At 63.7% G+C, this 55,881-nt stretch carries 55 protein-coding genes (1 of these 55 cut by a window edge); 21 read left to right on the forward strand and 34 right to left on the reverse strand.

Annotation, left to right across the window (positions count from 1 at the left end):
* Positions 1-58 precede the first annotated feature (58 nt).
* Entirely contained in the window at positions 59-1,678 is a 1,620-nt protein-coding gene (gene glpD / locus BM151_RS05570) for a glycerol-3-phosphate dehydrogenase (protein WP_090058716.1), read from the forward strand.
* 16 nt (positions 1,679-1,694) lie between these two features.
* Here glpD and BM151_RS05575 read toward each other — a convergent pair whose 3' ends face one another.
* The 6 genes from BM151_RS05575 to xylF form a co-directional block, all read right to left on the reverse strand.
* Positions 1,695-2,240, reverse strand: a complete 546-nt coding sequence (locus tag BM151_RS05575) for an NADPH-dependent FMN reductase (RefSeq protein WP_245781104.1) — start codon at positions 2,238-2,240, stop codon at positions 1,695-1,697.
* Positions 2,241-2,351: 111 nt separating this feature from the next.
* Complete coding sequence (gene xylA, locus BM151_RS05580) at positions 2,352-3,656, reverse strand: xylose isomerase (RefSeq protein ID WP_090058718.1); 1,305 nt, start codon at positions 3,654-3,656, stop codon at positions 2,352-2,354.
* Positions 3,653-5,092, reverse strand: a complete 1,440-nt coding sequence (xylB, locus tag BM151_RS05585; RefSeq protein WP_090058721.1) for a xylulokinase — start codon at positions 5,090-5,092, stop codon at positions 3,653-3,655. Before xylB ends, xylA begins: the two co-directional genes overlap by 4 nt.
* A 98-nt stretch (positions 5,093-5,190) precedes the next feature.
* Positions 5,191-5,958 carry an ATP-binding cassette domain-containing protein gene (locus tag BM151_RS05590; RefSeq protein ID WP_090058724.1) on the reverse strand — a complete coding sequence of 256 codons (768 nt, stop codon included), beginning with the start codon at positions 5,956-5,958 and terminating at the stop codon, positions 5,191-5,193.
* A 12-nt stretch (positions 5,959-5,970) separates the two neighbouring features.
* Entirely contained in the window at positions 5,971-7,284 is a 1,314-nt protein-coding gene (locus tag BM151_RS05595; protein ID WP_090058726.1) for a sugar ABC transporter permease, read from the reverse strand.
* A gap of 147 nt (positions 7,285-7,431) precedes the next feature.
* The gene (xylF, locus tag BM151_RS05600; RefSeq protein WP_090058728.1) at positions 7,432-8,460 is read right to left on the reverse strand and encodes a D-xylose ABC transporter substrate-binding protein; all 1,029 of its coding nucleotides are present in this window, start codon (positions 8,458-8,460) and stop codon (positions 7,432-7,434) included.
* 239 nt (positions 8,461-8,699) lie between these two features.
* On the opposite strand from xylF, the gene BM151_RS05605 reads away from it, so the two are divergent.
* Both BM151_RS05605 and BM151_RS05610 read left to right on the forward strand, forming a co-directional pair.
* The gene (locus tag BM151_RS05605) at positions 8,700-9,980 is read left to right on the forward strand and encodes an ROK family transcriptional regulator (protein ID WP_090058731.1); all 1,281 of its coding nucleotides are present in this window, start codon (positions 8,700-8,702) and stop codon (positions 9,978-9,980) included.
* 65 nt (positions 9,981-10,045) lie between these two features.
* Positions 10,046-11,560 carry a CRTAC1 family protein gene (locus tag BM151_RS05610; protein ID WP_090058733.1) on the forward strand — a complete coding sequence of 505 codons (1,515 nt, stop codon included), beginning with the start codon at positions 10,046-10,048 and terminating at the stop codon, positions 11,558-11,560.
* Between the two features lie 322 nt (positions 11,561-11,882).
* Here BM151_RS05610 and BM151_RS05615 read toward each other — a convergent pair whose 3' ends face one another.
* The 5 genes from BM151_RS05615 to BM151_RS05635 all read right to left on the reverse strand — a co-directional run bounded on the left by BM151_RS05615 (position 11,883) and on the right by BM151_RS05635 (position 18,348).
* Positions 11,883-13,223 (reverse strand): cytochrome-c peroxidase, encoded by a 1,341-nt coding sequence (locus BM151_RS05615; protein ID WP_090058735.1) that lies wholly within the window; start codon positions 13,221-13,223, stop codon positions 11,883-11,885.
* Positions 13,213-14,046 (reverse strand): TolB family protein, encoded by an 834-nt coding sequence (locus BM151_RS05620; RefSeq protein ID WP_090058738.1) that lies wholly within the window; start codon positions 14,044-14,046, stop codon positions 13,213-13,215. The genes BM151_RS05615 and BM151_RS05620 overlap by 11 nt, the downstream gene beginning before the upstream one ends.
* A 90-nt stretch (positions 14,047-14,136) precedes the next feature.
* Complete coding sequence (gene mgrA, locus BM151_RS05625; protein ID WP_090058740.1) at positions 14,137-15,180, reverse strand: L-glyceraldehyde 3-phosphate reductase; 1,044 nt, start codon at positions 15,178-15,180, stop codon at positions 14,137-14,139.
* Positions 15,181-15,250: 70 nt separating this feature from the next.
* Positions 15,251-15,937, reverse strand: a complete 687-nt coding sequence (locus tag BM151_RS05630) for a D-lyxose/D-mannose family sugar isomerase (RefSeq protein ID WP_090058743.1) — start codon at positions 15,935-15,937, stop codon at positions 15,251-15,253.
* Positions 15,934-18,348: a beta-mannosidase gene (locus BM151_RS05635; RefSeq protein WP_090058744.1), complete on the reverse strand. Its 2,415-nt coding sequence runs from the start codon at positions 18,346-18,348 to the stop codon at positions 15,934-15,936. Before BM151_RS05635 ends, BM151_RS05630 begins: the two co-directional genes overlap by 4 nt.
* 211 nt (positions 18,349-18,559) lie before the next feature.
* Here BM151_RS05635 and BM151_RS05640 point away from each other — a divergent pair, with 211 nt between their 5' ends.
* The 4 genes from BM151_RS05640 (at position 18,560) to BM151_RS05655 (ending at position 22,295) form a co-directional block, all read left to right on the forward strand.
* Positions 18,560-19,582 carry a LacI family transcriptional regulator gene (locus tag BM151_RS05640; protein ID WP_090058747.1) on the forward strand — a complete coding sequence of 341 codons (1,023 nt, stop codon included), beginning with the start codon at positions 18,560-18,562 and terminating at the stop codon, positions 19,580-19,582.
* A 123-nt stretch (positions 19,583-19,705) separates the two neighbouring features.
* A complete protein-coding gene (locus tag BM151_RS05645; protein WP_090058749.1) occupies positions 19,706-20,236 on the forward strand; it encodes a TRAP transporter small permease in 531 nt (176 codons plus the stop codon).
* Positions 20,233-21,555 carry a TRAP transporter large permease gene (locus tag BM151_RS05650; protein ID WP_090058753.1) on the forward strand — a complete coding sequence of 441 codons (1,323 nt, stop codon included), beginning with the start codon at positions 20,233-20,235 and terminating at the stop codon, positions 21,553-21,555. Before BM151_RS05645 ends, BM151_RS05650 begins: the two co-directional genes overlap by 4 nt.
* Positions 21,552-22,295 carry a phosphotransferase enzyme family protein gene (locus tag BM151_RS05655; RefSeq protein ID WP_090058755.1) on the forward strand — a complete coding sequence of 248 codons (744 nt, stop codon included), beginning with the start codon at positions 21,552-21,554 and terminating at the stop codon, positions 22,293-22,295. Before BM151_RS05650 ends, BM151_RS05655 begins: the two co-directional genes overlap by 4 nt.
* Here BM151_RS05655 and BM151_RS05660 read toward each other — a convergent pair.
* Entirely contained in the window at positions 22,292-22,819 is a 528-nt protein-coding gene (locus tag BM151_RS05660; protein WP_090058758.1) for a MarR family winged helix-turn-helix transcriptional regulator, read from the reverse strand. The genes BM151_RS05655 and BM151_RS05660 overlap by 4 nt on opposite strands.
* A gap of 107 nt (positions 22,820-22,926) precedes the next feature.
* Here BM151_RS05660 and BM151_RS05665 point away from each other — a divergent pair, with 107 nt between their 5' ends.
* Positions 22,927-23,814, forward strand: coding sequence for an EamA family transporter (locus BM151_RS05665; RefSeq protein ID WP_090058760.1), 888 nt, complete (start codon positions 22,927-22,929; stop codon positions 23,812-23,814).
* Between the two features lie 85 nt (positions 23,815-23,899).
* Here BM151_RS05665 and BM151_RS05670 read toward each other — a convergent pair whose 3' ends face one another.
* From BM151_RS05670 to BM151_RS05695, 6 genes are all read right to left on the reverse strand, one after another.
* On the reverse strand, positions 23,900-25,672 hold the full coding sequence (locus tag BM151_RS05670; RefSeq protein ID WP_090058762.1) for a SulP family inorganic anion transporter: 1,773 nt from the start codon (positions 25,670-25,672) through the stop codon (positions 23,900-23,902).
* An 80-nt stretch (positions 25,673-25,752) separates the two neighbouring features.
* Entirely contained in the window at positions 25,753-27,429 is a 1,677-nt protein-coding gene (locus tag BM151_RS05675; protein WP_090058764.1) for a bifunctional protein tyrosine phosphatase family protein/NAD(P)/FAD-dependent oxidoreductase, read from the reverse strand.
* Between the two features lie 111 nt (positions 27,430-27,540).
* Positions 27,541-27,954, reverse strand: coding sequence for a protein tyrosine phosphatase family protein (locus tag BM151_RS05680; protein WP_090058766.1), 414 nt, complete (start codon positions 27,952-27,954; stop codon positions 27,541-27,543).
* A gap of 90 nt (positions 27,955-28,044) precedes the next feature.
* Positions 28,045-28,935, reverse strand: a complete 891-nt coding sequence (locus BM151_RS05685; protein WP_090058768.1) for an MBL fold metallo-hydrolase — start codon at positions 28,933-28,935, stop codon at positions 28,045-28,047.
* Between the two features lie 73 nt (positions 28,936-29,008).
* Entirely contained in the window at positions 29,009-29,452 is a 444-nt protein-coding gene (locus BM151_RS05690) for a DUF6691 family protein (RefSeq protein WP_090058771.1), read from the reverse strand.
* Position 29,453: 1 nt separating this feature from the next.
* On the reverse strand, positions 29,454-29,903 hold the full coding sequence (locus tag BM151_RS05695) for a YeeE/YedE family protein (protein ID WP_090058773.1): 450 nt from the start codon (positions 29,901-29,903) through the stop codon (positions 29,454-29,456).
* A gap of 284 nt (positions 29,904-30,187) precedes the next feature.
* Between BM151_RS05695 and BM151_RS05700 the strand changes: the two genes are divergently transcribed.
* A complete protein-coding gene (locus tag BM151_RS05700; protein ID WP_177213030.1) occupies positions 30,188-31,804 on the forward strand; it encodes a Na/Pi cotransporter family protein in 1,617 nt (538 codons plus the stop codon).
* A 61-nt stretch (positions 31,805-31,865) separates the two neighbouring features.
* Here the strand turns inward: BM151_RS05700 and prfB are convergent, their stop codons facing one another.
* Both prfB and BM151_RS05710 read right to left on the reverse strand, forming a co-directional pair.
* Positions 31,866-32,987, reverse strand: a complete 1,122-nt coding sequence (prfB, locus tag BM151_RS05705) for a peptide chain release factor 2 (RefSeq protein ID WP_090058779.1) — start codon at positions 32,985-32,987, stop codon at positions 31,866-31,868.
* Positions 32,988-33,187: 200 nt separating this feature from the next.
* The gene (locus tag BM151_RS05710) at positions 33,188-33,934 is read right to left on the reverse strand and encodes a hypothetical protein (RefSeq protein WP_090058781.1); all 747 of its coding nucleotides are present in this window, start codon (positions 33,932-33,934) and stop codon (positions 33,188-33,190) included.
* A 224-nt stretch (positions 33,935-34,158) separates the two neighbouring features.
* Here BM151_RS05710 and BM151_RS05715 point away from each other — a divergent pair, with 224 nt between their 5' ends.
* On the forward strand, positions 34,159-34,662 hold the full coding sequence (locus BM151_RS05715) for a GNAT family N-acetyltransferase (protein ID WP_090058784.1): 504 nt from the start codon (positions 34,159-34,161) through the stop codon (positions 34,660-34,662).
* Here the strand turns inward: BM151_RS05715 and BM151_RS05720 are convergent.
* The 5 genes from BM151_RS05720 to BM151_RS05740 form a co-directional block, all read right to left on the reverse strand.
* A complete protein-coding gene (locus tag BM151_RS05720; RefSeq protein WP_090058786.1) occupies positions 34,656-34,880 on the reverse strand; it encodes a protein-tyrosine phosphatase family protein in 225 nt (74 codons plus the stop codon). The genes BM151_RS05715 and BM151_RS05720 overlap by 7 nt on opposite strands.
* Entirely contained in the window at positions 34,881-35,135 is a 255-nt protein-coding gene (locus BM151_RS21580; RefSeq protein WP_090058789.1) for a protein-tyrosine phosphatase family protein, read from the reverse strand.
* 55 nt (positions 35,136-35,190) lie between these two features.
* Entirely contained in the window at positions 35,191-35,802 is a 612-nt protein-coding gene (locus tag BM151_RS05730) for a pyridoxamine 5'-phosphate oxidase family protein (RefSeq protein WP_218151322.1), read from the reverse strand.
* An 8-nt stretch (positions 35,803-35,810) separates the two neighbouring features.
* The gene (locus BM151_RS05735; protein WP_090058792.1) at positions 35,811-36,275 is read right to left on the reverse strand and encodes a nuclear transport factor 2 family protein; all 465 of its coding nucleotides are present in this window, start codon (positions 36,273-36,275) and stop codon (positions 35,811-35,813) included.
* Positions 36,276-36,404: 129 nt separating this feature from the next.
* Positions 36,405-36,962, reverse strand: a complete 558-nt coding sequence (locus BM151_RS05740; protein ID WP_090058795.1) for a carboxymuconolactone decarboxylase family protein — start codon at positions 36,960-36,962, stop codon at positions 36,405-36,407.
* Positions 36,963-37,092: 130 nt separating this feature from the next.
* Here BM151_RS05740 and BM151_RS05745 point away from each other — a divergent pair, with 130 nt between their 5' ends.
* The 7 genes from BM151_RS05745 to BM151_RS05775 all read left to right on the forward strand — a co-directional run bounded on the left by BM151_RS05745 (position 37,093) and on the right by BM151_RS05775 (position 42,917).
* Positions 37,093-38,001 (forward strand): LysR family transcriptional regulator, encoded by a 909-nt coding sequence (locus tag BM151_RS05745; RefSeq protein WP_090058798.1) that lies wholly within the window; start codon positions 37,093-37,095, stop codon positions 37,999-38,001.
* Positions 38,002-38,267: 266 nt separating this feature from the next.
* Complete coding sequence (locus BM151_RS05750; RefSeq protein ID WP_245781106.1) at positions 38,268-39,572, forward strand: DUF2927 domain-containing protein; 1,305 nt, start codon at positions 38,268-38,270, stop codon at positions 39,570-39,572.
* A 74-nt stretch (positions 39,573-39,646) separates the two neighbouring features.
* On the forward strand, positions 39,647-39,811 hold the full coding sequence (locus tag BM151_RS05755) for an apolipoprotein acyltransferase (RefSeq protein WP_090058801.1): 165 nt from the start codon (positions 39,647-39,649) through the stop codon (positions 39,809-39,811).
* Between the two features lie 30 nt (positions 39,812-39,841).
* Positions 39,842-41,026 (forward strand): vWA domain-containing protein, encoded by a 1,185-nt coding sequence (locus tag BM151_RS05760; RefSeq protein ID WP_090058803.1) that lies wholly within the window; start codon positions 39,842-39,844, stop codon positions 41,024-41,026.
* 93 nt (positions 41,027-41,119) lie between these two features.
* Entirely contained in the window at positions 41,120-41,524 is a 405-nt protein-coding gene (locus tag BM151_RS05765; RefSeq protein ID WP_090058805.1) for a hypothetical protein, read from the forward strand.
* Positions 41,517-42,194 carry a DedA family protein gene (locus tag BM151_RS05770; protein ID WP_090058808.1) on the forward strand — a complete coding sequence of 226 codons (678 nt, stop codon included), beginning with the start codon at positions 41,517-41,519 and terminating at the stop codon, positions 42,192-42,194. The genes BM151_RS05765 and BM151_RS05770 overlap by 8 nt, the downstream gene beginning before the upstream one ends.
* Before the next feature lie 42 nt (positions 42,195-42,236).
* On the forward strand, positions 42,237-42,917 hold the full coding sequence (locus BM151_RS05775; RefSeq protein WP_090058811.1) for a M48 family metallopeptidase: 681 nt from the start codon (positions 42,237-42,239) through the stop codon (positions 42,915-42,917).
* An 82-nt stretch (positions 42,918-42,999) separates the two neighbouring features.
* On the opposite strand, the gene BM151_RS05780 is transcribed toward BM151_RS05775, so the two are convergent.
* From BM151_RS05780 to BM151_RS21585, 3 genes are all read right to left on the reverse strand, one after another.
* Positions 43,000-43,548: an RSP_2648 family PIN domain-containing protein gene (locus BM151_RS05780; protein ID WP_090058813.1), complete on the reverse strand. Its 549-nt coding sequence runs from the start codon at positions 43,546-43,548 to the stop codon at positions 43,000-43,002.
* A 10-nt stretch (positions 43,549-43,558) separates the two neighbouring features.
* Positions 43,559-44,788, reverse strand: a complete 1,230-nt coding sequence (locus BM151_RS05785) for an RSP_2647 family RNA methyltransferase (protein WP_090058815.1) — start codon at positions 44,786-44,788, stop codon at positions 43,559-43,561.
* 303 nt (positions 44,789-45,091) lie between these two features.
* Positions 45,092-45,244: an RSP_7527 family protein gene (locus tag BM151_RS21585; RefSeq protein ID WP_177213031.1), complete on the reverse strand. Its 153-nt coding sequence runs from the start codon at positions 45,242-45,244 to the stop codon at positions 45,092-45,094.
* A gap of 428 nt (positions 45,245-45,672) precedes the next feature.
* On the opposite strand from BM151_RS21585, the gene edd reads away from it, so the two are divergent.
* Positions 45,673-47,490: a phosphogluconate dehydratase gene (gene edd, locus BM151_RS05790; protein ID WP_090058817.1), complete on the forward strand. Its 1,818-nt coding sequence runs from the start codon at positions 45,673-45,675 to the stop codon at positions 47,488-47,490.
* 26 nt (positions 47,491-47,516) lie between these two features.
* On the opposite strand, the gene BM151_RS05795 is transcribed toward edd, so the two are convergent.
* Together BM151_RS05795 and BM151_RS05800 are read right to left on the reverse strand one after the other, a co-directional pair.
* Positions 47,517-47,996, reverse strand: coding sequence for a GNAT family N-acetyltransferase (locus tag BM151_RS05795; protein ID WP_090058820.1), 480 nt, complete (start codon positions 47,994-47,996; stop codon positions 47,517-47,519).
* A 200-nt stretch (positions 47,997-48,196) separates the two neighbouring features.
* Complete coding sequence (locus BM151_RS05800) at positions 48,197-49,309, reverse strand: NADH:flavin oxidoreductase (protein ID WP_090058822.1); 1,113 nt, start codon at positions 49,307-49,309, stop codon at positions 48,197-48,199.
* A gap of 253 nt (positions 49,310-49,562) precedes the next feature.
* On the opposite strand from BM151_RS05800, the gene eda reads away from it, so the two are divergent.
* Positions 49,563-50,204, forward strand: coding sequence for a bifunctional 4-hydroxy-2-oxoglutarate aldolase/2-dehydro-3-deoxy-phosphogluconate aldolase (gene eda, locus BM151_RS05805; protein ID WP_090058825.1), 642 nt, complete (start codon positions 49,563-49,565; stop codon positions 50,202-50,204).
* A 67-nt stretch (positions 50,205-50,271) separates the two neighbouring features.
* On the opposite strand, the gene BM151_RS05810 is transcribed toward eda, so the two are convergent.
* The 3 genes from BM151_RS05810 to BM151_RS05820 form a co-directional block, all read right to left on the reverse strand.
* The gene (locus BM151_RS05810) at positions 50,272-50,775 is read right to left on the reverse strand and encodes a protein tyrosine phosphatase family protein (protein WP_177213032.1); all 504 of its coding nucleotides are present in this window, start codon (positions 50,773-50,775) and stop codon (positions 50,272-50,274) included.
* Positions 50,776-51,040: 265 nt separating this feature from the next.
* Positions 51,041-51,370, reverse strand: a complete 330-nt coding sequence (locus BM151_RS05815; RefSeq protein ID WP_245781107.1) for a hypothetical protein — start codon at positions 51,368-51,370, stop codon at positions 51,041-51,043.
* 30 nt (positions 51,371-51,400) lie between these two features.
* Positions 51,401-54,214, reverse strand: coding sequence for a bifunctional [glutamate--ammonia ligase]-adenylyl-L-tyrosine phosphorylase/[glutamate--ammonia-ligase] adenylyltransferase (locus BM151_RS05820; RefSeq protein ID WP_090058830.1), 2,814 nt, complete (start codon positions 54,212-54,214; stop codon positions 51,401-51,403).
* Between the two features lie 105 nt (positions 54,215-54,319).
* On the opposite strand from BM151_RS05820, the gene BM151_RS05825 reads away from it, so the two are divergent.
* Complete coding sequence (locus BM151_RS05825; protein ID WP_090058833.1) at positions 54,320-54,790, forward strand: YbaK/EbsC family protein; 471 nt, start codon at positions 54,320-54,322, stop codon at positions 54,788-54,790.
* Positions 54,791-54,807: 17 nt separating this feature from the next.
* Here the strand turns inward: BM151_RS05825 and BM151_RS05830 are convergent, their stop codons facing one another.
* Positions 54,808-55,308, reverse strand: coding sequence for a GFA family protein (locus tag BM151_RS05830; RefSeq protein WP_090058835.1), 501 nt, complete (start codon positions 55,306-55,308; stop codon positions 54,808-54,810).
* A 304-nt stretch (positions 55,309-55,612) separates the two neighbouring features.
* Here BM151_RS05830 and BM151_RS05835 point away from each other — a divergent pair, with 304 nt between their 5' ends.
* Positions 55,613-55,881, forward strand: the 5' portion of a protein-coding gene (locus BM151_RS05835) for a DUF2852 domain-containing protein (protein ID WP_090058838.1). 220 nt of this gene lie beyond the right edge of the window; only the first 269 of its 489 coding nucleotides appear in the window; the start codon lies at positions 55,613-55,615; its stop codon lies off the right edge, out of view.

Here is a 55,881-nt window from a genome sequence, read left to right on the forward strand (position 1 = left end):
TGGGTTGAAACAGCCGCCCTGTTTCGCAGAATGCAAATATGAGTGAGGACCGCCCAGAATGGCTAACCCGGTTTCGTCCAATCCCGCCCCGCGTGATCCGTCCGAGGATCCGACAGAGACGCTCAATGATCTCTTCGTCATCGGCGGCGGCATCAATGGCTGCGGCATCGCCCGCGACGCCGCCGGGCGCGGGCTTTCGGTCGCTTTGGCCGAGATGGGCGATCTGGCTCAGGCGACCTCTTCGGCCTCCTCCAAGATGTTCCACGGTGGGCTCCGATATCTCGAATATGGCGAAGTGCGACTGGTGCGCGAGGCTTTGGCGGAACGCGAGGTGCTTTTGAACGCCATGCCGCATATCGCCTTTCCGATGCGCTTCGTGCTGCCGCTCTCGCGCGAGATGCGGTTTGACGCCGACACGCCGATCTCGAAACTGCTGAAATACACCATGCCCTGGCTCAAGGGGCAGCGCCCCGGCTGGATCATCCGCATCGGGCTCTGGATGTACGACCATCTCGGCAAGCGCAAGATCCTGCCCGGCACCTCCGGTTATGATCTCGCCGACCGGCCGGAAGGCGCGCCCCTCAAGGACATGTTCAAACATGCGCTCGAATATTCCGATGTCTGGGTCGATGACGCGCGGCTGGTGGTCCTGAACGCCATGGATGCCCGCGATCACGGCGCAACGGTGATGGTGCGGACCAAGGTCACCTCAGCACGGCGGATGGCGGATCATTGGGAGATCGAGATCAGCCGCCTGGATGGCACACAGGAGAGGCTCAGGGCGAAAGCACTGGTCAATGCCGGCGGCCCCTGGGTGGCCGATATCATTTCCGGCGTGATCGGTGAGAACAGCCGCGAAAGCGTGCGCCTGGTGCGTGGCTCGCATATCGTCGTTCCGCGCATCGCGGAACATGACAAGGCCTATTTCCTGCAAGGCAGCGACGGGCGGGTCATCTTTTTCCTGCCGTTTCAACGCGATTTCACCATGATCGGCACCACCGAGGTGACGCATGAGACCGACCCGCTCGGGGCCGAGGCGACATTCGAGGAAAAACGCTACCTGTTGGATTTCGCCAATCAATACCTGAAGGTGCCGCTGACCCAGGCCGATGTGGTGCATAGTTTCGCAGGGGTTCGCCCGCTCTATGAGGACGGGGCCAAATCCGCCACGGCGGCGACCCGCGAATATGTGCTGTCTCTGGATGAGAACGGCCCGCCACTCCTCAATGTTTTCGGCGGCAAGATCACCACCTATCGCAAGCTGGCCGAGGCCGCCCTCGAAAAACTCGGCAAATTCTTCACCATGACCCAGCCCTGGACCGCCGAGGCGATGCTCCCCGGTGGCTTCACCTATGGCCGGGACGCCGAACAGATCACCTCACTCACCATGCAATACCCGTTTCTCAGCCATGATGCCGCCGACCGTCTGGTACATCTCTACGGCCGCAACGCCGCCGCTATCTTCGACGATGTGGTCGGCGCCACAGATATGGGGCGCGATTTCGGCCACGGGCTCACCGAGGCCGAGCTGCGCTATCTGGTGCGCGAGGAATTCGCCCGCGAGGTCGAGGATGTGATCTGGCGCCGCACCAAGCTCGGACTTTACCTCTCCGCCGCCGAGATCGCCGCGATCGACGACTGGATGCGACAGCACGTGCCGTTGCTCGTCGATCAGTGAGGCGCATGTACCGCGCCTAGATCTCCGGGTGCCCTTCCACGACCTGTTGAAACGCCGTCAGGTAGCTCCGCAGGTCCGCGATCGTCTCGGGGGCGGCCAGAACCGCGTCACGTTCCGCGGCGCTGAGCGACATGAGCGGCAGGCGCCAGAACACGTCTTCGGCAAAACGGCTGGTGATCGTGGACAGCACCCGGCGCAGATCGGTCAGCATATCGTCGCCGCGATGCGAGGCATGAACGAGCGCGATGGGTTTGCCAATCACCGCCTCGCCGGAAACCAGCCAGTCGATGGCATTCTTGAGCCCGCCGGGAATGGCCCGGACATATTCCGGTGAGGAAATGATCACGCCGTCGGCCGCGTCGATCTCGGCAATGAAGGCGGCCACGGCGGCCGGGCGGTCCGCCCCATCGCGGTCGGGGGTGAAAATCGGCAGGTCCCAGATCGCATCACAGATCGCGATCTCGATGCCTTCGGGCGCGTGAATGCGGAGCGCTTCGAGCAGCGCGCGGTTGCTCGACCCTTTACGTCCGCTGCCCGAAAGCGCCAGAATTTTCAAAGTCATGACAACGCCCCTCCCTGAGATCCCGGCAGAAAAACGCAAAAGGGCGGGAAAGTCCCGCCCTCTCGTTATCTTGTCCGATCACAGCTTTGCGAGCCGTGTCCGCCCGCCTGCTCAGAGATAAGAATTCACCAGGTTTTCCAGACGTTCCTGACGGCCGGACCGCGGTTCCGGGTTGATCCCCTCTGTCAGGACGCGGTCCTGAATCGAGGCCAGATCGCCGTTTTCCAGCATCTCGGCATTCGCCGGCTTGTCCCAATCGGCATAGCGCTCGGCACGGGCAGATTCGAGCTTGCCGTCCTCGAGCATCGCCGCCGCCGCCTTGAGCCCGCGGGCACAGATATCCATTGCACCGACATGGCCGAGGATCAGATCTTCCGGGTCCAAGGACTGCCGCCGGATGCGGGCGTCGAAATTGGTGCCGCCACTGCTGAAACCGCCGGCTTTCAACACCTCGTAATAGGCCAACATCACTTCGGAGACGCTGTTCGGGAATTGATCGGTGTCCCAGCCGGACTGGTAATCGTTGCGGTTCATGTCGATCGAGCCGAGGATGCCCAGAGAGCCGGCCAGCGCCAGCTCATGCTCGAACGAATGCCCCGCGAGAATGGCGTGGCCCTGTTCGATATTGACCTTCACCTCGTTCTCGAGCCCGTAGCGTTTGAGGAAACCGTAGACCGTCGCCACGTCGAAATCATATTGGTGCTTCGAGGGCTCCTGCGGCTTCGGCTCGATCAGGATGGTGCCGTCCCAGCCCATCTTGTGTTTGTAATCGACGACCATGGAGAGCATCTTCGCCGCCTGATCCGCCTCGCGGGTCAGATCGGTGTTGAGCAAAGTCTCATAGCCTTCGCGCCCGCCCCAGAGGACGTAATTGGCACCGTTCAGCTTGATCGTCGCATCCATGCAGGATTTGATCGTCGCGGCGGAGTACGCGAAGACATCCGGGTCCGGGTTGGTGCCCGACCCCGCCATGAAGCGGCGATGGGTGAACAGGTTGGCCGTGCCCCAGAGGAGCCGGGTTTTCGAGCTCTCCATCTTCTCGGCGAAAATGTCGACGATCTCTTCGAGATTGCGTTTGCTCTCGGCGAATGTCGCGCCTTCCGGGCGCACGTCGAGATCGTGGAAACAGAAGAACGGCGCCTGCAGGATGTCGAACATCTCGAAGGCGACATCGGCCTTCATCCGGGCCTTTTCCATGCCCTCGCCGAACCACGGCCGATCAAAGGTGCGGCCGCCGAACGGGTCGCCGCCCTCATAGGCAAAGCTGTGCCAATAGGCGACGGCAAAGCGCAGATGATCTTCCATCCGCTTGCCCATCACCAGCTCTTCGGGGTTGTAATGTTTGAAGGCAAACTCGTTCTCTGAGCCCGGGCCTTCGTATGTGATCTGCGGGATATCTTTGAAAAACTCGGTCATGTCAGCCCCTTGATGGCAGTTTGTGCGGATTTGAAGCGGGCGAACCCGTCGTCAAAACCAGCGGTCAGTTTCATGTTCGGCTCATAGGTGGCGGCGATCTTCGGCGCGCTGGCGAGCTCTGCGCCGCCACCGGTGGCGGCCATTTGCCCAAGACGCGCCGCCCCGAAGGCGCCGCCGAAATCGCCCGCGACAGGCAGGTCGACCGGCACGCCCAGAGCGGTGGCGATGGCTTCGCACCAATAGGCGGATTTCGAGCCGCCGCCGACGGCCAGAAGCCGGTCAATTTTGGTGCCGGTGGCGGCGAGCGCCTCGGCACAGTCTTTGATGGCAAAACTCACGCCTTCGAGCACGGCGCGGGTGCCTGCGGCGGTGTCGGTGGCATGTTCGAGCCCCGTGAAGGCGCCGCGAATACCGGCATCGTTCAGGGGCGTGCGCTCCCCGCCCAGATACGGCAGGAAGGCGGTCTTGCCCGGCACTTCGAGCGCGCCCAGAGCAGAGGTCAGCGTGGCGGCGTCCTGGCCGACAAAGCGCCCGTACCAGTTAAGTGCATCGGTGGCGGCGAGGATCACCCCCATCTGGTGCCATGTGTCCGGCAGGGCGTGGCAGAAGGTGTGCACGGCGGTGGCCGCGTCCGGCTGATAGCCGTCATTGGCGGCAAAGAGCACGCCGGAGGTGCCGAGCGAGACAAACGCCTGCCCGGCTTTCACCACGCCGACGCCAATCGCCGAGGCGGCATTGTCGCCACCGCCGCCCGCGACGACGCAAGAACTCGGGACGCCCCATTTCGCCGCCAGCTCCGGCCGGATCGTGCCGGAGACTTCGGAGCCTTCGACCAGACGCGGCATGAAACTGCGGTCCATGTCGGTGGCGGCCAGAAGAGCGTCGGACCAGTCCCGCGCGCCGGTGTCGAACCAACTGGTCCCGGCGCTGTCGGACATCTCGCCGACGAATTCGCCGGTCAGGTAAAGCCGCAGATAGTCCTTCGGCAAAAGCACCTTTTTGACCCGGGCGAAAATCTCCGGTTCGTTGTTCCTGACCCAAGCGAGCTTCGGTGCGGTGAAGCCAGGAAAGACGATATTGCCGGTGATCTCGCGGAACCTCGGATCGGCATCCAGGGCGGCGGCCTCTTGATGCGAACGCGTGTCATTCCACAGGATACAAGGGCGGAGCACCTCGTCGGCACCGTCCAGAAGCGTCGCGCCATGCATCTGGCCCGAAAGCCCGATGCCGCTGACGCCCGACAGATCCGCCTTGGCACCGAGCGCCGCCATGACCGTGTCACAGGCGGCGAGCCAGCTGGCCGGCTCCTGTTCCGACCAGCCGCTCTGCGGCCGCTCATTGGTCAGGGGCGCGTTGGCCTCGGCCACGACGGTTTGATCCTCGTCGATGAGGATGGCTTTGAGACCGGAGGTCCCGAGATCAAGTCCGATATACATTGGTTTTCCATACGTTATGCCCGCAGATGAGAACGCGGTGCATCGGGAGGAAGCGCCCGCGGCCCGGTCCAGGCCGCAGGACAGTCGTCAGAAGATGGTCAATAGGCCTGGGGCGGCTTCTTGCCCATGATGATCATGCCGAGGATGTCCTCGTCGGTGACCTCGCCGACATTCACCGTGCCGACCTTCTGGCCGTTTTTCATCACCATGGCGCGATCGCAAAGCCGCATGACGTTGTGGATGTCATGCTCGATCAGGAAGATCCCCAGCCCCTGGGCTTTCAGCTCTTCGATCAGCTCCGCAACCATCTGGGTCTCATGCGGACCAAGGGCGGCGGTGGGTTCGTCCATGATCAGGATCTTGGCGTTGAAATAGACCGCGCGCGCAATGGCGACCGATTGGCGCTGACCGCCCGAGAGGGCTGAGACCGGCTCCTTGAACTTCTGGAAGTTGGGATTGAGACGCCCCATGATGGACCGCGTCTCCGCCTCCATCGCCGGTTCATCGACAAAACCCAGCGGCGTCACCAATTCGCGGCCCAGAAACAGGTTCGAGGCGGCGTCGAGATTGTCGGCCAGAGCCAGCGTCTGATAGATCGTCTCGACATTGTATTTGCGCGCGTCGCGGGTGTTGCGGATCTCGGCCTTTGAGCCATTGATGAAGATCTCGCCACTGTCCATCTGATAGGCGCCGGAGAGGCATTTGATCAGGGTGGATTTGCCCGCGCCATTATGGCCCAGAAGCCCCACCACCTCGCCCGGATAGAGATCGATGGTGACGTGATCCACCGCTTTCACCCCGCCGAAGGCGATCGAGATGTCGCGGAGCTCGACAAGAGGCGTGCCGGTGTTCGGGTTGCTGCTCATGATCGTCTCTCCTTAGACCTTGATGCCGAGGCGTTTGCGATACTGGATGTCAATCCAGACGGCGAAGACCAGAACCGAGCCGACGACGATGTTCTGCAACGGCGCGTCGACCCCGACCATGGCCATGCCCGACTGAAGGGATTGCATGATCAACGCACCGAGGATGGCGCCATGAATGGTGCCGATGCCGCCCGAAAGCGCGGTGCCCCCGATCACGGCGGCGGCGATGACGCGCAGCTCGTCGAGCGTGCCGATGTCATTGGCATGCGACGCCAGACGGGCCGAGGCGATCACGGCGGACAGACCACAGAGAAAGCCCATCAGCGCAAAGATCTTCACGGTCAGCAACTTGGTATTGATGCCCGAAAGTTCCGCCGCATCCGGGTTGCCACCGGTGGCAAAGATATATTTGCCGAGCCGGGTCTTTTTGGCGAGCATGGTCATGGCCACGGCAACGATGATCAGCACGATCACCGAGATCGGCAGGCCATAGGCTTCGGTATAGCCGTCCGGCAGCACCTCGCCCCGGGCTTCGAACAGGCGGCGCAGCTTGCCCTTCGGGATGTCATAAGCGTTGAGCGTGGCGATATAGCCGAGAATGGCGGCAATGATTACACCGCCGACCGTGAACTCGGCCCAGAGCGGCTTGGTCGGGAACCCGTGGCTCTTGCGGGATTTGCGCGCATTATAAAGCGCATAGATCACCGCGAGAGAGGCGAGAATGCCGACGCCCCAGGACAGGGTGACCCCGAGCGTGCCCTCGGCCCCGCCCAGCACCAGATAGCTCTTGTCGAGCGGCGCGATGGTCTGACCATCGGTGACGTACCAGCCGACATAGCGCCAGATCAGCAGGCCACCCAGGGTGACGATAAAGGCCGGAATGCCCTGATAACCGATGAGCCAGCCGTTGAAGGCGCCAATGAGCGTGCCCACGGCGAGACAGGTGACGATGGCCATCGGCGCGATCATCGGGTTGCCATAGTCGAGCCCGACGAGTTGCGGCAGCCAGCGCGCCTGCATCATCGCGCCCATGGCCGAGGCGATCGCCAGCACGGCGCCGACCGACAGGTCGATATGGCGGGTGACGATGACAAAGACCATGCCCGTGGCCATGATCGCCACCGAAACGGTCTGAACCGTCAGGTTGAAGATATTGCGGGGCGTCACGAACCGCCCGTCGGTGAAAAGGTTGAAGGCCAGCGCGATGAGGATGAACGCCCCCACCATGCCCATCAGCCGCATGTCGAGCTCAAGCTGTCCGAGCATGCTCTTGCCAGAGCCGGAGCCGGTGGTTTGCGGCGCTGATTTTTCTGCCTGTTCCGCCATTGTCATGTCCTTTCGCCCCTCCCGAGGCCGGTTATTGGACAACCCGCCCCGGCCTCCCCTCAGACTCCAGGGAGAGCACGGTGCGAGTAACGTGCCCCCGCGCGAACGGGGGGCACACTGTCTTGTTGAAGCAGATCGGTTACGCGATCAGTTACAGGGCGACGGACCGTCGCTCACACCCTGGCAAAGCGCATCCTTGGTGATCCAGCCGGCATCCACGACCACGTCGAGATTGTCCTTGGTGATCGGGATCGGGGCGAGGAATTTGGCGTCCATCTCATTGCCGCCCGGGGTGGTGAATTTCACCGTGCCGGCTACATCGGCGGGCGCGGTGCCACCGGCCAGTTCGACGGCGATCTCGGCGGCGTTGCGGCCAAGCTCACGCGAGTCTTTCCACACCGACACGGTCTGGGTGCCGAGCGCGATACGGTTCAGCGCGGCGTGATCGCCATCCTGACCGGAGACCGGGATCCCGGCCATGCCCTGAGCGGCGAGCGCCGCCACGGCGCCACCGGCGGTACCATCATTGGAGGCCACGACCGCGTCCACCTTGTTATCATTGGCGGTGAGGATCGATTCCATGTTGCGCTGCGCATTGGCCGGGAGCCAGCCATCGGTATAGGCCTCGCCGACGATGGTGATGTCACCGGCGTCGATCGCGGATTGCAGCACCTCTTGCTGACCGCCACGCAGGAAGTCGGCGTTCGGGTCGGTCGGCGAGCCTTTGATCATCACGTAATTGCCCTTGGGCATGGCGTCATAGACGGCCTTCGCCTGCAGCCGGCCCACTTCGATATTGTCGAAGGTCAGGTAATAGGCGCGCGGGTCTTCGATCAGACGGTCATAGGCGATCACCGGAATCTCTTCATCGGCGGCCATCTGCACCGCCGGAATGACGGCCTGGGTGTCCTGGGCCAGCACGATCAGCGCATCCACCCCCTGGGCGATCAGGCTTTCGATGTCGGAGAGCTGTTTGGCGGAAGACGATTGCGCATCGGCAGAGACATATTCCGCCCCGGCGGCTTCCAAAGCGGCCTTGATCGCGCCTTCGTCGGTTTTCCAGCGCTCTTCCTGGAAGTTGGACCAGCTCACGCCAACGGTGAGATCGGCAGACATGGCCGAGGTTGCAAAACCGGCAGCGACAATGGTCGCGGCCATCAGCATGGATTTACGCATGAATATCCTCCCAAATTTCCGCGCCAGTTCCGCTCCCCTCCTCAAGATGAACGCCCAGCGGGGCCCGACTCGTTGCCGGACGTCCAAATCATGCCAGATTAATTTTATCTGTCAAAAAAATAATTCGCACATCTTTCATTTTTCGATGGATTTATCATCAAACGCGTGACTAAATCACTACGAACCCCAACAAAACAGTGCTGCAGCGCCGCATTAAATTCGATTGGCGAATTTTTAAAATGTCCGACACTCCCCCTGATGCCGACCTGGCTCCGCCCCCTGACACAGCGCCTTCGGAGACTCTTCAGAACGGCTGCGGCCCGCTGTTCGCCAATCCCGACAGCGGCAGCAAATCGATCCGCCGACAGGTGTTCGAGGCGGTGCGCTCGCAAGGGGAGATCGCCCGGGTCGACCTGTCGCGCCAGCTCAACATCTCGCCGGCCACGGTGACCCAGACCGCCTCGGACCTGATCGCCGCCGGGTTGATCGAGGAAAGCGAATTGCAGCGCCGGGACACGGACAGCACCCGCGGCCGGCCGCCCGTGGGGCTCAAGGTGCGGGCCGGAGCCGCCGTGGTGGTGGGCATCAAGATCTCGGACCGTTCGAACTCCGCCGTGGTGCTCGATCTCGCCGGAAATCTCCTGGGCTCTGCCACCCTGCCCGCACCGCCGACCGCACGGTCTACCGAAGAGATTCTTCTGGAGGCCGAAGCGATCACCGCCGCCGGGCTGAAGGATGCGGGTCTCGAGGGCCATCGCCCCGACACATTAGCCCTGGGTCTGCCGGGTATGGTCGATTTCGATCTCGGCCGGGTGCTCTGGTGCCCCTTCATGGAATCTCAGGACGTGCCGCTGCGCGATCTTCTGACCGAACGCCTGGGCGCGCCGGTGCGCATCGACAATGACGCCAACCTGCTGGCACTGGCGGAGCTGTGGTTCGGCGAAGGCCGGGGGCTGGACAACTTTGCCGTGGTCTCGATCGAACACGGGCTGGGCATGGGGCTGGTGATCCGGCACCAGCTGCACCGCGGCGGCATGGGCCACGGCATGGAGCTCGGCCACACCAAGGTACAGCTCGACGGCGCGCTCTGTCGCTGTGGCCAGCGCGGCTGTCTCGAGGCCTATGTCGCCGATTACGCATTGGTGCGCGAGGCGCATACCGCCCTCAACCCTGGCTATGAGGCCTCAGATGCCGATGAGATGCTCGAAACCCTCTATCGGCAGGCGAAAGAGGGCAATGAGCTGGCCAAGACGATCTTTTCGCGCGCCGGGCGCTATCTCGCCGCCGGCATTGCCAATGTCGTCACCCTGTTCGACCCGGCATTGATCCTTCTCTCGGGCGATCGTTTGCGTTACGATTTTCTCTATGCAGAGGATGTCCTGAGTGAGGCGCATATGATGACCCATCGTCCCGGTCGCCCCCCGACCCCCGTGGAAATTCATGCCTGGGGCGATCTCGTCTGGGCCCGGGGCGCTGGCGCGCTCGCTCTGGATTTCGCCACGGAGACACTGGTCGGATGAGTACCCAGCCCCTGTTGCGTTCCACCCTCCAGCTTTCCCTGTCACTCCTTCCCGCCTTGAGCCTGATGGGGCCGCCCTGCGCCGCCGTCGCACTCGACGCGGATCAGAGCCAGCCGATCCCGCAATTCCTCAACCGCTCCGATGCCCTGCCCGAACATGTCTATGGCGGCGGCTGGGAACATTTCGTCGGCGGCGGGCTCGCCGTGTTCGATTGCAATGACGACGGCCTGCCGGAGCTGTTTGCCGCGGGCGGCGACACCCCGGCCGATCTGTTCCTGAACCGCTCCGAACTGGGCGGCGCACTGACATTCGAGCGCGGCGAGATCCCCGAGATCGCCCCCGACGCGCTCACCCATGTCACCGGCGCCTATCCGCTCGACATCGACAGCGACGGGAACACCGATCTGGCGGTGATGCGGGTGGGCAAGAATCTCCTGCTGAAAGGCGACGGCGACTGCCATTTCACCGTCGCCAATGAGGCGCTCAATTTCGACGGCGGCGACCGCTGGACCACCGCGTTCACCGCCGGCTGGGAGGGAGACAATGCCCGCCCGACGCTGTTCTGGGGCAATTACGTCGACCGCGACAACCCGGAGGGGCCGTTCGAGGCCTGCGACAGAAACGAGCTGGACCGCCCGAAAGAAGACAGCTGGGAGAAGACCGTGCTGGAACCGGGGTTCTGCACCCTGTCTGCGCTGATCTCGAAAGGCGCGCGCGGCGTTCAGAGCCTGCGCCTGTCGAACGACCGGCATTACTACGTCAAGGGCGGCTATGAGCAGCTTTACGACCTGCAACAGGATCGTTTTCTCAACGAGAGCGACGGTTGGGACCGCGTGTCCCTCTGGGGCATGGGGATCGCCGAGCGCGATGTGAATGGCGATGCGGTGCCCGATGTCATGCTCACCTCGATGGGCGATCAGCTTTTGCAATTCGGCCATGCGGGTGGCCGCTATGAGGCCGCGCCCTATGACATCGGCACCTATGCGCACCGGCCACATCTTGGCGATGATGGCCGCCCCTCGACCGGCTGGTCGGCGGATTGGGGCGATCTCGACAATGACGGCCGCGCCGATCTGTTCATCGCCAAGGGCAATGTCGAACAGATGCCGTCGAATGCCGCCCATGATCCGAACAACCTGTTGCAGCAGAAACCCGACGGCACCTTCCGAGAGGTCTCGATTGCTGCCGGCGTTGCCTCCATGGCCAAGTCACGCGGCGCGCATCTCGTCGATCTCAACGGTGACGGCAAGCTCGATCTGGCGGTGGTCAATCGCGAAAGCGCGATGGAGCTCTACGAGAATGTCACCCCGAACACGGGCCAGTATCTCGCCATTTCGCTGCATCAGGAGGGGGTGAACCCGGATGCGGTCGGCGCCAGCGTTTCGGTGCTGACCAATCTCGGACTGCAAGTGCAGGAGCTGACCGTCGGCGGGCTGCATGGTTCGGGCAAGCTCACGCCTTTGCACTTCGGCCTGGGCGACGCCGAGAGCGCGCAGGTGCAGGTGGTCTGGCCCGATGGCACGGAAAGCCCCTGGGTCAAGCTCGACCGGTTCGACCGCTGGGTGCGGTTGACGCGGTAACAGGCTGTTTTAAAGAAGGAAAGCCGGACCCTTTGACTGAAAGTCCGTTCGGCGGGACGGAGGGAACGTTGGCGATTTGTCTGACATGAGGGCGTGCGCCGGACCGTGGGCTGGCGCATCTGCTCTCGGTGGTCCGCACTTTATGTCAGCCAAATCCGATAAAGATCAATCCGTTGCACGGGGATGACAAATGCGCCTGACCGCCGGGACGGTCCGGCGCACGCCCGGGCCACTTCGTGGCTGTTCCGGGCGGTTGCGCGATGTTCCCAACGTCCGCCATGGGCTCAAAGCAGCCCCTTAGCCGCGCAGCAACCGCCCCGCCTCACTTCTCGAAATCCAGCCCCGAAGGCACGCTCTCGGGAATACCGAGCCGTTTCGGATCGTCTTCGAGCGCTGCCAAAAAGGCCATCAGCGCGTCGATCTGGTCCGCGGCCAAGGTCCGGTCCTCGACCTCGATCGCCGAAAGGATCGCTGCGACATCGGCCTCATTGCCCATCACATCCCAATCCTTCTCCGCCACCTCTGGCGGCAGATCGGAGAGGGTGGCGTGGATCGGCTCGTAATGCATGAGCGCATCCCCGGGCGCCAGATGCGCCACCACGAAGGCCCTGAGGTCGCTATAGGCACCGGCGTGGCCATAGGGCGCGGTGAGGGTGACATTCCTGAGACTCGGGGTGCGGAAAGCATAGAGATCCTCGGCCTTGCCGGTCACCCGGAACCGCCCCTCATCGCGATGGCCGCGCTCGAAATCCAATGTCTTGCCCGGACCCAGCTGCGGTTGCCCCATGGCGTGAAAACCCTGATCGCTCTGGAACGGCCCGGAATGACAGCTGGAACAGCCCGCCTCGCCATAGAACAGCGCCATGCCCGCCTTGGCGGCATCGGACAAGGCCGCCTCATCGCCACGCAGATAGCGGTCGAATGCGCTGTCATCGGCGCGGTATTCGAACGCCATGAAGGCCGCGACCGCGTTGGAAATATCGGCAAAATAGATCGGGCGACCAAAGGCGATCTCAGGATAGGCCCGTTCGAACAGGCTCTGATATTCCGGGATCGCGGCGACGCGTTTGGCGATCAGATCCCAGGCGCCGCCCTCGCCGGAAAACCGCCCCTGACGAATGGCTTTCGAAAGCGGGTTCTCACTGACCTGCCCGCCCATCTCGTCGGGTGACATCACCGGAAAGGCCGCCTGCGTCGCCAGAACGCCGGAGACCGTCTCAAAGAACGGGTCCTCGATGGGCACACGCAGACGACCATCGACCATCTCGACCCGCCCGTCATGGAACATGCGGGTGAACTCCCTGGCCCCCAGATTGTAGAGCGCCGGTGCGTTGCGGGGCACCCGGTCCTCGGGCATGTTGTCGGCCACGGCGACGCGGTCCGGCCCCAACCCGTGCCCGCCTTCACCCATGCCGAGAGACAGCCCGTCCGATGTGCCGAGACGCGGATGGTGACAGGTAGAGCAGGAGATATTCTCATTGCCCGAGAGGATCGGATCGAAGAACAGCAGCTGGCCAAGCGCCACCTCGCCCGGCGTCACCGCCATGTAATCGCCATCCGTCACCGGCGCCGGCAGCTCGAGTGTCGCAAGATCAACAGCGGCGGCGGGACGCGCAACGGGCACGCTCGCCAGCATTGCCAGAAAGATCAGATCAGGACGCATATTCGACATAGGCGAAAGCCCTCCCATCCGGCGACCAGGACGGAACATTGATGGTCCCCTGCCCGCCGGTCAATTCGACCAATGTTGCCACCGGCTTGTCCTTGGCGGACCAGAGCCTGAGCGCCACATGCATGCCCGGCGGATGGCCGATCGTGCCTTCGGGATAGGCGAGATAGACCACATGTTCGCCATCCGGTGAAGGATGCGGGAACCAGTTGACCAGACCATCTTCGGTCATCCGTTCGAGATCCGCCCCATCGGGCCGCACCCGCCACAGCTCGGACGCGCCGGTGCGATCCGAGTTGAACCAGATCCAGTCCCCGTCCGCCGAGAAATCCGGCCCGTCGTAATGATGCGCGCCCTCGATGACACAGGTCTCCTGTGCCCCGTCGGGCTTGGAGGTGTAAATCCCGAACAGCCCCTCGCGCACCGCCGTGTAACAGATCATCCGCCCGTCCGGTGAAATCCCATGATACCACGACGGGCGTTTTTGTGTCACCTTGACAGGGTCCTCGTCTGAGCCGAGATCCTGACGCCAGATCTGCGCCCCGCCACCAAAGGTGTGGTCGGAGAAATACAGCACCTCGCCATCCGGCGAAATGCCATGATCATTGTTGAGCTTGATGCAGAGCCCGGTGTCGATTTCCAACAGTTCCGGTGCGTCCAGCTCGACCCAATACAGGCTGCCCTCGCCATTGACGACCAGCGCCGAACCGTCCGGCGTCCAGTTCGGCGCGGCGATCTCGTGCTCCGTCTCGAGCACGGGGAAAGCGCTCCCCTCATCGAGATCGTAGATCATCAGACGCGATACCCATGCCGCCATTCGGCCCCTCCCTCAAAAGGTGTCCCGATCAGGCTATACCGCCGGGAGGGGCGCGCCAATGACTTAAATCACAAGCGCTTACCCCGATGGTTACGCCTGCTCGCCGCGGCCTTCGGACGACCGCGCCCAGAGGTTGATATTGTCGACATCGGCGGCGGCATCGATGGCGGCAAGCTCCTCGGGGGCGAACTCCAGATTGCCGATGGCACCGACGCAATCGACGACCTGAGAGGGCTTCGAGGCGCCTATGAGCGCCGTGGTGATCCCCTCTTCGCGCAGCACCCAGGCAATCGCCATCTGCGCCAGGGTCTGGCCGCGCGCCTCGGCGATCTCGTTGAGCTTGTTCAAGGACACCACGGCGTGATCCGACAGGAGATGCGGGTCGAGCGACTTGCCTTGCGTGGCGCGCGAGCCCTCGGGCACGCCATGCAGGTATTTGCCGGTGAGCAGGCCCTGGGCCAGCGGCGTAAACGCGATGGAGCCGACGCCCAGGTCCTTGAGCGTGTCCTTCAACCCGTCGCGCTCGACCCAGCGATTGAGGATATTGTAGCTCGGCTGATGGATCAGACAGGGCGTGCCGAGATCCTTGAGGATCGCCACCGCCTCGCGGGTGCGCTGGGTGTTATAGGACGAAATCCCGACATAGAGCGCCTTGCCCTGACGCACGATGCTGTCCAATGCCCCCATGGTTTCCTCGAGCGGCGTCTCGGGATCGAACCGGTGCGAATAGAAGATATCGACATAATCGACGCCCATGCGTTTGAGCGACTGATCGCAGGAGGCCATGACATATTTGCGCGACCCCCATTCGCCGTAAGGGCCGGGCCACATGTCATAGCCGGCCTTCGACGAGATGATCAGCTCATCGCGAAGCCCGTGGAAATCCGTCTTCAGGATCTCGCCGAACGCCTCTTCTGCGCTCCCCGGCGGCGGGCCGTAATTGTTGGCGAGATCGAAATGGGTGATGCCGAGATCGAAGGCGGTGCGCAGGATGTCGCGTTTCACCTGATGCGGCGTGTCATGGCCGAAATTGTGCCAGAGCCCCAGCGACACGGCGGGGAGTTTCAGCCCCGAGTTGCCGCATTTGCGATAGACCATTTTTTCATACCGGTCCTCGGCGGGTGTATAGCTCATGATATCCTCCCTTGCTCTCTGTCCTGACAGTCTGCCGGCGTCACAGCCAGGTCCTGACAGTCTGCCGGCGTCACAGCCAGCTGTCGTAATCGCTCACCAGAAGGTGGAGCGGCGCCTCGTCCTCGTCAATGGACGAGAACCGCCCAATGGGGTCGCGGAAAATATTGTCGGTACGGTCGTCGTTCACATTGGACACTTCGCCGATGAGCACCTTGCCGCCCTCGCCCCAGAAGGCATGCCAATGCCAGGGCTCGAGCGTGACGCTCTCGCCGGGTGCGAGCGCCAGATGTTCCCCGGGCTGCAAAACCCGCATCTGCCCGTCGGTCATCACCTCGACCGGGGCGGCGGGATCGAGCGTGCCGTCCTCGGCACGGGTCCAAAGCTCAAGCACCAACGTGGCGCCGCCGCGGTTGATAATATCCTCGGTCTTCTTGATGTGATGATGCATGGGGCTGATTTGGTTCTCTTCCGAAATCAGCAGTTTCTCGGCATAGAGCGGCCCCATGCCCCGCGCGACATTGGCGGCATTGCCATTGCGCACGGTAAACAGAAACAGCCCGAGGTTCTCGTAATCGCCCTGACCATAGTCGGTGATGTCCCAGCCCAGCATGTGATCACGGATCATCGCGCCATCGCTGTTGACCCGGGCCTTCAAAGCCTCCGGATCGAGATAGGCAAAGGGCGGCATGATGAACCCGAAAGAGCGCATGAACGCGTCGGACTCGCGGATGATGTCATTGACGGTGGAGCGTTTCATTTTTGGCCTCCATAGCAGGCGGAATAGAGATCCCGGATCGAGAAATTCACTGGTGTATCAGTCTGATCCGGGGTGAAGGTGATCTTTGCCGGAAGCCCCGGCAAAAGCGAGATGGCATTGCCGGAGAAGCGACCGGGCTGATCGGCTTCGAGCGTGACGAAAAGCGCCAGCGCCCCGGCCTCCAGCGTGACGTCAAACACGCCATCTTTCTCCTTGATATTCATATCAATACCAGGATTCATAAGGTCATTTTCCTTCCAGGGGCGCGGGCAGTGGAAATCACCACCTCCGGCGACGCCCTCCGGCCCGTCGTATTGCCATGTGTAGACGTAGATTTCATCCTCTCGCAGCGTTCCGGCGGGCAGTTCGAACAGCTCCAGCGCTTTCGACGGCCAGGCCGAGATCACCGCATCGGCGAGCGGTCGGGCCGCGCCTGCCATATTCACCGCCGCCACCTGCACCGTCACATCAATATTCTCACCGAAATCATTGATAATTTTGAAGGAGTCTCCGGACTCTCCGGGCACAACCGCGACAAAGATCGGCGCATAAAAGCGCTGTGCCATGTGATGCGAAAGCTTCCAGCCGCCACCGTAATCGAGCGTCGACCAGGAGGCACAGGGCCATGTGTCGTTGAGCTGCCAATAAAGCGTGCCCCAGCAGCGGCCCTTTTGCGCCCGCCAGGCCGATATGGCGGTCTTGAGCGCCAGCCCCTGTTGCAGCTGCGACAGGTAGACCAGATCCTCCATCCGCTCCGGCAGGCGAAACTCGCGCATCATCGTGGCGATGATCCGCGCATTGCCGCCGACATTCTTCTGGTGGCTGTCCATCGCCGGAGACGACAGATTGCGATCGCCGAGATAGTCGTCGATCAGCGGCAGCGAGGGGAAGGATTGAAAGCCGAATTCGGAAACGAAGCGCGGCGCGACGTCGCGATAGGCCGCAAACGGTTTGTTCTCATGCCAGACGCTCCAGACATGCATGTCGCCGGAGCTGTCGTCATGCCAGGCGTCGCCGAAATCCATCGCCCCCAGAGAGGGCGAGGACGGCCACCAATTTGCTTTTGGATCAATGGCTTTGAGCGTGTTTTCGATGTGACGGTTGAGCCGATCATAGGCGACGAGATGATGATCGCGATTGGCTTTTGCCTCGGGGAATTCCTCGAGCATGCCGATGATCTCATTGTCACCACACCAGAGCGCCAGACAGGCATGATGGGAGAGCCGTTCGACCTGTTCCCGCACCTCCTCGGCGACATTCGCGATGAAGGCGTCATCTGTCGGGTAGAGATTGCAGGCGAACATGAAATCCTGCCAGACCATCAGGCCCAGCTCATCGCAGAGATCATAGAACCAGTCCGGGTCATAGCGGCCACCGCCCCAGACCCGGATCATGTTCATATGGGCCTCCACCGCCGATTGCAGGAGATCGCGCACCTTGTCGCGGCTGATCCGGCCGGAGAGCGCCTCCGCCGGGATCCAGTTCGCGCCCTTGGCAAAGACATCGCGGCCGTTGACGCGGAATTTGAACCCCGTGCCCTGATCGTCCTTGAGCGTCAGATGCTCGATCCGCCGGAGCCCGATCCGACGGTGGGCGGTCGCGCCGGCGCAGGTCACATCGAGATCGTAAAGCGGCTGGGCGCCCTGTCCTGCGGGCCACCAGAACTCGGGAATTTCGACGAAGAACTTCGCCTCAGCCCGTCCGCCGAGAACTTCCGTCTGCCGGCTCCGGTCGGCAAATCGCATGTCCACCTGCGTGCCATCCGGGACATTCTCAAACTGCGCGGTAACCGTGAGCGAGACGCTTTCGCTCTCGATGTCATGATGCTCCTGATCGACGCGGAGATGCGCGATCCTCGGCGCGGCGCGCGGCGCGATCCTGAGACCGCCGGTGACACCAAAGGGCGCCAGCGCCGGGTTCCAGTCCCAGCCGAAATCGCATTGCGGCTTGCGCAGCATGTTGATGTTGGGGATCGGGCAATTGCCCTTGTGATAGGGCACGTAGCGCGGCTGCGCGTCTTGGCGCGCCTGCGCCTCGCGAATGACCGAGCGAAACCGGAGCGAGATCTCGTTCTCGCCGATCCGCGCCACCTCCGAGAGATCGATCCGCCAGGTCCGAAACGCGTTATCGGCGGTCAGCAGATGCTGGCCATTCACCAGCACATCGACCACACCGTCGAGCCCAACGGCCACAAGCTCCACCGCGATGTCCTCAAGGACCACGGTCCGGCTGAGCAGCCAGTCGCGCTCGGCAATCCAGCGCAGCGCCTCGGCATTGCGGCCGGCATAGGGTTCGGGAGAGATCCCGGCCTCAAACAGCGCGGAAACCGAGTCGAATGGCAGATCGAGCATGACCGCATGCTCCCCCGCCGCATCGGCGAAACCCCAGCCTTGGTTCAACTCTACAGACATCGGTTTCACCTCTCTTCGTTCCGGGCGTCTTTCCGGCAGCGCCACAGTAAAGCGCTTTTGTTTGCGCAAACAAGTCATCCGGGGCAGAATATATCCGACTTATCCGCAAGGCGGCGTTGCGCCCGCGCCTCTCGACCCGGGCGCCGCGGCGGGCGACACTGTCGGTAATTTCGATCAGCTCTCGATTCGCCCACAAAGGGACACCGCCGTCATGGAAGACGCCCCCCGTCCGACGCTCAAGACGATTGCACAGATCACCGGGCTGACCATTGCGACGGTCAGTCGCGCCCTCAACGATGCGCCGGATATCGCGCAAAGGACCAAGGTCCGGGTGCGCGCCGTGGCCGATCAGATCGGCTATCTCCCGAACCGCGCCGGTCAGCGTCTGCGCACCGGCAAGACCCATGTGATCTCGCTTTTGCTGACCACCGAACCCGATATCATGAACCACACGGCGCAGCTGATCTCCGCCGTGGCCGAGGGGCTGACGGGCACCGGCTATCACCTTGTGGTCACCCCCTATGCGCCCCGGGGCGATCTGATGGCGCCTTTGAAAATGATCGTCGACACGCAATCCGCCGATGCGGTGATCCTCAACCAGACCCGGCGCGAGGACCCGCGCGTCGCCTATCTGATGGAAAAGCGCTTTCCCTTTGCCACCCATGGCCGCACGATCTGGGCCGAGGACCACCCGTGGTGCGATTTCGACAATCACGGATTTGCCGCGCTCGGGATGGAGGCGCTGGCACACCGGGGCCGGAAACAGGTGATGCTCATCGCCCCGCCGGCAGATCAGTTCTACGGCATGGAGGTTCGTCACGGCGCGAAAGAGGCCGCCGCCAAATATGGTCTGACGCTCGTGCCGATCGTGGGCGTCACGTCTGACAGCCCGGCGGCGCAGATCACCGAGGCGGTTCAGAGCCTACTCGCGACGCACCCCGAGATCGACGGCATCCTCTGTGCCTCGCCCATGGGGGCAATCGCGGCGATCAATGCCGCCGAAGCCCTCGGCCGACGCTTGGCGCAGGACATCGATGTTTTCGCCAAGGAAGCACTGCCGCTTCTGCGGCAATTCCGGCCCGAGACCCTGGCGCTGCATGAGGATGTCATCCGGGCCGGCGACGGGCTGGCCCGCGCCGCGATCCGGGCCATCGACACGCCCGACCTGCGCCCACTGCAGGACCTGCATCCCGCCAGATACGACGACCCGATGGGGGCGCCGCCGCAGTGCTGATCCCCGTGTCTCCGGTCAGCCCGTGACATCCGGTTGCGGCGCGCGCCGGGTTGACCTGTGGCGCTGGCACGCTAAACCCGCCGGGACGGCAACCGGCGGCTCAGGGAGCGCGAGGGAACTCATATGTATCAACGTCTTTCACATGCCATCGGCGCGCTGGCCCGGTTCACCGCGCTCGCGGGTGGCGCGGGCCTAGTCGCGGTGATCGGGATGACCTGTGTCTCGGTCAGCGGACGGGCACTCGATGGGCTGGGGCTCGGCCCGGTGCCGGGCGATATCGAGCTGGTGGAATTCGGCATCGGCTTTGCCGTCTTCACCGCCTTGCCCTATGCGCAATATGTCCGGGCGCATGCCCGTGTCGATCTGTTCAAACCGCTGTTTGCCCGCGCCCCGGGTCTCAACGGGGCGCTCGATCTGATCGGCGATCTGTTGATGCTGGCGGTGAGCGTGGTGATCGCCTGGCGGCTCTGGCTCGGCATGCTCGACAAGGGGGCCTATGGCGAGACCTCCTTCATCCTGCAGATCCCCATGGTCTGGGGCTACCGCGCCGCCATGGCGGCCATGACGGTTGCCGTGCTGGTCGCCGCGTTCTGCGTGCTGCGCTCTGCCCGCGGCCTGACCCTCGGCACAACGCAGGAAGGGAGTCTGACATGAGCCGTCTCGAGATCGGTCTCTGGTCCTTTCCCATCCTGCTTCTGCTGATCTTCCTGCGCATCCCGATCGGGGTGGCCATGGCCGTGACCGGCTTTGGCGGCGCCTATCTTCTGAATGGCAATGCGGTGATGATGCTGAGCCAGCTCAAGCATCTCACCTATGGCGAGTTCTCGTCCTACTCGTTCTCGATCATCCCGCTGTTCCTGTTGATGGGGCATTTCGCCACTTTGGGTGGCATGTCTTCCGGGCTGTTCAAGGCGGCGGAAACCTGGCTCGGCCATCGCAAGGGCGGGGTTGCCATGGCCGCCGTCGGTGCCTGCGCGGGCTTTGGCGCGATCTGCGGCAGCTCGCTCGCCACCGCCGCCACAATGGGCAAGGTGGCCTTGCCCGAACTCAAGAGCTACGGCTATTCCGGCCGGTTGGCCACCGGCGCCCTGGCGGCGGGCGGCACCTTGGGCATCCTCATTCCGCCCTCGGTCATTCTGGTGATCTACGCCATGCTGGCCGAGGAGAATATCGCCAAGCTTTTCGTTGCCGCCTTCGTGCCCGGCATCCTCGCCGCACTCGGATACATGCTCTGCATCTCGCTCTACGTGCGGCTCAACCCGGACAGCTGCGGCCAGCGCGACAAGGCGTCCTGGTCGGAACGTTTCGCCGCATTGGCCAGGGTCTGGCCGGTTCTGGTGATCTTCGCCGCCGTGGTCGGCGGGATCTATCTCGGGATTTTCACCCCCACAGAGGCCGCCGCCGTGGGCGCCGCCGGCACGGGGCTCGTCGCCCTGCTCTCTGGCGGGCTCAGCTGGCGCGGCATGGGCGAGGCCATTCTCGAGACCGCCGCCTCCACCGGCATGATCTTCCTCATCCTGATCGGTGCCAAGATCTTCAACAATTTCCTCGCGCTCTCCGGCGTGCCCATGGCGGCGGCGGAATGGGCGGGGGGGCTGAGCCTCAGCCCCTGGCTTTTGCTTCTGGCCGTGCTCGCGATGTATCTCGCCTTCGGCTGCATCATGGACAGCCTGTCGATGATCTTTCTCACCGTGCCCATTCTCTATCCGATCATGTCGGGGCTGGATTTCGGCCTGCCGCCCGGAGACTTCGGTCTCTGGTTCGGGATCATCGTGCTGATCGTGGTCGAGGTCGGGCTGATCACGCCCCCCGTCGGGATGAACCTGTTCATCATCAACGCGCTCGACCCGGAGGTGCCGATCTCAGAGACCTTCAAGGGCACCCTGCCCTTCGTGATCACCGATCTGATCCGTGTGGCGCTACTCGTGGCCTTCCCAGTACTGACACTGGGCTTGGTAAGGCTGATCTATTGACCGCTGGGAAGCTGCCGCCGATCCATCTCTGGGGCATCGACGCGCCCCTGGAGCCGCTGTCCGGCGGCCATCGCAACGCGGTGTTCCGCACCTCGGAGCTGTCCCGCGATCTGGTGTTCAAATCCACCCGCCGCGATGAGGCGCAGATCCGCTGGCTCTCGCCGGTTCTCGGCGCTGCCCAAGCGGCGGGCCTCAGCGTCGCCGCGCCGATCCCGGCGTTGGACGGGCGCTACGTGGCGGAGGGCTGGACCTGTGAGCCGCTGATCGAGGGCCGGCCGTTTCAACCCGACGAGCTGCCACAGATCGCGGAAAGGATCGACGCCTTTCACGCTGCGACGACCAGCCTGCCGCAACGCCCCGGCTTTGCCGCCGCTCATGACCTTCTGGCCATGGACAGCGGTGGCGATGTCACCCTCTCCGCCCTGCCCGTCGAACTCGCACAGCTCTGTCGCAAAGCTTGGCAGGGTCTCGCGGGATCAGACGGCCCGGACAGCCCGAACGGCGTGATCCATGGCGATCTCACAGCCGGCAATCTGATCCATTCGGAGACAGGCCCGGCGCTGCTCGATTGGGATGAGGCGCGGGTCGATCACCGCGCTTTCGACCTGATCCGCACGCATCCGGCGGACGCCACGGCGGCACAAAAGACCGCCGCGCTGGCCTGGGAAGTCGCGTGCAGCTGGGAGATCGAACCGGAGCATGCACGGATCGTCGCGCGGGTGTTGGAACGCCGGATCTAACCGTCCTTGCCCGCCTCGCTCAACCGCCCCAGCCAGCTCTCCAGAAGCCCGTCGAGCTGGGCAAATTCTTCGCCGCTCAACAGCTCGGTGAGGCGTTTTTGGGTGGCCACATGATCTTCGACGGCGCGGTCGATGAGGGCAAACCCCGTCTCGGTCAGCCCGACGATGGCACGGCGGGCGTCCTCCTTGTCGGAACGTCGCGCCACCAGCCCCTGCGTTTCCAGCCGGTTGATGCGATTGGTCACGGTGCCCGATGTGATCATCATCCGGGCCATCAGCTCGCCGGCGGTGAGCGCATGGGGCGGCCCCGCGCGACGCAGGGTCGCCAGAAGATCGAAACTCGCGGCGTTGAGCCCGTGGCGGGCAAAGGTCGCGTCCATCTCGCGGCTCAACAACCGCGCGACGCGCCCCATCCGACCGATCAACCCCATCGGCGCCGTGTCCAAGTCGGGCCGTTCGCTGGCCCATTGGGCGCGAATCTCGTCGAGCGAGAGCCCCTGATCTGTGCTGTTCTGTGCATCCATGCATAAATACCTGTCAGCAAATTATCTTGACGTCAAGATTTAACGATTTATCTTGACGTCAAGATAACAACCGCCCCTCATAAGACCGTTCCCGAAAGGACATGACCATGTCACGCACAGACCCGAAGCGCAGCGACATCGCGCTGACCGCCCTAGCCCCCACGATCTGGGGCGCCACATACCTCGTCACCACGCGGCTTTTGCCCGAGGGCGTGCCGATCACCGTGGCGCTGCTGCGCGCCCTGCCCGCGGGTCTTTTGCTGCTGCTCTTCCTGCGCCGTCTGCCGCCGCTCCATTTCGTGCCGAAGCTTCTGGTCCTGGGCGCGCTGAATTTCACCCTGTTCTTCACCTGTCTGTTCATCGCCGCCTATCGCCTGCCCGGCGGGGTTGCCGCCACCCTGGGCGCGACCCAGCCGCTGATCGTGCTGATCCTGGCGCGCATTGCCCTGCAAAACCCGATCCGACCGCTGGCGGTGGTGGCCGGGCTGGCGGGCATTCTCGGCGTCGCCTGTCTCGTGCTCTCGCCCGAGGCGCAACTCGACGCGACCGGGGTGATCGCCGCGCTGATCGGCGCGCTGTCGATGGCCACGGGCACGGTGATGAGCCGCAAATGGGCACCCGACGCCCCGGCACTGGTCTTCACCTCCTGGCAGCTGATCGCCGGCGGTGTGCTGCTCCTGCCGCTGGCGCTCACCATTGATCCGCCGCTGCCGCCGCTGACGCTGGCCAATGTCTCGGGCTTCCTGTTTCTCGGGCTGATCGGCGGCGCGCTGGCCTATTTCCTGTTCTTTCGCGGCATCGCCACAATCGGGCCGGAACGGGTCGCGCCGCTGGGCTTTCTCAGCCCGGTGACCGCGGTGCTTCTGGGCGTGTTCATCGCCCATGAGACCCTGTCGCCGCTACAGATGCTCGGCATGGCCTTGGTTCTGGGCTCGGTCTGGCTCGGGCAATATGCCCAGACCCGGACCGCGCGACCAAGGTTCAAACCGGCCTGAGGCAGCCCCTCTTCCAACCCGGTCCAAACAAAAACGCCCTCCCGGATCGGGAGGGCGTTCGTTTGTCGGTCTCTGTCGCGGGCGCTCAGGCCGCCTCGATCGGTTTCGGAGCCGAAGTTGCGGGCGGCGGTGTGGTGACATCGCCCAAGGCCTTCATCGCCGCGAACTGGCTGAGGAAGACCTGACCGGTCAGATCATGCAGGAAATGTGACTTCTGCAAACGGTCCATCACCGGGCCTTTGACCTCGGAGAGGTGCAGCTGAATGCCGCTGTCGGACAAGCGCCGGTTGATCTCCTCGAGCGTCTCGAGCGCCGAGGTGTCGATCTCGTTCACCGCCGGGCACATCAGCACGATGTGCTTGATCGCCTGATCGTCCGCGATGCGGTCGAGAATATAATCCTCGAGGAAACGCGCATTGGCGAAATACAGGCTCTCATCGACGCGGATGGTCACCAGCTCCGGCTTGGTCAGCACCTCGTGGCGCTTGATGTTGCGGAAATGCTCGGTGCCCGGCACCAGACCAACCTCGGCGACATGCGGCCGCGAGGTCTTGTAGAGATGCAAGCCGATCGACAGGATCACGCCCGAAGACACGCCGGTTTCGACACCGAAGCCCAGAGTGAGCAGGATCGTCGCCAGCACGGCGGCGAAATCGGCTTTCGAGTAGCCCCAGGTGGTCTTGAGGATGGAGAAATCCACGAGACTGAGCACGGCAACGATGATCGTCGCGGCCAGCGTCGCCACCGGCAAGAAATACAGAAGCGGCGTCAGGAACAACGCAGCGAGCGCGATGCCAATGGCGGTGAAAGCCCCGGCGGCGGGCGTCTCGGCACCGGCGTCGAAATTCACCACGGACCGGGCAAAACCGCCGGTAACCGGATAGCCGCCCGACACGGCGGCGGCGATGTTCGAGGCGCCGAGACCAATGAGTTCCTGATCCGGCACGATGCGCTGGCGTTTCTTGGCGGCGAGCGTTTGCGCCACAGAGACGGATTCCACGAACCCGATGATCGAGATCAGGATCGAGGCGCCGAACAGCTGGCCCCAGACATCGAGCGAGAATTTCGGCAGGGTCAAAGGCGGCAGGCCACGCGGCACTTCGCCGACGATCTTGACGCCGTGATTGTGCAGGCCAAGGACAAAGGTCAGAAGCGTGGTCACCACAACTGCGGCCACCGGCCCGGCCTTGGCGGCGATATCGGCCATGCGCGGGCTGACGCCCTTCTCGAGCAAGAGCGGCTTGAGGCCCTTGCGCACCCAGAACAGGAAGCTGGTCGCGGCGACACCGATCACCAGGGTGAAGAAATTGGTGCTGCCGATATTCTCCCAGAGCCCGATCAGACGTTCCGGCAGGGTGTGCCCGCCGGCAGAGATGCCGAAGATATGCTTGACCTGCGAGGCGGCGATCAGAATGCCCGAGGCGGTGATGAACCCGGCAATCACCGGGTGCGACAGGAAGTTGGCGAACACGCCCAAGCGGAAAATCCCCATCGCCAGGAGCACCAGCCCCGACAGGAAGGCGAGTGTGATGGCCGCGGCGGCATATTCCGCCGTGCCCTGAAGCGCCATGTTGCCCACGACCGAGGCGGTCATCAGCGACACCACGGCCACCGGGCCGACGGCAAGCGCCCGCGAGGTGCCGAAAATGGCATAGGCCACCAGCGGCAGGATCGAGGCGTAAAGCCCCATCTGTGCCGGCAGGCCGGCCAGAAGCGCATAGGCCAGCGATTGCGGGATCAGCATGATCGTCACGATGATCGCGGCGATACCGTCATTGGCGAAGGTGGAGGAATTGTATTTCGAGCCCCAGTCGAGAATGGGGAGGTAGCGCTTGAGGCTCTTTGGATCGAACGACACCGGTTCTGTCCTTTCTGTATGCGGGCGGGAGGAGATGAGGGGGACGTTTGACCGCCCCCCTGCCCATGTGTTTTCGAGGCTTACTTGGCCGCGACTTTCTCAGGTTTGATCAGCCATTCCTTGCCGCGCAGCATGGCTTTCCAATAGACCGGCGGCAGGATCTGTTCCTTGAGCCACCAGGCCTTGCGGGTTGCCTTGGTGCCGTCGAGCGCCCATTTCGGGAAGGACGGCAGAAGCACCCCGCCATAGCCGAACTCGGCCAGAACGATCTTGCCCTTCTCGACGGTCAGCGGGCAGGAGCCATAGCCGTTATAGGCGGCTTCCGGCCCCTTGCCGTCGATATCGGCGGCGACATTCTCGGCCACCACGGGGGCCTGGAACCGCGCGGCCGCGGCGGTTTTCGCATTCGGCGCGTTCATCACATCGCCCAGCGACCAGATATTGTCGAATTCCTTGTGGCGCAGCGTGACCTGATCGACATCGACCCAACCGGCGGCATCAGCCAAGGGCGAGACGCGGATGAAATCGGGCGCGACCTGCGGCGGCACCACATGCAGCATGTCGAAATCGACGGTGATCTCGGAGGGATCCGTGTCCGGCATGGCCACCGTGAACGTGGCCTTTTTCGCCGCGCCGTCGACCGATTTGAGATTGTGGAAGAAGTTCAGATCGATGCCGTAGCGGTTCACATAACCTTCGAGCGCGGGCACGTAATCCTTGACGCCGAAGAGCACACCACCGGCGTTCATGAACTGGATATCCATGTTCTTCAACACGCCCTGCTGTTCCCATTCATAGGCCGAAAGATACATCGCCTTTTGCGGCGCGCCGGCGCATTTGATCGGCATCGGCGGCTGGGTGAACACGGCCTTGCCGCCCTTGAGCCCCTTCACCAGTTCCCAGGTGTAGGGCGCGAGGTCATAGCGATAGTTCGAGGTCACGCCGTTCTTGCCAAGCGTCTCGGTGAGCCCTTCGATCCGGTCCCAATCGAGCTTCAGACCCGGGCAGACGATGAGGCGGTCGTATTTCACAACCCGGCAGCCATCGAGGATCACCGCGTTGTTCTTCGGCTCGAAAGCCGCAACGGCGGATTTGAGCCAATGCACCCCGCGCGGAATGAGCGAGCCCATGGTCTTGGCAGTGGTCGAGGGTTCGAACACGCCGGCCCCGACCATGGTCCAGCCGGGCTGGTAGTAATGGATATCCGCCGGATCGATGATGGCGATCTCGAGATCGGATTTACGCGATTTCAGCGACGAGGCCACGGCGACACCGGCGGCACCGCCGCCCACCACGACCACATCGAACTTGGCATCCTCGACCGAATCCGTCGGGGTGACGCCGCCATTGGCGATGCGCCGCGCCACGCCGGTCATGTCATAGCCCGCCGCCTTGGTGGCGGCCAGGATATCGACCACGGATTTCTCCTTGGCCATGGCCAGAGACCACAGCGTGGTGGTGCGCGTGCCGGTACGGCAATAGCCGAACACCGGCCCGGGCAATTCGGTGAGCGCCTGACGGAAAGCGGTGGCGGTCTCTTCGGTCACGATCCCCGGGGTCACCGGCAGGTAGCGGAATTCCAGACCCTCGGCGGCGGCGGCCTCGGCCATTTCCTCGTGGGTCGGCTGATCCGATGCTTCGCCATCCGGGCGGTTGCAGACCACGGCGCGGAACCCGCGCCGCTTCAGCTTGGCAATATCTTCAAGCTGGATCTGTCCCGAGACGGACAACCCGTCGGTGATCTTCTTAAGTTCCATCTATGCGTCTCCTCGCGATTGGGCGCGCACCGGACCCTTGCCGGTCGTGTCCCGAAAACCGAATGCGCCTTTGGCGCGTTTGGGCGGGACATAAGAGACGCAGATGCCCTCTTATCCCGCCAGGTAGGGTCTCAGACCCGTCATGTCATAGCCGGCCCCAGCGGCCTGGCCGATCACCTCATCGGCCTCCATCAGACCTTTGCGGGACAGCGCCCAGGCGGTGGTCGAACGGGTGCCGGAGCGGCAATAGGCAAAGACCGGGCCCTCGAGCTCGGCCAGTGCCCGTGTCGTTTCCTCGATCAGGTCCGGGGTGAATTGACCCGGCATGATCGGCAGGTAGACGAAATTCAGACCGGCGGCCCTGGCGGCCTCTGCCATGACATCGGAAGACAGGCTGTCGGCCACTTCCATATCCGGGCGGTTGCAGATCAGGGTCTTGAACCCTTTCTCCTTGATCACGGCGATATCCTCGGGGGTGATTTGATCGCTTGCGGTGATCGCGTCGTTGATCTTGTTGAATTCCATCTCTTGGCTCTCCTGATGTGCGTGGAACCGCCCTGCCCTTTGGGTCTGGACGACCCGGAGGACGGTTCCCGCGACATCAGAAGAAATGCCTCAAAGACCGTTCACCGGAACTTTCAGGAAGGTCTTGCCATCTTGATCCGGCGGGGGCAACTCGCCAGCACGCATATTCACCTGCAAAGACGGGATAATCAGCCGCGGCATGGCCAGTTGTGCGTCGCGCTCGGTGCGGAACTTGACGAAATCGTCTTTCGACTTGCCGCCGCCGACGTGGATATTGTTCTCCTTCTCGGCGCCAACGGTGGTTTCCCATTCGATGTCGCGGCCATTGGGGCCGTAATCGTGGCACATGAAGAGACGCATCTCGTCCGGCAGGGCCAGCACTTTCTGGATCGAATCGTAAAGGATGCCGGCATCGCCGCCCGGGAAGTCGGCCCGCGCCGAGCCGCCGTCGGGCATGAACAGCGTGTCGCCGGTAAAGGTCGCGTCGCCCATGGTGTGAACCATGCAGGCCGGGGTATGACCCGGGGTGTGCATCGCGAAACAGGTCATGCCGCCCACCGTGTAGGTGTCGCCATCCTTGAACAGGCGGTCGAATTGCGAGCCGTCGCGCTGGAATTCGGTGCCTTCATTGAACACCTTGCCGAAGGTCTCCTGCACCGTGACGATATGTTCGCCGATGCCGATCTTGCCGCCGAGCTTGTCCTGGATATAGGGCGCGGCCGAGAGGTGGTCGGCATGGACATGGGTCTCGATCAGCCACTCGAGCTTGAGACCTTCCTCCTTGATGTACTTGATGATCTCATCGGCGGATTCATAGGTGATCCGACCGGCGGCGTAATCGATGTCCATGACGCTGTCGACAACAGCGCAGGCATCGGAGGCCGGGTCCTTGACCACATAGGAAATGGTCCAGGTGGCCGGGTCGAAAAACGCCTTTACGTCGGGTTTCACCGACATGTCGACGGGGTAGTTGGACGCCATATTGCTTTCTCCTCTGTAGAAGACCGGAACCGAAGCCCCGGCCCTTTGCGGCTTGCGCCGCGTGTCAGTTTGCTCAGGTGGCACGGCGCGCCACGCGGGACGCCGTAAACCTCATCATGAATTTGGCCGCGAAAATCCCGGCCACAAGTGCGACAAAGAAGACCCAGACCGCCGGATCGAAGGTGCCGAGCGCCGGCAGCGCCCCGCCCGGGCAGAAGCCGGCAATGCCCCAGCCGACACCGAAGACCAGCGAACCGCCGACCAGTTTGGCATCGATCACGCGCGAGGTCGGCACGATGAACTTCGGCTCAAAGGCCGGGGTCTCGTAGCGTTTGAACAGCCAGCGGTAGCCAAAGAAGGACACGGTCACGGCACCGCCCATCACGAACATCAGGGACGGGTCCCAAACGCCGAAGAAATCGAAGAAATTCAGGACTTTCTCAGGGTTCGCCATGCCGGACATGGAAATTCCGAGACCAAAGATCAGGCCGATCACATAGGTGAGGATGAGTTTCATCTTATTCTCCTGCGATCACGTGGCGGATGACATAGACGGTCACCGCGGTGGCGGCCATGAAGCTCAGCGTCGCGACGATCGAGCGCGGCGACAGGCGCGACATGCCACAGACCCCGTGGCCGGAGGTGCAGCCGGAGCCATAGCTCACGCCGATGCCGACGATGAAACCGCCGACCATCAGCGCGCTGGAGGTGACCGGCACATTGACCGCCGGGAAATGCCCGGTGAACAGCGCATAGAGCAGCGGTCCGGTCGCCATGCCGGCGAGCAGAACCGCGCGCCAGGCCCAGTCGGACGAGTTCGCCGGGGTCAGAAACCCGGCCAGAATCCCCGTCGCACCGAAAATCCGGCCCTGAAAGGCCATCAGAAGCACCGCGGCAGTGCCGATCAGCATGCCACCGAACAGCGAGGCGAAAGGTGTAAACTCCGTCGGAACGATTTCCGTGATCATTGTGAAGGCCCTCCCAAGAATAGGGCCCGGATGTGGGTCCAGATCGTCATTGTGCGTTTCCTCTTAAATGCGGTTTGACCGCTTGATTAAAGAACAACCTATGCGGGTCGGCGCCGCGCTGTCGGTGAGTTTGTCACAGAGCGCCGGATGAAATGCGGTTTCCCGCTCATGCGCCTGGTATGAGACCCGGTCTGAAACCGGCGATGAGAATTGTGCCTGGCGGGCGTCTGTACTTGTATATCTGTGGCTTGAATAAATGCTCTGAGATCAGAATAGTAAGAGCCATGTTCGTAAATATCGTAAACGCGCTCGGCGGCGTCGGTCTTTTCCTGTTCGGGATGATCTGGCTGACCGATGGTCTCAAGGAGCTGGCCGGCCCGGCCCTGCGCCGCGCCCTGGCGCGCTTTACCCGCACGCCTCTGAGCGGCGCGATGACCGGCGCGGTGAGCACGGCGCTGATCCAATCCTCGAGCGCCACCACCGTGACCGCCGTCGGCTTTGTCAGCGCCGGGTTGCTGAGCTTTCCGCAGGCGCTCGGCATCATCTTCGGCGCCAATATCGGCACCACCGCGACCGGCTGGATCACCGCCATCCTCGGGTTCAAGCTCGATCTCGGCGAGATTTCCCTACCGCTGATCTTTCTCGGCGCCCTGGCCCGGATGTTCGGCGGCCCGCGTCTCAGATCCGCCGGCATGGCGCTGGCGGGATTCGCGCTTCTGTTCCTGGGCATCGAGGTGATGAAATCGAGCCTCGCAGGGTTCGAGGGGCTGATCACCCCTGCGGATTTTCCACAAGACAGTCTCCTCGGTCGTCTCGCCCTGATCCTGCTCGGCGCGCTGATCACCATTCTGACGCAATCCTCGAGCGCCGGTGTCGCCACCGCGCTCGCGCTTCTGGGCGCCGGCGCGATCAACCTGCCACAGGCCATGGCGATGGTGATCGGTATGGATGTCGGCACCACGGTGACCGCTGCGCTGGCCTCTCTGGGCGGTTCGGTGGCGGCGCGGCGCACCGGGCTGTCGCATGTGATCTACAATCTGCTGACCGGTGTGATGGCGTTTTTCCTGCTCACCCCTTACAGCGCGCTCATCGCCCTGCCCGGCTTGCAGCTCGATCCGCAGATCGCGCTCGTCGCCTTTCATTCCAGCTTCAACATCCTCGGGGTGGTGCTGATCCTGCCGTTCACCCGGCCCTTTGCCCGGCTGGTCACGGTGCTGGTGCGCGACAAGGGATCGGCGCTCACCGCCGCACTTGGCAAGGAATTGCTGAGCGATCCCGCGCTGGCCTTCGAGACTGCCAACAGGACGCTGGAGCGGCTGGTCCGCGCACAATTCGCCGATCTGGCGCTGCGCGTGCGTGACCCGGAACCTTCGCGCACCGACGAGGCGCGTCTGAGGAGCCTGCGCGAGGCGCTTTCCGAGCTGCGCGGCTTCATCGATGCCATTCCACAAGGCAAGGATGACGCAGCCCGGGCGGCACAGCGCGCCTCGATGCTGCATATTCTCGATCACCTGGACCGGTTGCATTTTCGCTGCATGCAGGATGATCCGATCGCCGAACTGGGCAAGGAGCACCGGCTGCGGCGGCTGAGCCGGGTGCTCGCCGATGTCGCGGCGCGCTGCGAGACCGAAGACGGGCTGACTGCGACCGAAAGCCGGTTGAAAAAGCTCAGGCGCCTGATGCGGCGCCAACGCGAAATCTATCGCATCGACACCATGTCACGCGCGGCAAGGAGCGGCATGCCGGCAGAGGCCCTGAGTCTGAGGCTCGAGGCGATGCGCTGGCTGCACCGGGTGAGCTATCACCTCTGGCGGATCAGCTTTCACATGGTGAAACTGCAGGAAGGCCGTGCCCCCGCCTCGCCGCATCGCGAAGCGGCGATGGATGTTCTGACGGATTAGACCGCGGGATCAAAGGCGCGCTTGGTCGCCCTTAATCACGCTTAGTCGCGCTTGGTCACCCTTAGTCGCCCTGTGCATCGGCGCGGGACTTGCCCGCCACATCCATGGCGAGAGTCGCGGCCATGAACTTGTCGAGATCGCCGTCCAACACGCCCTGGGTATCCGAGGTCTCGTGATTGGTGCGCAGGTCTTTGACCATCTGATAGGGCTGCATCACGTAAGAGCGGATCTGGTTGCCCCAGCCGGCCGAGCCCTTGTTCTCATGCGCCTCGTTGATCGCGGCGGAGCGTTTCTCGAGCTCCAATTGATAGAGCCGCGATTTCAGCGCTTTCATGGCGATGTCGCGGTTCTGGTGCTGCGATTTCTCGGAGCTTGTCACCACGATGCCGGTCGGCGCGTGGGTGATCCGCACCGCCGAGTCGGTGGTGTTGACGTGCTGACCGCCCGCCCCCGAGGAGCGATAGGTGTCGATGCGGATGTCGGCCGGGTTGACCTCGATCTCGATATTGTCATCGACCACCGGATAGACCCAGACCGAGGCAAAAGAGGTCTCGCGCGTGCCCTTGCCGAAGGGCGAAATCCGCACCAGACGGTGCACGCCGCTCTCGGATTTCAGCCAGCCATAGGCATTGTGACCGGAGATCTTGTAGGCCACGGATTTGATCCCGGCCTCGGAGCCGGCTTCCTCGGATTGCAGCTCGACCGTGTAGCCCTTTTTCTCGGCCCAACGGACATACATGCGCTGCAACATCGAGGCCCAGTCGCAGGCCTCCGTGCCGCCGGCGCCGGCGTTGATCTCCAAAAACGTGTCATTGGCGTCGGCCTCACCGTCCAGAAGCGCTTCGAGCTCCTTCTCGGCGGCGGTCTCGCCCAGGGCCTTGAGCGCCTCCTCGGCCTCGGTGATGACCTCCTGGTCCTCTTCCATCTCGCCCAGCTCGATCAGCTCGATATTGTCCTTCATATCGGTTTCGAGGTTCTCGGCGGTCTTCATCGCATCCATCAGGAGCTGACGATCACGCATCAGCTTCTGGGCGCGTTCCTGATCGTCCCAGAGCGTCGGGTCCTCGATCATCGCATTGAACTCTTCCATGCGATGCGGCGCAGTCTCCCAATCCATCCGCTGTTTCAAGAGCGCCACGGATTTTTCGATCTTGGCCACGATATTCTGAATTTCAGCGCGCACGGGACATCACCTGTCTTGGGTCTTTTCGGAAGTTCGCAGAGAGATACGCGGCAATCGCGCGAGACACAAGGGGTCAGCGAGGGGGCCGCGCGGGGTCAGCGGGGCGTGAACGGGGCGCAACGTCGGGATTGCGGCAATACCGCCGTGCGCGCTCACCGGCCTGTGCCGCAGCCCGCTCGGCCGGCGCCCCCAGCCCGCCCCTATTTCGCCCGCTCCCAGGCCTTGAGCCCCTTTTCGATCCAGTTGAGGGCGAACTGGGCCGGGCCGCGGATGCCCGCCTCCGGCGCATCGGGGCGATCTCGTGCGACATGCGGGTTGCCGATCAGCGTCTCCATCACATGTCTGGCGCGTTTCAGCTGATCCGCGCTCAGCTCCGGCACGGTATTGTGGCTGACATCCGACAACACGGTCTTGTGCACCGCCGAGGCGAGGCTCCAGACCGTCTGATAGCGCAGACCTTCGAGCGTCGGGTGCGCCGCGATCCGGGCGACGCAATCGATCAGCGCGTCGAAACTGCTGATGTCGCGCCGTTCGCGCAGCATCTCGGCGGCGACAAAGATATCCTCCGCCGAGGCCCCGGGTTTCAGCCCCTCGCGTACCGGGGCAAGATCGTTCAGCCCGCGCGCCGCGTGATGCGCCTGCTGACGCACATCCCGGAGCACATCCGGCCCGGCATGGGCATCGAAGCGGTTATAGAAACTCGACAGGCGCAGGTTCTCCGCCTCGAGCTCATCGACATGCGCCTGCGTGGTCTCGAGCTGTTCCTCGACCTGGCGCAGCTTGATCTCGAACTCGCCGATCTTGGCACTTTCGACATCGCGCGACAGGGCCGAGAGCGTGTCAGGGTGGCGGATCAGCCAGATCACCCCGGCCCCGAGCAACAGCACCCAGAGCGGAACATAGTCCATGAAAAGCTTCAGATATTGAAAAAAAGCGTCATCATCCATTGCGAGCCCCGGCGCGCTGTCATCGACCACGAAAGCCTAGCACAGAATCGCGTCATTTCCCAATTTCGTCGGGCCCAATTCCGTCAGGCGCAATTCCGTCGGGCCCAATCTCTGCGGGCGCAATCTCCTGGCCAGACCGGCCCGGCGCGTTACGGCTCATCACTTTGATGTGTTCCCCGCGCGAGGCCGTTGCACAAGCTCGCCCTGTCGGGAGACATACCGGCATGCGCGAACAAGAGCTGCAATTTACCCGCCTGACCGAGATTGCCCCCGAGGCGATCACCGCACATATGTCGGAACCTTTCGTGGCGCGGCACATGCCCCTGCTCAAAGGCCGGTGGACCGAGCGGACCACGCGCGACTGGGTTGCCGCGAAAGAGGCGCATTGGCAGGCCCGCGGGCTCGGCCACTGGGGCTTTCTCGCGGAAGGCAGCTATGTCGGCTGGGGCGGGTTCGAACGCGAGGGCGAGGATTGGGATTTCGGGCTGGTGCTGACGCCCGCGGCGCGCGGGCTCGGCCAAAAGATCACCGCCAAGGCGCTGGACTTCGCCCGCAATGACCCGCGCATCGACAGCGTCACATTCCTGTTGCCGCCGACGCGCCGGCATTTCGGCGCGCTGACCCGCCTGGGCGCACGCCGCGACGGCGAGGCCACGCATGGCGAGGAAACCTTCCTCAGGTTCCGCCTCGATCTGACCGGACCGTCGGCAGCCCCGGGCGCTCAGTAATCCTTGCCGGCGAAGCGATGCGGCAGATCCATCGCCGCCGCGTCACCGATGAACCGTGCCCAGACCCCACCCGGTCGCCAGACACTGTCCATCAAGGTGAAAGCCTCCGCCGGATTGCCACCCCGCCCTTCCTTCGCATAGCGATAGAAAAATGCCGTGACCCTTGCGTTGAAAATGCAATGCACATGAAGCACCTCGCCGGCGCCTTGCTCGATCACCTAGCAAAACCGGTCGAAATCCTGCTCCGTCGGGGCCTCGAAAGCGACCGGAATATTGGTGTAGCGCATCCCCGCCTCTTCGACGAGCTGCGCTTCCCCTGCAAGCGCCGAGGCCTGATCCGGCAACGCGAGGTTGAGCACATGGCTGACACCTGATGCGGCAAGCGCAGAGATCTGTGCCCGGTCCGGCTGACCGGACAGGGTGATATGCGCGCTCCAAAGCCGCCAATTCAGAATATCCTGAGGTTCCGCCACTTCCCTGTCCTTCGCGCCCGCCACACCACCACATGAGCCGATTGCCCGGGCGGGTTCAAGACGAACCCGATCGCAACCGCGCCAGCTCGGCCTCGAGCGCGGCGATCTTGGCCTCTTGCTCGGCCAGAACCTCTGCCACCCGCTCCGCGTCGACGAGCTGCGGGATATGGCGCGGGCAGTTCACGTCCCAGGCCCGAACCGTCAGCACGATCCCGCGCGCCGCCCGGCCGCCATCGGGCCGCAACCCGTCGAGCTCGGCGGCCTCGCCCTCGATCACCCGCGCCTCGCCCCAGATCTTGATCCGGCGCCGCCGTTCGTAATCGATCAGGAACAGGAAGGCCGCGGGGTTTTCCGACAGGTTGCCCAGGGTGATATATTGCTGATTGCCCTCGAGATCGGCAAAGGCGACGGTCCGATCATCGAGCACCCTGAGAAACCCCGCCGGGCCGCCGCGATGCTGGATATAGGGCTGGCCATTCGCCCCGGCCGTGCCGAGAAACACGCTGGTGCGCGCGGCGATGAACCCCTCGGCCCAGGGGCTGAGCCGGTCGGGCCAGGGCCGCTCCCGTACCAGCTCTGCATAGGTCTCGCGCGAGCCCATGCGGCTCTGAACGCGCTTCACCGCATCGGAAAAGGCGATATCGCTGGGGGTCGGTTCGTCACGCACAGGCCACCTCACAACCCGAGATCGCTGAGACCGGGATGGTCGTCCGGGCGCCGCCCCTGCGGCCAATGGAACAGGCGGTCTTCTTGGGCGATCTTCAGATCGTTGATCGAGGCGATGCGGCGTTCCATCAGCCCTTCGGCGTTGAATTGCCAGTTCTCATTGCCATAGGCGCGAAACCATTGCCCGGCCGCGTCCCGCCATTCATAGGCAAAGCGCACGGCGATGCGATTTTCGGTATAGGCCCAGAGCTCCTTGATCAGGCGATAGTCGCGCTCGCGCTGCCATTTCGCGGTGAGAAACGTCACGATTGCCTCGCGCCCCAGCAAGAACTCGGAGCGGTTGCGCCAGAGCGAGTCGACCGTGTAGGCCAGCGCGACCTTCTCGGCATCGCGGCTGTTCCAGCCATCTTCGGCCAGCCGGACCTTTTCGGCGGCGCTCTCACGGGTGAACGGGGGACAGGGCGGACGGGTCATGGAATTCTCCGGAATTGAAAGAAAAAGCGGCGGGAAGCGTGAGGGGGATTGCGCTTCCCGCCAGAGATGCAGCTCTGCGTATCAGGAGCCAGACAGGGGTGCAGAGCTGCCAGGGACTTCGAGAGAGGCTCAGGCCGCCGCTTCGCGACGCACCGGCACGACCGGGAAATCGATATCGGTCTTGGCCGCCTCGTTGAGGTAATTGGTCAGCACATTGAGCGCGACATGCAGCACGATCTCGAGGATCTGATCGGGCTCGTAGCCGGCCTCCGTGAGGCTCTTGAACGCCGCATCGGACACCCGACCGCGGGTCTCGGCCACGGCGACGGCAAATCGCACCGCCACATCGGCCTTGGCATCGAGCGAGGTGCCGTCGCGGTTGGCGGCCATCTCCTCGGCGCTCAGCCCGGCCAGATGCGTGCCGATATAGCTATGCGCCGACAGGCAATAGCTGCAGCCATTGACCTGGGCGATGGCCAGCGCGATCCGCTCGCGCGTCTGCGCCGGAAGCCGGCCCTTGCCCAATGCGCCGGAGAGGCCGAGATAGCCTTCGAGCGCCGCCGGGCTGTTGGCGATGAGGCGGAACATATTGGGGACGGAGCCGAGCTGGCTCTGCACCGCTTCAAGAAGCGGACGGGCGGCCTCGGGTGCCTCTGCAATGCTGGCTGGGGTATGAATGCGCGACATGTTTCTGTTTCCTTCTGCGTGCGGGGGGACTGCTGAGCGCCCCGCGTTTCCTTGTGACAGACAGATAGAGACTTCCACATTCATTCAGTATACCATCACATCTAGAACCAGCCTTCCGGATTTTGGAAATATGACCGATCGTTTCGACGCCATGACCCTGTTTGCCGCCGCGGCCGAGGCCGGCTCGCTTTCCGGCGCCGCCCGGGCACGCGGCATTCCGCTGGCCACGGTCAGCCGCAAGATCTCCGATCTCGAACAGCATCTCGGCACCACCTTGTTTCAACGCGGCGCGCGCGGGCTGAGCCTCACCGACGCCGGGCAGAGCTATCTCACCGCCACACGGCAGATCCTCGACGATCTGCAACAGGCCGAGGACAGCGCCCGCGGCGCCTATTCGGCCCCGCGCGGGAGCCTCACCATCACCACGCCGATCGTCTTCGGACGGCTGCATATGGTGCCGGTGATCTCGGAGTTTCTCGGCGCCTTCCCCGAGGTCGATATCAGGCTGGTGCAGACCGACCAGCCGGTGAACCTGTTCGAGGACCGGATCGATCTGGCGCTGCGGATCGGCAATCTGCCGGACAGCAGCCTGATCGCGCGCCGTCTTGGCGCTCTGCGGCTGATCACCTGTGCCAGCCCGGAGTATTTGGCGCAGCGCGGCACACCCGAGACGCCGGAGGATCTGGCCGGCCATTGCTGCATCACCTTCGGCGATCTGATGTCGCCGGAGCGCTGGCGTTTCGGCACGACCAAGGACAGCCCGACGGTCGCGATCACCACCCGGCTCACCGTCAACACGGCGGAGGCGGCGCTGGACGCCGCGCGCTGTCGGCTGGGGATCACCCGGGTGCTGTCCTATCAGGCCGCTGAGGGCATTCGCGCCGGCGAACTGACCCGGCTGTTGCGGCGCTACGAACCCGATCCCTGGCCGGTGCACCTGCTCTATCCGAACCACGGCATCGTGCCGCAGAAACTCCGGGCCTTTCTCGATTTCGCCACGCCACGGCTGACCCAGCGCCTGCAGGCCCTGCCGATTTGAACTGCGCCGGTTTGAATCCGAGCAACACACTGCGCGCAAACCTTTGGCATTCCTGCCGGAGTGCCGTAGACTTGCCAAAGCTGGCCCGCTTAACGGACCGGTAAAGAAAATTGGTTAACGAATTCAAGACCCCGCCGGGCACCCCGCCCCAAAGCCTGAAGAGCACCGACCGCGACATGCAGCATTCCCCGCGCCGCCCGACCCTTTCCCGCCGCCTCCGCCTCATCGGCGTGTTCTGCGCGGTCGGCGGCCTCATGGCCGGTTGCATGGCACCGCCGCAACAGACGGCAAGCTCGGCCCGGGCCGCCCCGGTGACGCTCGATCTGCCACCGATGAAACTCTTTGACGACCGCCCGGCGCAGCCGAGCCGGCGCAGCAATGCCTCGATCGCCCGGGATTTTCTCGACCTGTCCTTTGCGCTGGAGACCGGCGCGCAGCTCGACCGCTTCACCCGCTTCGAAGGCCCGATCACCCTGCGCGTCACCGGCGAGCGCATTCCCGCCTCGCTCAATCACGATCTCGGCCGCCTGCTGGCCCGGTTTGAGACAGAGGCCGGCATCGACATCACCCGGGTTTCCCCCTCTGAGCAGGCTTCGATCACCATCGAGACGGTCACCCATCAGGAGCTCGCCCGCCGCGCGCCCAACACCGCCTGTATCGTGGTGCCGAATATTTCCGGCTGGGAGGAGTTCAAACGCGCCCGCCGTGCCGAGCTGAGCTGGACCCAGGTCGAGACCCGCGAAAAACTGTCGATCTTCATCCCGGAAAATGTCGCGCCGCAGGAGATCCGCGATTGCCTGCACGAGGAACTGGCCCAGGCGCTGGGGCCCCTGAACGACCTCTACCGTCTGGCCGACACGGTGTTCAACGACGACAATATCCACTCGGTGCTGACGCCCTTCGACATGCTGGTGCTGCGCGCCACCTATGACCCGGCGCTGCGGTCCGGGATGCGCCGCGCCGACGTGGCCGCCGCCCTGCCCGGCATTCTCGACCGGATCCACCCGGCCGGGCGCGGTGGCGCCTCCGAAAGCGTGCGCCCGACGCCGCGACTCTGGGGGGACGCGGTGCTCACCGCCATGGATGAGGGCAATCTCGCGCTGCGCCACCGCGCCGCGGCCACCGCCGTCGCCATTGCGCAGGATCAGGGCTGGACGGACGCCCGCGCCGGGTTTTCCTGGTTTCTCCTGGGCCGTCTGGCCGTCGCCTCGGACCGGGCCGAGGCGCATTTTGCCCTGAACGAGGCCTATCGCCTCTACAGCGCCAGTCCCGAGACCCGCTTTCACGCCGCCCATGTGGCGATGCAGCTTGCCGCGCTCGCGCTCTCCGAAGGTCAGAACGAGGAGGCCTACCGGTTCTCCTCCGGCGCCATCGATGCCGCGCGCGACGCGGAAAACGCCGCGCTTCTGGCGTCCCTCATGCTGACCGAGGCCGAGGCGCTTTCGAAATTGGGGCGGGTGAGCGAGGCACAGTCGCTTCGGCTCGACAGTCTCGGCTGGGCACGTTATGGCTTTGGCTCGGATGAAGAGGTCCGGGCCCGGGCGGCCGAGATCACCGCGCTGGCGCGCTAGGGGATCGTGAGGGTGCCCACCCGGCCACAGGAGGGGCTGCCCCGCACAGGGGACGGCGCCACGAGGGAGAGACTATGATCGGGTTGGTTCTGACCTTTCTGGGCGGTATTTGGGGCTGGCGACTGGCCGCAAAGCGCAATGGCAACCGCGCCGACAAGCTGCAATACATGGTGGTCTACGGGTTGATTTTCGGCCTCGTCGGCTTGTTCCTCGGCGTGCTCGTGGACCGGATGGTGTAACGCCAGAGATGATCTGGCCCGGAGGCTCCGATGTTCCTGCCCTTCTTCGAGAATTTGCGACAGGATGGCGTGCCGGTCTCGCTGCGCGAATTTCTGGCCTTTCTCGAAGCGATGCAGGCGGGTCTCGCCACCTATGACATCGAAGGTTTCTATGTCCTCGCCCGCGCCACCATGGTCAAGGACGAGCGTCATCTCGACCGGTTCGACCGGTCCTTTTCCCGGACATTCAAAGGGCTTGAAGAGATCTCTTCGGAGGCTGTCTTCGAAGCGCTCGCGCTGCCCGAAGACTGGCTGCGCAAGGAGATGGAAAAGCATCTCAGCCCGGAGGAAATGGCCGAGATCAAGGCCATGGGCGGGTTCGATAAGCTGATCGAAACGCTGAAAAAACGGCTCGAGGAACAGAAAGGCCGGCATCAGGGCGGCAACAAATGGATCGGCACCGGCGGCACATCGCCCTTCGGCGCCTATGGCTACAATCCCGAGGGCGTGCGGATCGGCCAGGACAAGTCGCGTCATCGACGCGCCGTAAAAGTCTGGGACAAGCGCGAATTCCGCAATCTCGACGACACGGTCGAACTGGGCACCCGCAATATCAAACTGGCGATGAAACGGCTCAGGAAATGGGCGCGCTCGGGGGCACATGAAGAGCTCGACCTCGACGGCACGATCCGCTCCACCGCCGAACATGGCTATCTCGATGTCCAGACCCGGCCCGAGCGCCATAATGCGGTGAAAGTGCTGATGTTCTTCGACGTCGGCGGCTCGATGGACGATCATATCAAAGTGGTCGAGGAACTGTTCTCGGCGGCACGATCAGAGTTCAAACATCTGGAATATTACTATTTCCACAATTGCCTCTATGAAGGCGTCTGGCGCGACAATGCCCGGCGCTGGGGCGAAAAGATCCCCACCCATGAAGTGATGAACACCTATGGCAAGGATTACAAAGTGATCTTTGTCGGCGACGCCTCGATGTCGCCCTATGAGATCGCCATCCCGGGGGGCGCCAGCGAGCATTGGAACGAAGAGGCCGGACAGGTCTGGCTTGCCCGCGCCCGCGCCAACTGGCCGGAGCATCTCTGGCTCAACCCCGTGCCGGAGAGCCATTGGACCTACACGCAATCCATCGCCATGATCCGCGAGATTTTCGAGGATCGCATGGTGCCGATGACGCTCGAGGGGTTGGAGCGCGGCATGAAGATCCTGGGCAAATAGCTGCCCGCAATCGTCCGGCCAATCCGCTCAGACCGCGACAGAAAATTCACGCTTTTGCGTTAAAGTCCACGTGAGCCAGATTTCGAAGAGACCATGATCAAAAGCCTGAAACGCCTCTGGGCCGCCGCCCCTGTCGCCACCGCGATCCTTTTGGTCGCCACGCTGTTCATGGCCGGGTTCGGGCTTCGCCTGGCGCTGCATGCCTGGCTCTGGCGCGCGCATCCGCCGCGCGAAGAGATGCTCGCCCCCTGGATGACCCCCGGCTTTGTCGCGCACAACTGGCACCTGCCGCGCGAAGTGATGATCGAGGGGCTCGCCCTGCCCGAGGCGCCGCCCAAGAAACGCATGTCGCTGAAAGAGATCGCCGATGAGATGGGCATCCCGGAAGCGGAGCTGATGCAGCGGGTACAGGATACGATCGACAGCTATCGCGCCGCGCACCCGCCCCCCCTGACCGGCGAACCCATGACCGGCGCGGAAGGGCGGCACGATGAGTGAGAGCATTTTCAATGCCGTCACCGCCTATGGCGTCTGGGGTGTCGTGATCTCGGCTTTTCTCTCCTGCCTCCTGGTGCCGATCCCGACCTCGCTGATGATGCTGGCCGCCGGCGCGCTGGCCGCCGCCGGAGATCTCGCGCCCTTGCCGCTGATTGCCGGGGCCTTCACGGGCGCGGTGCTGGGCGATCAGGCGGGTTACGCGCTCGGACGACGGGCCGGACCGCCAGTGCTCGCCTGGCTCAACCGCTCTGCGACCCGGCGCAAGGTGATCTCACGGGCGGAAAAGATGGTCGATGCCCATGGCGGCATGGGCGTGTTCTTCTCCACCTGGCTGTTCGCGCCCCTGGGGCCCTATGTGAACATCGTCTCGGGGGCGACGCGCCTCTCATGGCTGCGGTTCAGCCTGGCCGATATCGCCGGTGAAGCCATCTGGGTGAATGCCTATGTCTGGATCGGCTATGCCTTTGCCGCCAATATTGCCGAAATTTCACAGATGATGAGCGACATCATCGGCATTCTGGTGGCCGGCGCCGTGGGGCTGGCCGCTCTCTCTTGGGCCATTGCTGCGCTTCGGGCACAACGCGCCCTGACCGTGCCGGCCATGTCCCCTGCGCAGTCCTCTTCCCTGACCTCCGAGACGGTGAAGGCACAGGATGCGCTGGCCGAGTAGATTGCCTCTTACAACCGCGCGAAATACCCCCATATTCACATCATGTTGAAATTCACACCGCTCCTTCTCGCCCTGATCTGGGGCCTCGCCATGTACCGGTTTTCCGCCTGGCGCACGCTGCGCGAACTGGAAGCCCGCTCGAGCGAGCTGGCCGACCCGAAGCTCACCCGCGTCTTTGCCCGGCTGGCCGAGGCGTTGGATCTGCCGCGGGTGCGGGTGTTTCTCTACGAGGTCGAGCCGGTGAACGGGCTCGCCGCGCCCGATGGCAAGGTCTATATCACCCGTGGGTTCTACGAGAAATTCCGTCAGGGCCAGATCAGCGACGATGAAATGGCCTCGGTGATCGCACATGAGCTGGGCCATGTGGCGCTTGGCCATTCGAAACGCCGGATGATCGATTTCTCCGGCCAGAACGCGCTGCGCACCGCGCTCGCCATGGTGCTGTCGCGCTTCCTGCCCGGGATCGGCGCCTATCTCGCCGGTTGGCTGACCAATATGCTCGCCGCAAAACTGTCGCGCAATGATGAATACGAGGCCGATGCCTATGCCACCGCGCTTTTGATCAAGGCCGGGATCGGCACCGCGCCGCAGAAATCCCTGTTCGAGAAACTGCCGCATCTGACCGGGGCGCATGGCGCCTCGATGCCGGCCTGGCTGATGAGTCACCCGAAGACCGAGGAGCGGATCAGGGCGATCGAGGCGAATGAAGCAAAGTGGGGCTGAGATGGGCATGAGGTGACCCGCCGCGCTGGCTTTCGGGCCGCCGCCCATGCCCGACGCAAAGCCGACGAAAGTCCGACGGAAATCAGACAGCGCTGGCGAGCGCCTTGCCCAATTTCGGCAACCGCGCCTTTTTCATCAGCCGCCGCGTGTCCCAGGCCTCGCCGGAAAGACGTTCCGCCTCTTGCCGAACGGCTTCCACCACCGCACCAACCTGATCCGGATGATCCGACCAGAGCCGCCAGAGAAACCCGTCCGGGTCCCAGCGCTCCAACCCTTCCTCAGAGAGAACATGGCGGGGAAAATCCTGCGCATTCATCGTCACGATCGCCTCGGCACCACCGGCGATGGCAGCCGCCAGAACATGGATGTCGTTTTCGTCTTTCAGATAAAGACGCGCCTCCAAGCCCTTGTGTTCCTTGACTTCTGCCTTCGGAAAGGCGGCGCGGGTCAGCGCCACTTCGCTGCGGGCCTGCGCCTCGCCGGCGGGGCCGAGCTTGCGTGCCGCGCGGGCCCATTCCTCGAGGATGCGCGCCGACCACAGGGGCGTGTAGAGGCCGCGTTTTGCGACGCCCAGAAGCACTTCGCGCATCACCGTCGGATAGAGCACGCAGGCATCGAGCAGGATCTTCACGAGCCAGCCCTCACGAGACGATCCGGTAGAACAGCGCCTTCAGGTAGCCGCTCTCGGCCAATTGCGGCATCAACGGATGATCCGCCCCGGCGAACCCGGTGTGAATGAGCTGCGCCGAGCGGCCCAAATGGCCCACGCCCCGCCCGATGCCGCGGTTGCAGGCGCCGCGAAACTTGTCGAGATCGGCAGCATGCGAACAGGAACAAAGCCCGAGATAGCCGCCCTCGCGCACCAGCGGCGCGGCCATGCGGGCGACACGTTCATAGGCGCGCAGGCCCTTTTCCAAGGCTGGTTTCGACGGCGCGAAAGCCGGTGGATCACAGATCACCACATCGAAGCTCTCGCCCTCTTCCGCCAAAGCGGCCAGAACGTCGAACGCATCGCCCTTGCGGGTGGCGAAGGCGTCAGACTTGCCCATGGCCGCGGCGCCTTTTTCGGCCAGCTCGAGCGCGGCGGCGGAACTGTCCACCGACAGAGCACTCTCCGCCCCACCGGCCAGCGAAGCCAGCGCAAAACCACCGACATGGGAAAAGACATCGAGCACTTTCTTGCCCTTGACCAGACGCTGCGCGAAACCGTGGTTCGGGCGCTGGTCATAGAACAACCCGGTCTTCTGCCCGCCCATGAGATCGGCCATGTAAGTGGCACCATTCATCGGCACCGGGATCAGCCCCTCAACGGCACCGGAGAGAATTTCCGTTGTTTCCTCAAGCCCCTCGAGCCCGCGGGCCCGGCCCGTGCCGTTCATCACCACGGTGGTGACGCCGGTGACGGTGCGCAGAGCCTCGACCAGTGGTTCGATCAGAATATCCGCCCAAGCGGCATTGGGCTGGACCACCGCGGTGTCGCCGAACCGGTCGATCACCACCCCCGGCAGCCCGTCGGCCTCGGCATGGATCAGCCGGTAGAAAGGCGCCTCATAGAGCGTCTCGCGATGCGCCAGCGCCGCGGCGAATTTGGCCGCAAACCAGGCCTCATCGATCTGCGCCGCCGCGTCACGGTCGAGCACCCGGGCAAAGATGCGCGAATTCGGGTTCACCGCCACCAAAGCGAGGAAATTCCGCTCGGCGTCTTCAAGCCGCGCAATCGTCCCCGGGGCGATGGATTTGGTGCGGCGATCAATCACCAGCTCGTTGTCATAGACCCAGGGCGCACCATGGCGGATCGCCCGGGCATTGGCCTTGGGTTTGAGACGGATGGTCGGGGCCGCTTCGGGCGAGGAAAAAGAGGGCTGCGTCATGGCAGCCCTCTTACCCCTCTTTACCCCGTATAGAAAGGGGCATCACACCGCGCTCAGAGCATCGCCTGAACACGCGCGATTTCGCCTCCGCGGTATCACCGTGGCGCAAAGACACGCGACGGGAATCCTCAGGGGCGTCTGATCAGCGGTATCTGCAATATGGATTTCATGACGGCCTCCGGACTCCCGTCCCTCACAGACAATGGTCACGGAACAACATGGCCGAAATAGGAAAATCCCGGAGCCGTCTCCGGGATTTTCAGAATGTGTAAAGGATGTTCCGGCCGTCAGGCCAGTTTCCCGTCAGGCCAGTTTCGCCCTGCGCGACCCGAAGACGCGGGCGCGCATCCATTGGCCGCCGGCACGCACCATGTCGCGCACGAATTCAGCGCGCATCTTGTGAGCGTTGGCTTCGATGGCCTGGGTGTTGATGTGGCTCGTGGGTGTATAAGACATAGGATCACCTGTTCTAGTCTGTGGCCTTCCCCCTGTTTCTCGCCGATCGAATGTGCCGGACGGGGTCGAGGCCAGATGCGTTGATCCTCCCGATGCGTTGAAAATAGATCAAAACCGCTGACCTAACGAGTGCCGAATGCGAAGACCTGCTATGCAATTGCAGCAAAACGGCGAAACCGCGCCCTCAAAGACTTGCAGACTGCGCCTCCACGACGCAGTCTGTTATAACTCATATTCAGAATTTGTTGCTTTGCTGCCCCGCAGCACCATGGACAGCGACGGAGAAAGATGCTAAGTTAGCGCTAACGGAGCATTTGCAGCCCGTCCCCATCGCCACATCCCCCTCCCGGAGGCTTCGCCGGAGATCTTCAGAGGAATTTGTTGCGATGCCAAAGCCATGAGAAACGCTTAGAAAACAAAGGCCAGACATGTCCCTGAACAGCCAGCTCGCGCCCCGGATCGCAGAGGTCACCGCCCGCATCATCGCCCGTTCGAAACCAACCCGCGAGGCCTATCTCGCGCGGATGAATGAGGCGGCGGATCAGGGCCCGGCGCGGGCGCATCTGTCCTGTGGCAATCAGGCCCATGCCTATGCCGCCATGGGCGAGGACAAGCTGGTGCTGGCCGACGGGCACGCCCCCAATATCGGCATCGTCACCGCCTATAACGACATGCTCTCGGCGCATAAACCCTATGAACATTACCCGGAGATCGTCCGGGATGTGGCTCGTGCGCAGGGCGCCACGGCACAGGTCGCGGGCGGGGTCCCGGCGATGTGCGACGGGGTCACCCAGGGTCAGACCGGCATGGAGCTGTCGCTGTTCTCGCGCGACACGATCGCGCTCTCGGCCTCGATCGCCATGTCGCACAATTGTTTCGACGCCGCGCTTTACATGGGGATCTGTGACAAGATCGTGCCCGGGCTGATCATGGCCGCCGCCGCCTATGGCCATGTGCCGACCGTCTTTGTCCCCGCCGGTCCGATGACCTCCGGCATCACCAATGACGAGAAGGCCAAGGTGCGTCAGAAGTTTGCCACCGGCGAAATTACCCGCCGCGAGCTGATGGACAGCGAGATGAAGGCCTATCACGGTCAGGGCACCTGTACCTTCTACGGCACGGCCAATTCGAACCAGATGCTGATGGAGGTCATGGGGCTGCACCTGCCCGGCGCCTCCTTTGTCAATCCGGGCACCGATCTGCGCGACGCGCTGACCCGCGAGGCGGCGAAACGCGCGCTGCAGATCACCGCTCAGGGCAATGATTACACGCCGGTGGGCGAAATTCTCGACGAGAAGGCTTTCGTCAATGGCATCGTCGGGCTGATGGCCACGGGCGGCTCGACCAATCTGGTCCTGCACCTGCCGGCGATGGCGCGCGCCGCCGGGATCATCCTCGATCTCGAGGATTTCTCCGAGATCTCCGACGTGGTGCCGCTTCTGGCCAAGGTCTACCCGAACGGGCTTGCCGATGTGAACCATTTCCACGCCGCCGGCGGGCTGTCCTATCTGATCGGCGAGCTGCTCGACGCAGGATTGCTGCACGAGGATGTGAAAACCGTCGCCGGCGCGGGGCTTTCGCTCTACACCAGCGAGCCGAAACTGCGCGATGGCGTCCTGACGTTTGAGCAGCCGGAGCGTGAGAGCGTCAATGACAAGATCCTGCGCCCCGCCTCCGACCCGTTCCAGAAAAGCGGTGGCCTCAAGGAGCTCAAGGGCAATCTCGGCCGCGGGGTGATGAAGGTTTCCGCCGTCAAACCCGAACATCACGTGGTCGAGGCGAAAGCCCGGATCTTCCACGACCAGCATGATGTGAAGACCGCTTTCCAGAATGGCGAGTTTACCGAAGACACCGTGGTCGTGGTACGTTTTCAGGGCCCGCGCGCCAATGGCATGCCGGAGCTGCATTCGATGACGCCCACCTTGGCGGTGCTACAGGATCGCGGGCTCAAGGTGGCGCTGGTCACCGACGGGCGGATGTCCGGCGCGTCGGGCAAGGTGCCGGCCTGTATCCATGTTTCGCCCGAGGCGGTGACCGGCGGGCCGATCGCCAAGCTCCGTGACGGCGACATGGTGCGGGTCAACGCGGTGACCGGGGAGCTGGACGTTCTCGAAGAGGGCTTTGACGCCCGCGAGCCGGTGATGATCGATCTCTCGGCCAACAGGTTCGGCATGGGCCGCGAGCTGTTCGAGACCTTCCGCCAGAATGCAGGTCCCGCCACCGAAGGGGCGTGCTCTCTGATCTGAGCCCACGCCCCCACGGCTCCCGATTTCTAAAGCTCCAATCGGATCAGCGGAAAGGGCAAGCCATTGTCATCCATCTCCCGCCGCCCGGTCTCGCGAAAGCCGAGCCGGGCATAGAAGGCCCGCGCGCCCGGATTGGCGGTGTAAACCTCCAGCGCGAGATGGGATTTGAGTGATCGGGCATGGGCGATGAGCGCCCGCCCGACCCCCTGCCCCTGCGCCTCGGGCGCCACGAACAAGCCGCCGATGAAGGCGCCCTGCCCGCCCTCCGAACGCTCCCGCACCTCGTCGGGCAAAAGCCCGATGAAGCCGAGCGGTGTCGCGCCCCTCAGCGCCACCCAAGTCTCGGCCTGCGGCAGGTAGATGTCCGCCACCTGGCGTTGCTGTTCATCAAGCTGCTCTGGGGTGAAAAACGGATGAGCCCGCTCGGAGGCCTGTCGCCAAATCCGCGACAAGGCGGCATTATCCTCCGCCTGATACCGGCGGAGCGTCAAATTTATCTTTGTCATGAGAAACCTCGGTCAAAAGCGCATATGCGCATAGAAAATCCTGCACCCTGCCATGCTGGCGACGGGCACGTGAAAAGCCTTTGAAGGCGATCCTGATCTTCTGCGCATAAAGCTCCTTTTTCCGACAGGACCGAGCCTAGTCCTGCGACCGGCGGGGCACAAGCCCCACCGCCCCGATCCGGGGCGATGGGAAGCCCGGGTCAGACCAGCTCGGACAGGGAAGCCGGGTTGAAGCCGGTGAGCTCGCCAAGGGCGCCGCGTTTGACCTTTTCGGCCCAGAGCGGATCGGACAGCAACGCACGGCCGACGGCGATCAGATCGAATTCCTCGGCCTCCATCCGTTTCACCAGATTGTCCAGCGGCGTCACCTGCGAGCTCTCGCCGCCGAAAGCCGCGAGGAATTCGCCAGACAGGCCGACGGAGCCGACGGAAATCGTCGGCTGACCGGTGATCTTCTTGGCCCAGCCGGCGAAGTTCAGCCCCTCCTCACCGTCGATCTCCGGGAATTCCGGTTCCCAGAAACGGCGCTGCGAGCAATGCAGAATATCGACCCCGGCGTCGACGAGCGGCGTGAGCCAGCGCTCCATTTCCGCCGGGTCTTTCGCCAGTTTCACCGCGTAATCCTGTTGTTTCCATTGCGACAGGCGCAAGAGGATCGGGAAATCGGGACCGACGGCGGCCCGCACCGCCTTGATCACCTCGACGGCGAAGCGCGAACGTTCCTCAATGGTTTCACCGCCCCAGCCATCGTCGCGCAGGTTGGTGCCCTGCCAGAAGAACTGATCGATCAGATAGCCATGCGCGCCGTGCAGCTCGGCCACGTCGAACCCGAGATCCCTGGCGGCCTTGGCGGCCTGGGCAAAGGCGGCGATCGTCGCCTCGATATCGGCCTCCGACATGGTCGCACCGCGCGGCGTCTCCGGCGCCAGAAGCCCAGACGGGCTCTCGACCGGCGCGTCGGGTTCCCAGTCTCCGCCCCGGGTCGACCCGGTGTGCCAGATCTGCGGCCCCATCTTGCCACCGGCGGCATGGACCGCATCGATCACGCGTTTCCAACCCGACAGCGCCTCACCGCCGTGGAAGAACGGAATCCCCGGCAGGTTGCGCGAGGCGGGCCGGTCGATCACCGTGCCCTCGGAGAGGATCAGCCCGACCTCATGTTCGGCGCGGCGGGTGTAATAGCTCGTATTGCGCGGGCCGGGAATGCCCTCGGCCGCCATGCCGCGCGTCATCGGCGCCATGACAATGCGGTTCTTGAGGCTGAGAGATTTATGGGAAAAGGGGCGAAACAAGGCCCCGGCCTGTCCTGTCATAGGAAGCTCCATCAGAATTCTGTATTTCGGTGCATCTATGGTGGCGCAAACAAAGGTCAAGCGCCGCAGAGCAGCATTGACAAAAACGCCTGCCCTGCGCTCCCTTTGAAAGACCCGCCCTTCGATCGCGGCCCAATCGCCTCCCGGGGCCGGAACTTGGGCTTTATTCTCTGCGCATTTAGCGCTAACAGTTACCTCGACAGCCCAGAGCGCTCGACAACCCAAAGTACAGCCCACAGCAAAGGACCTTGCCATGACCCCGCAGGAAGCCAGTCTGAAAACCGCAGAAGTCTGCGGCCTCGCCCCCGTTGTCCCCGTGCTCGTGGTGAAGGACGTGGCGCATGCCCGGCCGCTGGCCGAGGCGCTGGTCGCCGGCGGTCTGCCGGCGCTTGAAGTTACGCTGCGCACCCCGGTGGCGCTCGATGTGATCCGGGAAATGGCCAAGGTCGAGGGCGGCATCGTCGGCGCCGGCACGCTCCTGACCCCGTCGGATGTCTCCGAAGCCAAGGCCGCAGGCGCGCAATTCGGGGTCTCCCCCGGCGCCACCGACACGCTTTTGAATGCCTGCGAGACCGAGGACCTGCCGCTTCTGGCCGGGACCTCGACCGCCTCCGATGTGATGCGCCTGCTCGAGCGCGGCTACACGGTGGCGAAATTCTTCCCCGCCGAAGCCAATGGCGGCGCGCCGGCGCTCAAGGCCATTGGCGCACCGCTGCCGCAGATGAAGTTCTGCCCGACCGGCGGTGTGTCTCTGAAAAACGCAGGCGACTACCTGTCGCTGTCCAACACGCTCTGCGTTGGAGGCTCCTGGGTCGCCCCCGCGGATCTCGTGGAGAAAGGCGATTGGAAAGCCATCGAGGAGCTGGCGCGCGAAGCCGCGGCCCTGCCCCGCTGAGGGCGGACCGCACGGCGTTCGGGGCGCTATTGCCCCCCCCGGGTACGGAGAAATGGCGAACCCGGCGTCAGGCCCTGTTGCGGCGCAAGCGGGTCACGCCGCTCTGGCGTTCCTCCTTCCACCACCCGTCATCCGCCGCGCCCGACGCGCTCGCGGAGGTCAATGGCGCCACCGCGCGCCGCCCATCTAGGCTGGTGCTGCCCGGCGCCATGGCCCCGACCTGCATCGCCGCCAGTCGACGTTCACGTTCGGCATAATCCGAGTGGCTCTGCTCCCAATGCGACCAGAGCATCGCAGACCGGGTGCCCGAGCGGCAATAGGCCATGATCGGCTTCGGCATGGCCTCGATCGCCTCCGCGAAAGCTGCGTGATCGGCGGGTTCCGCCCCGGTCAGCTGGATCGGGAGATAGACCGTCTGAATGCCATGTTCCTGTGCCAGCCGTGCGATTTCATCGAAGCCAGGCTGATCGTCGCCCTCCCCATCGGGGCGATTGCAAATAATTGTTTTGTAACCTCTTTCCGCCACCTTTCCGATCTTTCCAGTCTCCATCTGGTTGGCGATTGTCAGCATACCGTTTAACCGTTTGATCCTCATGAGAGTATCCTTTTGACCATGTGCGATTTTGAAAATTTATTTTTTCGCAGAGCCTCCGCCTGAAAGGTGAACAGAAGCTAAACCTGATCTGGTCAAACATTGACAATTCGAAACAAGTCAAGGGAATGCGCACAAAAGCAGCACTTCCTCAACAAAAACTGCACAGCCATGTCGCGCACAGTTTGGCGCCGCATCCCCGACATTGCCCGGGTCTTGCTGCCGGTCGGCCCCGAGCCGTGCCTCAGCCTAGACCGGAGCGGCGGGCACGCGAACCGCCGCGACGCCCGGCCGGGCCGGACAGCTTCCCCAGCCCCTCTTCGAGCACCACGGTCATCGGATGGCCCGGCACCGCCACCCCGGCATAGAGCGCCAGAAGCCGGCGGATCGCGATCTGGGGCGCGAGCGCGGGATCGATCTTGATCGCCCAGTCGAGAAAGATCGACCGCGCCTCGGAGAGCGTAATGCCCTCGATCCGGTAGGATTCGCGAATGAGCCCGCCCGGGTCGAGCGCCTCATCCACCTGCGGATGCATTTCTTGCTGCATATCTTGCGGCATATCTTTCTGGGCCATCTCGCGCCTTTCCTGTCTTTCGTCCCCCGATTACGCCGCGGGTACCGGGCGTTCAAGCAGATGCGTCAGGATCTCGGCCGCCGCCTCGGCGCTGGTGCGCAATTCCTCGGAGAGCGCCGAGAGGCTCACCGAGGCGTTGGAGCGCAACAGGAACGCCTGCCCGCCGGAGCCGATCGCACCGGGGTCGAGCTTTTGCCCGCTCAAAAGGCGCGCCGCCGATTGCAACCGCCACATCAGCCGATAGGTCTCGACCAGACGCGCATATTCCGCCTCTGTGAACCAGCCGGAGGCGCGCCCGGCGCCGAGCTGGGCATAGATATCCTGCTCGGAACTGCCGGCGGTGAGCGCCGCCGCCTCGGCCACCAGCTCGATATCCATCATCCGGCCCGGGCCGTTTTTCGGGTCCCAATCGGAGCCGGGCTTGGCCTCGGCCAGCCGCGCCCGCATTTCGGCGGTTTCCTTGCGCACCTGTGCCTCCTCCTTGGGACCGGCGATCAGGTCACTGCGGAAATCGCCGACCGCCTGCATCAGGTCCCTCTCGCCGGCGATCGCCCGGCCACGGGTCATCGCCAGATGCTCCCAGACCCAGGCCTCCTGCATCTGATAGGACATGAAGCTCTCGAACGAGGTGGCCACCGGCCCCTGTTTGCCCGAGGGTCTGAGCCGCATATCGACCTCATAGAGCCGCCCTTCGGCGGTCTGCGTGGTGATGGCGGTGATCAGCGCCTGGGTAAAACGGGCGTAATAGGTCCGCGATTGCAAAGGCTTGCGCCCTTCGGACATGTCCACGCCGGCGGCATCGTAGATCACGATCATATCGAGATCCGAGGCCGCGGTGAGACGCCCCGCCCCCAGCGAGCCCATACCCAGCACCATTGCGCCCCGCCCCGGTGGCGGGCCGTGTTTGCGGGAGAACTCCGTCACCACCTGCGGATAGAGCGCGGCCATGCAGGCGGCGGCGATGTCGCAATATTGCGCCCCCGCCTCATCCGCGGTGATCAGATCGCGCAGCTGATGCACGCCGACGCGGAAATGCCATTCCTTGGCCCAGCGGCGACAGGTGTCGAGCTGCGCCTCATAGTCACCGGCCTCCTGGAACAAGCCACAGAGCTCGCGGGTCAGCCCCTCGCGCCCCGGCCAGTCGGAGAAGAACGCGCCGCCGATCACCGCATCGAGCACCTTGGCGTTGCGCGACAGGTATTGCGCCAGATGCGGCGCGGTAGAGACGATGTCGAGGATCAGATCGATGAGCTGCGGATTGGCCTCGAACAGCGCGAAAAGCTGTACCCCCGCCGGCAGCCCCTTGAGGAAGCCATCGAGATGGCCCAGAGCCTCGCCCGGCTTGTCGAGTTTCTGAATGCGTGACAGGAGCTCGGGCTTCAGGCGCTGGAATATCTCCTGTGCCCGCGCGGTGCGCAGACAGGGATAGGTCGACCAGCGCGCTGTAACCTCGAGCTGTTCCGGCGGCAAATCCGGGCTCGGCGGTGCCTCGCCCGGGGCAAAGAAATCCTCGGTCAACTCGTTGACGCGGGTACAGCGCGCGGCGATCTCGGCGCGCATCTCTTCGGTGGATTTGCCCATCAGCGCGGCCAGACGATCAAACTCCTCCGGCGCCGTCGGCAGGCTGTGGGTCTGCTGATCGCGCAGCATCTGCAACCGGTGCTCGACCTCGCGATGGGCGACGTAATCCCGACTCAGGATCTCGGCGGTCTCCTGCTCGACCCAGCCCTTGTCCGCCAGCATGGCCAAGGCCGGCACCGTGCCGCGCAACCGCAGATCCGCATCACGCCCGCCGGCGATGAGCTGGCGCGTCTGGGCAAAGAATTCGATCTCGCGAATGCCGCCAAGCCCGAGCTTCATATTATGACCTTCGAGCTTCAACGCGCCGCCCAGGCCCTTGTGCGCGCGGATTTTCAGCCGCATGTCATGGGTCTCGCGAATGGCGTTGAAATCGAGATGCTTGCGCCAGACGAACGGCGTCAGCGAAGTGAGAAACCGTGCCCCCGCCTCGGTGTCGCCGGCGCAGGCCCGGGCCTTGATATAGGCGGCGCGTTCCCAGGTCCGCCCGACGCTCTCGTAATAGCGTTCGGCAGCATCCATGGAGAAACACACCGGCGTCACCGAAGGATCGGGCCGGAGCCGCAGATCGGTGCGGAAGACATAGCCATCGGCGGTCAGGTCCGACAGGCTGGCCATGGCCTTGCGGGTGGCGCGGATGAAGCCGGCGCGCGCCTCCATCTGATCGATGCCCTCGAAACGGCTTTCGTCGAACAGGCAGATCAGATCGATATCCGAGGAGTAATTCAACTCCCCCGCGCCATGCTTGCCCATGGCCAGCGCGAACATGCCACCGCAGCTCTCGATGTCATCCTCGCTTTGGCCCGGGATCTTGCCCTTGCGGATCTCGCGCGCGACATGGCCGCGGATCGCCACATGGGTGGCCCGGTCGGCCAGAAGCGACAGCGCACCGGTGACCTCTTCGAGCGCCCAGACCCCGGCGAGATCGCAAAGCGCGGAGAGAAGCGCGATACGGCGTTTCGCCTGACGCAGGCCGGCGTCGATCCGATCGGGCGCGAGCGCCTCGATCCGGGTGATCTCGGCGGCGAGCGCCGCCTCGGGATTGTCCAAAGCCTCGGGAAGCCAATCGGGTTCCTTAAGCAAAAGCTCATGCAGGTAGGGCGCGGAGCCTGCCGCGCCGCCGATCACCTCGGTCACCGCTCCGGAGAACCCCGGCAGCGCCTCCAGCGCATCGCGGGCGCGCTCCGGCTCATAGGCACGCGGGCTGCGGGTGATCCGGGTCTCGAATGCGGCCCCGGTCGCGGCATTTGTTACGGCTTCCGTCATGGCTCTCCTCCTCCACTTACGTCAAAGCATCGGGATTTCAGCACCTTGTGCAAGGGCATTCGACATGGTTGAAACGCGTGACAGCGACGATCACAGGAGCGCCCCATGTCGAAAAGCCTGAAACGCGTTGAGCGCGCCCTCTCGGAAGCCGGTCTCGACATTCATGTGCTGGAAATGGACGGGTCCACACGCACCGCCGCCGAGGCGGCGGATCAGGCGGGCTGCGCGCTCGACCAGATTGCCAAGTCGATCGTGTTCAAGGGCGCCGAGAGCGGCGCGATCTGTGTCTTTATCACCGCCGGCGGCGATCAGGTCGATGTGATCAAGGCGGCAGAGGTGGCGGGCGAGCCGCTGGAGCGCGCCGACGGCAAGGAAGTCCGCAAGGTGACGGGGTTCGCCATTGGCGGCGTCTCTCCCGTCGGGCACCTGAGCCCGCCGCATGCGTTCTTTGACCCGAAGCTTCTGGAGTTCGACACCGTCTGGGCCGCCGCCGGCACGCCGCGACATATTTTCGAGATCACGCCGCGGGAGCTGTTGCGCATTTCCGGCGCGCGAGAGGCGGATTTCACCGCCTGACCCGAGCCAGGGAAGGCTCAGCCACGCGCCGCGAAGGCCTCGAGCAGCGCCGGAAAATCCGCCATCTCCGGCATGGCGTCGAAAGCATGCTCCGCCGGGGTCCGTACCCAGGGCAGACGTTTCGCCACCATGGTCTCGATGAAGGGGCGACACCAGTCCTGCACCTCGGGATCGTCCGTATCGAACAGGGTCGGACGGACATTCACCATCTCCTCGAACCCGCGCACGCGGGTGAACAGCCAGCTCAGGCAGTCGGGGCACATGAAATGATCGAGCTCCGGTCCTTTCGCGCCACCTCTGATCACCTCGCCCTGGGCCACGCGAAGCCCCGAGGCCGGGAACATCGCGGTGAGAGAAAAGGCGCTCGCGCTCATCTTCTTGCAACCGTCACAATGACAGGCCGCCGTCATGAAGGGCGGTGCTGTCACCTCGAGGCGCACCGCGCCACAGCGGCAGGTGCCGATCCTGGCCTGTCCCGTTGCTCCCTCGCGCTCTTCCCCGGTTTCCGTCGCCGTCATCGCCAGCCTCCCTATGTCGGACCTCTTGCAGCATGTCGAACCTCTTGCAGCCGCTCAGGACTGACCCCTCCTTCATGCGCCATTCCGCGTCATTCTCCAAACCCCGCCGTGTCCGAACGGCAAACCCGGACCCTGAAATCCGCCGAAAACCGCATCGAAACTCCTATAATACCCTGAATTTAAGGGGTAATAAAAATAATGTAAAAAACATTCACATCACCCCTTGCGAGACACGGGAGTGCGCCCCATCTTGGTAATGTGAAAGACATTCACATTCGCAAACATCCCACAGAAAGGGAAACCCATGACCCAAGTCGCCTCCTCCTACCCCGCTGCAGGGACCGCCCAGAGCTGGTTCCGCCGCGCCGAGGCCTGGCTCGACGACAAGGGCAAAGGCGCCTGGATCGCGACCATGGTCCTTGGCTTCATCTTTGTCTGGCCCGTCGGCCTCGCCCTTCTGTTTTACATGATCTGGAGCAAGAAAATGTTCGCCTGCAAACACCGTGACTTCGGCCCGCGCCATATGAAACGCGAGCGCTTCCGCGCCGCCCATGCGGCCATGCGCCCTTCGGG

This window comes from Celeribacter neptunius (assembly GCF_900113955.1).
Lineage (GTDB): Bacteria > Pseudomonadota > Alphaproteobacteria > Rhodobacterales > Rhodobacteraceae > Celeribacter > Celeribacter neptunius.

What these genes read in the sequence shown, in the direction of transcription:
- BM151_RS05695 (WP_090058773.1), bottom strand. Translation starts at nt 29,903, where the DNA reads ATGATCACGGAAATCGTTCCGACGGAGTTTACACCTTTCGCCTCGCTG.
- BM151_RS05610 (WP_090058733.1), top strand. Translation starts at nt 10,046, where the DNA reads ATGGGGCCGCCCTGCGCCGCCGTCGCACTCGACGCGGATCAGAGCCAG.
- BM151_RS05630 (WP_090058743.1), bottom strand. Translation starts at nt 15,937, where the DNA reads ATGAAACGCTCCACCGTCAATGACATCATCCGCGAGTCCGACGCGTTC.
- BM151_RS05640 (WP_090058747.1), top strand. Translation starts at nt 18,560, where the DNA reads ATGGAAGACGCCCCCCGTCCGACGCTCAAGACGATTGCACAGATCACC.
- BM151_RS05665 (WP_090058760.1), top strand. Translation starts at nt 22,927, where the DNA reads ATGTCACGCACAGACCCGAAGCGCAGCGACATCGCGCTGACCGCCCTA.
- glpD (WP_090058716.1), top strand. Translation starts at nt 59, where the DNA reads ATGGCTAACCCGGTTTCGTCCAATCCCGCCCCGCGTGATCCGTCCGAG.
- BM151_RS05605 (WP_090058731.1), top strand. Translation starts at nt 8,700, where the DNA reads ATGTCCGACACTCCCCCTGATGCCGACCTGGCTCCGCCCCCTGACACA.
- xylF (WP_090058728.1), bottom strand. Translation starts at nt 8,460, where the DNA reads ATGCGTAAATCCATGCTGATGGCCGCGACCATTGTCGCTGCCGGTTTT.
- BM151_RS05755 (WP_090058801.1), top strand. Translation starts at nt 39,647, where the DNA reads ATGATCGGGTTGGTTCTGACCTTTCTGGGCGGTATTTGGGGCTGGCGA.
- BM151_RS05770 (WP_090058808.1), top strand. Translation starts at nt 41,517, where the DNA reads ATGAGTGAGAGCATTTTCAATGCCGTCACCGCCTATGGCGTCTGGGGT.
- xylB (WP_090058721.1), bottom strand. Translation starts at nt 5,092, where the DNA reads ATGTATATCGGACTTGATCTCGGGACCTCCGGTCTCAAAGCCATCCTC.
- BM151_RS05650 (WP_090058753.1), top strand. Translation starts at nt 20,233, where the DNA reads ATGAGCCGTCTCGAGATCGGTCTCTGGTCCTTTCCCATCCTGCTTCTG.
- BM151_RS05615 (WP_090058735.1), bottom strand. Translation starts at nt 13,223, where the DNA reads ATGCGTCCTGATCTGATCTTTCTGGCAATGCTGGCGAGCGTGCCCGTT.
- BM151_RS05830 (WP_090058835.1), bottom strand. Translation starts at nt 55,308, where the DNA reads ATGACGGCGACGGAAACCGGGGAAGAGCGCGAGGGAGCAACGGGACAG.
- BM151_RS05635 (WP_090058744.1), bottom strand. Translation starts at nt 18,348, where the DNA reads ATGTCTGTAGAGTTGAACCAAGGCTGGGGTTTCGCCGATGCGGCGGGG.
- BM151_RS05825 (WP_090058833.1), top strand. Translation starts at nt 54,320, where the DNA reads ATGTCGAAAAGCCTGAAACGCGTTGAGCGCGCCCTCTCGGAAGCCGGT.
- BM151_RS05760 (WP_090058803.1), top strand. Translation starts at nt 39,842, where the DNA reads ATGTTCCTGCCCTTCTTCGAGAATTTGCGACAGGATGGCGTGCCGGTC.
- mgrA (WP_090058740.1), bottom strand. Translation starts at nt 15,180, where the DNA reads ATGAGCTATACACCCGCCGAGGACCGGTATGAAAAAATGGTCTATCGC.
- BM151_RS05785 (WP_090058815.1), bottom strand. Translation starts at nt 44,788, where the DNA reads ATGACGCAGCCCTCTTTTTCCTCGCCCGAAGCGGCCCCGACCATCCGT.
- BM151_RS05795 (WP_090058820.1), bottom strand. Translation starts at nt 47,996, where the DNA reads ATGACAAAGATAAATTTGACGCTCCGCCGGTATCAGGCGGAGGATAAT.
- BM151_RS05700 (WP_177213030.1), top strand. Translation starts at nt 30,188, where the DNA reads ATGTTCGTAAATATCGTAAACGCGCTCGGCGGCGTCGGTCTTTTCCTG.
- xylA (WP_090058718.1), bottom strand. Translation starts at nt 3,656, where the DNA reads ATGACCGAGTTTTTCAAAGATATCCCGCAGATCACATACGAAGGCCCG.
- BM151_RS05820 (WP_090058830.1), bottom strand. Translation starts at nt 54,214, where the DNA reads ATGACGGAAGCCGTAACAAATGCCGCGACCGGGGCCGCATTCGAGACC.
- BM151_RS05775 (WP_090058811.1), top strand. Translation starts at nt 42,237, where the DNA reads ATGTTGAAATTCACACCGCTCCTTCTCGCCCTGATCTGGGGCCTCGCC.
- BM151_RS21585 (WP_177213031.1), bottom strand. Translation starts at nt 45,244, where the DNA reads ATGTCTTATACACCCACGAGCCACATCAACACCCAGGCCATCGAAGCC.
- BM151_RS05750 (WP_245781106.1), top strand. Translation starts at nt 38,268, where the DNA reads ATGGCACCGCCGCAACAGACGGCAAGCTCGGCCCGGGCCGCCCCGGTG.
- BM151_RS05645 (WP_090058749.1), top strand. Translation starts at nt 19,706, where the DNA reads ATGTATCAACGTCTTTCACATGCCATCGGCGCGCTGGCCCGGTTCACC.
- eda (WP_090058825.1), top strand. Translation starts at nt 49,563, where the DNA reads ATGACCCCGCAGGAAGCCAGTCTGAAAACCGCAGAAGTCTGCGGCCTC.
- BM151_RS05590 (WP_090058724.1), bottom strand. Translation starts at nt 5,958, where the DNA reads ATGAGCAGCAACCCGAACACCGGCACGCCTCTTGTCGAGCTCCGCGAC.
- BM151_RS05745 (WP_090058798.1), top strand. Translation starts at nt 37,093, where the DNA reads ATGACCGATCGTTTCGACGCCATGACCCTGTTTGCCGCCGCGGCCGAG.
- BM151_RS05660 (WP_090058758.1), bottom strand. Translation starts at nt 22,819, where the DNA reads ATGGATGCACAGAACAGCACAGATCAGGGGCTCTCGCTCGACGAGATT.
- BM151_RS05815 (WP_245781107.1), bottom strand. Translation starts at nt 51,370, where the DNA reads ATGGCCCAGAAAGATATGCCGCAAGATATGCAGCAAGAAATGCATCCG.
- BM151_RS05680 (WP_090058766.1), bottom strand. Translation starts at nt 27,954, where the DNA reads ATGGAATTCAACAAGATCAACGACGCGATCACCGCAAGCGATCAAATC.
- BM151_RS05620 (WP_090058738.1), bottom strand. Translation starts at nt 14,046, where the DNA reads ATGGCGGCATGGGTATCGCGTCTGATGATCTACGATCTCGATGAGGGG.
- BM151_RS05715 (WP_090058784.1), top strand. Translation starts at nt 34,159, where the DNA reads ATGCGCGAACAAGAGCTGCAATTTACCCGCCTGACCGAGATTGCCCCC.
- BM151_RS05690 (WP_090058771.1), bottom strand. Translation starts at nt 29,452, where the DNA reads ATGAAACTCATCCTCACCTATGTGATCGGCCTGATCTTTGGTCTCGGA.
- BM151_RS05810 (WP_177213032.1), bottom strand. Translation starts at nt 50,775, where the DNA reads ATGCTGACAATCGCCAACCAGATGGAGACTGGAAAGATCGGAAAGGTG.
- BM151_RS05800 (WP_090058822.1), bottom strand. Translation starts at nt 49,309, where the DNA reads ATGACAGGACAGGCCGGGGCCTTGTTTCGCCCCTTTTCCCATAAATCT.
- BM151_RS05710 (WP_090058781.1), bottom strand. Translation starts at nt 33,934, where the DNA reads ATGGATGATGACGCTTTTTTTCAATATCTGAAGCTTTTCATGGACTAT.
- BM151_RS05575 (WP_245781104.1), bottom strand. Translation starts at nt 2,240, where the DNA reads ATGACTTTGAAAATTCTGGCGCTTTCGGGCAGCGGACGTAAAGGGTCG.
- BM151_RS05765 (WP_090058805.1), top strand. Translation starts at nt 41,120, where the DNA reads ATGATCAAAAGCCTGAAACGCCTCTGGGCCGCCGCCCCTGTCGCCACC.
- BM151_RS05735 (WP_090058792.1), bottom strand. Translation starts at nt 36,275, where the DNA reads ATGACCCGTCCGCCCTGTCCCCCGTTCACCCGTGAGAGCGCCGCCGAA.
- BM151_RS05675 (WP_090058764.1), bottom strand. Translation starts at nt 27,429, where the DNA reads ATGGAACTTAAGAAGATCACCGACGGGTTGTCCGTCTCGGGACAGATC.
- BM151_RS05740 (WP_090058795.1), bottom strand. Translation starts at nt 36,962, where the DNA reads ATGTCGCGCATTCATACCCCAGCCAGCATTGCAGAGGCACCCGAGGCC.
- BM151_RS05595 (WP_090058726.1), bottom strand. Translation starts at nt 7,284, where the DNA reads ATGGCGGAACAGGCAGAAAAATCAGCGCCGCAAACCACCGGCTCCGGC.
- BM151_RS05685 (WP_090058768.1), bottom strand. Translation starts at nt 28,935, where the DNA reads ATGGCGTCCAACTACCCCGTCGACATGTCGGTGAAACCCGACGTAAAG.
- edd (WP_090058817.1), top strand. Translation starts at nt 45,673, where the DNA reads ATGTCCCTGAACAGCCAGCTCGCGCCCCGGATCGCAGAGGTCACCGCC.